Here is a 57671-nt window from a genome sequence, read left to right as displayed (position 1 = left end):
CGACGATACCGTCCTGCTGGGCTCGTTGTGGGCGTTTTCCGCACGCCTGCTCCAGGAAAGACACGGCATCCCACTGGTCACTGGCCAGGTCACACCGTTCGCCATCTGGTCGCCCCTCGCACGCCCCGTCCATCCACCTGGAACGAACCTGCCGGCCTTCGTACCGTATCCCTTGCGACGCCTGCTGCTGGGGGTCATCGAGCACACCTTCCTCGATCGGCTGATGAAGCCCGAGCTCAACGGTTTTCGTCGTGAATTGGGCTTGCCTGCGGTCAAACGCATCATCAGTCAATGGATCTCCTCGCCTGACCGGGTGTTGGGATTGTTTCCGGACTGGTTCGCCCCGATCCAACAGGACTGGCCTGCCCAGACGGTACTGACCGGGTTCCCGTTATTCGATGAATCCGGCTTCGAGGCGCCAGACGCCGAGCTGGAAGACTTTTTGAATGTAGCCCCACCGGTGGTGTTTACCCCGGGTTCGACGACGGTCAATGCCGAACAGTACTTCGCCGCTGCGGCGAAAGCACTGAAGTTGATCGACCGCCGCGGCGTGTTCCTGACCAGCCAGCCGGTCGATCCGTCGTTGTCCAGCGACGGCAGGATCCTGGTAAGACAGTATGTTCCCATGAGCCGCATCCTGCCCCATACCTCGGCCCTGGTGCATCACGGAGGCGTCGGGACCACGGCCCTGGCAATCACCGCCGGGGTGCCACAGATCATCACCCCATTTGCCCACGACCATTTCGACAACGCCGCGCGAATGCAACGCCTGGGGTGCGGCTTGCAGGTGTTCGCGCCGGCCCCCGCCGAGTCACTGGCCACGGCCCTGGACACGGTGCTGAACAGCGCTGACGTGCGCGCCAGTTGTGACCACTACAGCAAGGCGATGGCCAGCGGTGACAGCGCCCGCGAAGCGGCAGCGCTGCAAATCGAGGCCATCGCCCACAGAGCCGCCACGTATCGCGTCGCGTAATCACGGATTGATTGGCGACTGACTCAGCGCTGCCATTGGCCCGGCCATAAGGCATCACTCTTTTCATTCGTTTCATCGGGCCAGCGGATCGGCCCACGGAGAACACCATGACCCAGCCCCTGCCCGCATCGAGCGCAGAGTGCGTGCTTTATCCCCTCACCACCCCGCAACTGGACATCTGGCTGGACCAGGTGCTGCACGCTGACAGTCCGTTGTACAACATCGGCGGCTATGCCCGCATCAACGGCGCGGTCGACCCCACGCTGCTGCAGGCGGCCTTCAACCAGGTCGTCAACGGCCACGATGCCCTGCGGATCCAGCTGGTGCCCGGTTCCAGCGAGCACCCGCTGCCGCGCCAACGCTTCCTGGGGCCGGTCGACGTCCCGCTGGCGGTGCACGACGTGTCGGACCATCCCGATCCAGAGGCCAGCGCATTGGCCTTGCTGCAGGCCAAGCTGCAAACCCCGTTTTCCTTTGACGATGGGCTGCTGGTGCGTGCGGACTTGGTCAAGGTCCGGGAAGACCTTTACTACTGCTTCGTCAATTGCCATCACCTGATCATCGATGGCTGGTCCTTCGCCATGATTGGCCGAACACTAAGCCAGGCCTATACCGCCCTGCATGACCAGGCGCAAAACGCGGCGACAGCACCGACCTATCAAGCGTATGTCGAGCAGCAAGTCGCCAGCAAAGACTCGGTTTCGTTCCAGCGCCAGCGCCAGTACTGGCTGGAGAAGTACCGCACACTGCCCGAGCCCCTGCTCGCGCCCCGACACCTGGGGCGACTCGACCAGCGCCTGACACCCAGCCAGAACCACGCCTGGCGCTTGCCCCGGGCGCTTTACAACCGTCTTGGCGAAAACGCGAAAGCCGCGGGCCAGGCGACGGTCTTCCACGTCATGCTCGGGGTGTTGTACAGCTACTTTGCGCGCACCGAGCAACGGGATGAAATCGTCATCGGCCTGCCCATCCTCAACCGCGCCAATGCCGCACACAAGGCCACGATGGGTTTGTTCGTCGGCATGAGCCCAGTACGCCTGAGCCTGGGTACCGACCTGAGCTTCAGCGACCTGGTCGGCAAAATCGCCCTGACGCTCAAGCAGGATTATCGCTACCAGCGCTTCCCGCTGAGCGAATTGAACCGCGAACTCGGCCTGCAGAACCTGGGTCGGCGGCAGTTGTTCGACGTGGTGGTGTCCTACGAACAGGACCAGGACACCTGGTACGGACCTGCGCCGGCACAGCCGGTCAAGCTCAGCAATGGCTACGAACAAATGCCACTGGCGATGCACGTTCGTGAATCCGCGCCGCAAGACGATGTGTGGATGCACTTCATCTACAACGAGGCCTATTTCGACGCGCCACAGATCGAGGCCTTGCAGCAACGCTTCATGAACATCCTGGCGTGCGTGGCCGCCGATTTCGACATGTCGGTCGCGGCCCTCGACCCGCTGGCGCCCGCTGAGCGCCAATTGCTGCAGGACTGGAATCGCACCGACGTCGACTACCCCAGGGACGTGCTGCTCCATCAATTGATCGAAGCCCAGGTCGCCGCTCGCCCCGACGCCATCGCGGTGCGCTTCGCAGACCAGGCGCTGACTTACGACGCGCTGAACCGCCAGGCCAACCGCCTGGCCCATGCCCTGCTGGAAACCGGGCTTGGCCGGGACGATCGCGTTGCCATCTGCCTGGACCGCAGCCTGGAGATGGTGGTCGGCCTGTTGGGCATTCTCAAAGCGGGTGCCGCCTACGTGCCGCTGGACCCGGGTTATCCGGCCGACCGCTTGAGCCATATGCTCAGTGACAGCGCGCCCAGTGCCTTGATCACCACCCAAGGGTTATTGGCGAACCTGCCCGCCGTGACGATGCCCGTGCTGTGCCTGGATGCCGACTCTGAAGCACTGTCCCGGCAACCGGCGCACAACCCGGACCCCGCCGCGCTCGGGCTGATGCCACGACACCTGGCCTACGTGATCTACACCTCCGGTTCCACCGGCTTGCCCAAGGGCGTGATGAACCAGCATGACGGGGTCGTCAATCGCTTGCTCTGGGCCCGCGATGCCTATGGGGTAGATGAACACAGCCGGATCCTGCAAAAGACTCCGTTCAGTTTCGATGTGTCGGTCTGGGAATTTTTCCTGCCGTTACTCAGTGGCGCGCAACTGATCGTCGCCGCCCCCGACGGGCACAAGGACCCGCGCTACCTGATGGACATCATGACGAGCGCCAGCATCACGCTGCTGCATTTCGTCCCATCGATGTTGCAGGTCTTTCTCGACCAGGTAGAGCCACAGCGGCTGCCCGCACTCCGGCAGGTCTTGTGCAGCGGCGAGGCCTTGCCCCATGTCTTGCAGAAGCGTTTTTTCGAATGCTTGCCAACGGTGCAGTTGCATAACCTCTACGGTCCCACCGAAGCGGCCGTCGACGTGACGGCATGGCATTGCCGGCCCGATGCGCACGACGGCATCGTACCGATCGGCCGACCGATCGCGAATATCCAAATGCATGTCCTCGACGCGAACCTGCGACTGCTGCCACCAGGCGTGGCCGGCGAGCTGCACATTGGTGGCATCGGGGTCGCGCGGGGTTACCTGAACCGTCCCGAACTGACGGCCGAACGGTTCATCCACGATCCCTGGGGCGCCGAACCCCAGGCCCGGCTGTACAAGACCGGCGACCTCGGGCGTTGGCTGCCCGATGGCAGCCTCGAATACCTGGGACGCAACGATTTCCAGGTAAAAATCCGCGGCCTGCGCATCGAACTGGGCGAAATCGAAGCCCACCTGCTCGCCTGTGAAGGTGTCAAGGACGTGGTCGTGATCGCCCGCCAGGAAGCCGGCGATGCGTACCTCAACGCCTATTGGGTGAGCGAGCCCGGGTGCTCGCCATCCCCGCAAGCACTGCGGGAAACCTTGCGCCAGCAGGTGCCTGACTACATGGTGCCCAGGCACCTGGTCGAGCTCGATCAGTTCCCGTTGAGTGTCAACGGCAAGCTGGATCGCAAGGCCCTGCCCGAGCCGAAAGCCAACCTGGGTAGCGATACGACAACCCCGCGCACGGCGCTCGAACAGGCCCTCGCCGAGCTGTGGCGGGACAACCTCAAGCGCTCGACGCTGGGCATCCATGACAACTACTTCATGCTGGGTGGCGACTCCCTGAAAGTCATCCACTTGCAGATCCATGCCCGTGAACAGGGGATTGCGCTGACCCTGGCGCAGGTCTACCAGTACCCCACCATCGCCCAGTTGGCCGAGGCCCTGGAGTCCGGGCAACCCCCGGCCACCGAGCGCGAACCCTTGGCCCACGTGGCGCCTTTCGCCCAGGTTCCGCCGGCGATCCGCCTGGCCAGCGAAGGCGTGTTCGATGACGTGTTTGCCGCTTCGCAGCTGCAAGTCGGAATGATTTATCACTCGATGATGCACCCGGATTCGGCGATCTATCACGACATCTTCCGCTACCGCTTGCGCCTGCATTGGGATGGGCCGGCGTGGGAGCGGGCCTGTGCCGCACTGGTCCGGCGTCATCCGGCCTTGCGCATGTCGTTCGATATCGGTCACGCCGAGGTGCCCATGGCCCGGGTGCACTCGACCGTCGAGCCACCAGTGCAAGTCATCGATGTCTGCTCGATGGGCCCCGACGCCCGGGCCCAGGCCATTGCCGGCTACGTGGAGGAACGCAAGCGTTACCGTGAAGACTGGCATCGGGCGCCGCTGTATCAGTTCTGCGTGTTCGTCGCGCAGACTGAAATCGACCTGGTCTTCAGCTTTCACCATGCGATCCTCGACGGCTGGAGCGTCGCCACCTTGATGCGTGACCTGATTACGCTCTACACCTCGGCACCGGGCACCGATGGCCTGCCGGCCTTGACTACCACGCCAGCCGATTTCGTGGCCCTGGAGCAACAAGCCATGGCGACGCAGACCCACCGCCAGTTCTGGCGCGAATACCTGCACGAGGCGCCTGCCGCGGCCATGACCAGCTGGATCCATGGAGTGGCACCGGACCCGACGCCGCACCGCTCGGCCTACCGTGAACTGCCCGCCGCGAACCTGGCCCGGCTCGAAGCCTTCTGCCAGGCCCGTGACCTGCCCTTGCGCGCGGTCCTGCTGACGGCCCACGGTTTCGCCCAGGCGATCATGTCCAATCAAAAGGACGTGCTGTGCGGGGTGATCAGCCATGGCCGACCGGCGTTCGAAGATGCCGCCTCGGTCCTGGGTCTGTTCCTCAATACCCTGCCGGTACGCTTCAGCAGCCAGGGCCAGAGCTGGCTGGAGATGATCCGGACAACGATTGCCCAGGAACAACAGGTCTTCGCCCATCGGCGCTATCCGTTCGCGTTGATTCATCGCGAGACCGATGTCGCCTTGAACGTGGTGTTCAATTACGTCGATTTTTACGTGCTCAAGGACCTGCTGGCCCAAGGCGAAGAGATCCTCACCGACTGGGAAACGACGGAAGCGAGCAACTACGACCTGCTGACCACCCTCGGCCGCCACCCCGCCAACGGCTCGCTGATGTTGAAGATGGACTACCGCACAGCGCGTGTCGCCACGAGCCAGGCCGAAGCCTATGCCGAGTACCTGCTGCGTACGCTGGAACTGATGATCGCCGCGCCTGAGGCCAAACCGGCCATTCCGGCCTGGCTGCCGCCCGTCGACCGAACTACGCCGCAAGCCACTACGGCTTTGCCCCACGACAACCTGTCGAGCGTGTTACTGGACAGTTTCGCCCGCCATGGCGAGCAGACCGCCGTGAGCCTTGGCCAGGCCCGTCTTTCCTACCGCCAACTGCAGGATACTTGCGCCCAACTGGTGAGCTGGCTGCACCGGCACGGTATCGGCCAGGGGGATCGGGTCGCAATCATGATGCCCCGCTCGCCCGACCTGATCGTCGCCTTGCTCGGTGTCGTGCAAGCCGGCGCCGCCTACGTTCCGATCGACCTGAGCTATCCGCAGGAGCGTATCCAGCTGATTCTCGAAGACTCGCAGCCACGCCTGGTGCTGTTCGCCGATGCGTCTGCGAGCCTGGCGATGGCCCTGGCAAGCCAGGCCGATACGCGCCACTGGGACAGCGTGGTCGCCAGCTTCGACGACAACCTGGCCGGCAGTCACCAACGGGTGGCCGCCATTGCCGCTGGCATCATGGCTGAAGACAACGCCTACTTGCTCTATACCTCGGGCTCGACCGGCCGCCCCAAGGGCGTGGCCATGCCGCACCTGGCCTTGACCAATATGATCCTCTGGCAGAACCGCCAGCAGGTGCAGGACGTCCCGGGGACACAACCGCTGAGGACGCTGCAATACGCGCCCATTTCGTTCGACGTTTCGTTCCAGGAAATTTTCTCGACCCTGTCCAGTGGTCATGAGCTGGTGATGATTGACGAAGGGCTGCGCTATGACTTCATCCGCTTGCTGAAGTTTATTGGCACGCAAGAGGTGAATCGCCTATTCCTGCCCTATGTCGCCTTCCAGGGCTTGGCCGAAGTCGCCACACAGCTCGGTATCTACCCCACCTCGCTGCGCCAGATCAACGTCGCCGGCGAGCAGCTGAAAATCACCGCCGAAATCCGCGACCTGATCGATCGCCTCGGCGATTGCCGGGTAGAGAACCACTATGGCCCGACCGAGGCCCATGTGGTCACGAGCCTGCGACTCGAAGGCGCGCCGGCGACCTGGCCGAGCATGCCGCCAATCGGCACCCCCATCGACGGGGTACGCGTGCATGTCCTGGACGCGGCTGGCAACCCCTGCCCGGTCGGTGTGACGGGCGACCTGTTCATCGAAGGGGCCTGTCTCGCCAATGGCTACTGGAATCGCCCCGACCTGACCGACGAACGCTTCATTTATCGCCAGTTCGAGGGTCAGACCCGACGCTTGTATGAAACCGGCGACATTGGCTTCTACTTGCCTGGCGGCGATCTGGTGTACCAGGGCCGCAGCGATGCTCAAGTCAAGATTCGCGGTTACCGCGTCGAGCTTGGCGAGATCGAAGTGGCCATGCTCGGCTCCGCCCGGTTCAGGGCCGACATCGAGCAGGTGGCGGTCATCGACAAGACGGCAACCGATGGCAGCCGTTATCTGGTGGGTTTCGTCCAGGCCCTGCCGGGGCGCGAGCCGGATCTGGACCAATTCAAGGCGGAAATGCGCCTGGCGCTGCCCGACTACATGGTGCCGAACACACTGGTCAGGATCGCGCAGCTACCGCTCGGGCCCACGGGCAAGATCGACCGGCAGCGCTTGCGAAAGATAGAAGTCCAGACCACCTTGCAGCGGTCCTTCATTGGCCCGCGCAATGCCATGGAGGATCTGCTGCAAGCCTACTGGCAGGAAACGTTGGACCTGGACAACATCAGTGTCCACGACAACTTCTTCGAGCTGGGGGGCAATTCGCTCAAGGCGGTGCGACTGGTGGCGATGCTCGCCAGACATCAAGGCCTGGAACCTTCGCTGTCCGATTTTATCCAGGCGCCGACCATCGCCGAATTCGCCCAAGTACTGCAACAGACCGAAACCGGACACCCCGGCGCCGACGCGCTAGTGGACTTCAAGAATGCCGCGCGCAAGCCGACGTTGTTCTTGGTCCACCCCATCGGCGGACACGTGCTGTGCTATGCGGCACTGGCGCGGGTGCTCAAGGATCAGGTCCACCTGTATGCCCTGCAGGCGCCAGGCACTTGGGATGCCCGTGAACCGTTGCAATCGGTACAGGCCCAGGCGGTGTACTACGCGGACGCCATCGAGCAGGTCGCCCCTGAAGGTCCCCTGAATATAGGCGGCTGGTCCTATGGCGGCGTCGTGGCATATGAACTGGCCAGCGAGTTGCAGCGGCGCGGACGGCGCCTGCATAACGTGTTCCTGTTGGACACCATCGTGCGCGTCGGGCAGGGCGAGGTGCAAATAGAACGCAGCGAGTTCATGAACTGGTTCATGTGGGAACTGCTCAGCGGCGACGGCCAGAAGGAATACGCCTACCACGCCCTCGACTTCTCCTCCCTGGACGACCCGCAAGCCTTCGCGGCGATCCGGCAGCACGGCATCGACCAAGGCATTTTCGACGAGACCATCACCCTGGCGACACTCGATCAGCTGTTCCGGGTGTTCCATGCCAACTGGCAAGGGCTGCTGGACTATCGCTTCCCGCCCCTGGACCTGCCCATCACGCTGTTCGCGGCCGACGTCGAGTTGCCCGATGTGCTGCAAGCCCCCCATGAGCTGGTGGGCACCGCCTTCCGCGACCCGTACCGCGGCTGGCGCTCGATTGCGCCCCAAGTGCAGCGAGTCGCCGTGGAGGGTGACCATCTGACCATGATGCGCGAGCCGCACATCGAGCGGGTGGGCCAATGCATCCGGTCGCGGATGGACCTGGCCCGGGCCAGGAACGCCGAATCCATGAGCGCACTGGCTTGACCATGACCGACGATCACGGGGTCGGATTGACGGCCCCGCTTGACTCCATCGCCCGGTCGTTCCGGGCCCGATACAGGTGAAACAGCATGACAGCACCCAAAAAAGCCATTATCGCCGGTGCCGGGATCGGCGGGCTGACCGCCGCCATCGCCCTGCAGCGCGCGGGCTGGCAGGTCAAGGTCTTCGAAGCGGCCCAGACACTAAGAACCGGTGGCACCGGCTTGTCTGTCATGGCCAATGCCATGGCGGCGTTGCACTCGATTGACGCCCATGTTCCGGTGGAACAGGCCGGCCAGGTGATCCGCGACTTCTTCTTCAAGAAACACCAGGGCGATGCCATCACCCGCATGCCGATCCACGAGATCGGCGAACAATTGGGTCATCCCAGCGTGAATATCCAGCGCCCGCTATTGCTACGCGCGTTGGCGCAGCAGCTCGCACCCGACATCTTGACAACCGGGTTGCGCTGCACCGGGTATGACCCTCGCCCCGATGGTGTGGTGGTGCGGTTCGAAGACGGCAGCCTTCAGGAAGCGGATCTGTTGATTGGCGCCGATGGCCTGAACTCGGTGATTCGCCAGCAGATGCTCGGCGAAACCCCAACCCGCCCATCGGGTTATGTCGCCTGGCTGGCGGTGGCGCCCTTCAGCCATCCGGTCATGACCGAAGGCTACGTGGCGCATTACTGGGGACGCGGCAAGCGCTTCGGGCTCTGCGATGTCGGGGACGGCCAGGCGTATTGGTGGGGCACCTGCAATCACGACAATGCGGCCGATGCCGCCTTGAACATCAGCAAGCAGGAAGTGCTCGCGGCCTACGCCGGCTGGGCGCCGGAAGTCGTGGCTGCCATCGAGGCCACCCCTGAAAGCGCCATACTGAAAATGCATGCCCGGGACCGCCATCCCGTCGAGCAATTCTGCGATGGACACGTGGTGCTCTTGGGCGATGCGGCTCATCCCATGCTACCCAGCCTGGGCCAAGGTGCCGCACAAGCGATCGAGGATGCCGTGGTACTGGCCGATCGACTGACACAAACGCCAGACCTGCGCACCGCGCTGCTGCACTACCAGGCTCATCGTCACCCCCGGGCCAACGGGATCGTCAATGCCGCGCGCTTCATGAGCGGCATCGAGCAAACCGAATCGACCCTCGCCTGCTGGCTTAGAGAATGGTATTTGCGCCTGACGCCACAGAGCAGCCTGCGTAAAAAGAACATCGACCTCCTCTCGTTCAAACCCTGCGCATAACCTCGCGAAACAGTCACTGAGGGACCTCGGCGGGACGGCGTGACCTCCACCGCGCTACCAGCGGGATTAAAGCGTCAATGACAGAAAGCGACTCCTACATAGACAAAAAACGACACGCGCCGGGATGAAAATCGATAAATGAGAATTCTTAACCATACTGGGAATCCCGAATCGAGACACTGCTGCCAGACAATTCCCACATTGACGATCATGGGAAAATAGCCGCCCAAGAATCGAGAATCGGACACAACCCATTAATCTATATGAGTTTTTTTCATTGGATCGCGCCGAAAGCTGTCCCCACAGCGATCCTCGCGAGGGAAAAAACCTTTGACCCAACGTGTTTTTTGCCCGGAGGTACCCAAAAACCAACACCCACTGACTGACCCGGAATGTCCCTGTTTTCCCTTACAGACTTTTCCCACATGGAAACGCCTAATAGCCCTACCGGCTAAACCGTTTAAGTCAATAGGTTCACAAGACCGAGATTGACTCCAGTATCAACTCCAGAAGAGGCTCAAGCATTTTGGAAGCGGTCGGATTTTCTTCCGTCAACATCACAGATGCGGAGTTTTTTCGAGTAAGCAGGAATAAGGACCATGAATCGACATGCGTGTATTGAGGGTGCAGAAAAATCGCACCTCTACGTAGAGCTAGGAAAGCTGATTTCAAGTGTCGGGCACGAGAGTTTCTTGACCAACATGCACCAGATGATCGAAACAACGGTGCCTGTCAGTCGACTCGAACTGAGTGAATGGACAGCCGACGACACCCAGTCGAATGTCCTCGATGTACAGCTATTGGGGTATGCGGGCGCGGAAAAAAACGTGCACATGCAATCCCCCTGCCCCACCACGGCGATACAGCGCAACGATCATCCCTTGGTGAAAAGAGTGCTGGAGGTGGATGATGCCCTGCTGATCCATCTGAACGCACGAATGAAAGACGAAAGAGGCAATGACTGCCTCGGCACCTCCCACCAGTGCATTCTGATTTCACGCAAGGCCAACCGCCGCTGTGTGATCTCGTTGCAACGCCCTCAGGTACAGCGCGACTTTTCCCTTCAGGAACTGTCCTTTCTGAAGTACCTTTCCGAAACGCTATTGCCCCTGGCCGAGCGTCATGCGCATCTCAATCGCCAATCTTTCAAAGCTTCTGGCAGCGCTACGGGCCATCCACTCGATGCCGCCGAACAGACCCAGTTGCAACGGGATTTCAATGATCGATTGAGCCCCTGCGACGTCACCCTTTCCGTGCGGGAAAAAGAGGTCTGCCTGGGCCTGCTGGCCGGGGGCACCGTGCCGGAGATTGCGGAAAAGCTACAGGTCAAGAACAGCTCCATCGAAACCTACCTCAAGCGTGCCGCCGCCAAGCTGGGCGTGAGTGGTCGCCATGGGCTGGCGAAATGGATGATCGGATCATGACGGCTCGCCACGCACGGCCCGCCAGAACCCGCCTGCCTGGGCCTGCGGGGTCTGGGCAGGCACCACAATGAGATAACAGGTCGATGCATAAACTCTTGAGCCCCCTGGCGGCTGCGGCATTCATGCTGGGTGGTTGTTCGCTGATTCCGGACTACCAACGCCCCGACGCACCGGTCCCCGGGCAGTATCCGCAAACCTCGGCCTATGCCCCGGCCTTGTCGGGGCCCCTGGCGGCCGAACAGGGTTGGCGTGACCTGTTCCAGGATCCGGTGCTGGCGCAATTGATCGAAAGCGCGCTGGCCAACAACCGCGACTTGCGGGTAGCGGCCCTGAACGTCGAGGCGTACCAGGCGCAGTATCGGATCCAGCGGGCGGACCTCTTCCCGGCGATCGGCGCCAACGGCACCGGTTCGCGCCAGCGCCTGCCGGCCAGCCTCACCGGAACCGGTGACGCGGCCATCAGCAGTTCGTATTCGGCAACCCTGGGGATCAGCGCCTATGAGCTGGACCTGTTCGGGCGCATACGCAGCCTCAGCGATCAGGCTTCGCTAATCTATCTGTCCAGCGAAGAAGCCCGCCGCAGCAGCCAATTGAGCCTGGTGGCCAGCGTGGCCAGTGCCTACCTGACCTGGCGTGCCGACCAGGAACTGCTGGCGCTGACCCAGGACACACTCCAGTCCTATGAGCAAAGCCTGCGCCTGACCGAACGCAGCAATCAGGTCGGTACCGCCTCGGCCTTGAACCTGAGCCAATCGCGAACCTCGGTGGAAAATGCCAAGGTCAGCCTGGCGAAGTTCCAGCGCCAGGTCGCCCAGGACCTCAATAACCTCACATTGCTGGTAGGCACGTCGGTCGCCGACGACCTGCCCGGCCGTCCATTGGCATCGGACCTGCTTAGCGAAGTCCCGGCAGGCCTGCCTTCGGACTTGCTGCAACGTCGGCCGGACATCCTGGAGGCCGAGTACCTGTTGCAATCGGCCAATGCCAACATCGGCGCGGCCCGTGCCGCCTTTTTCCCGAGCATCAGTCTGACCGCCAACGCGGGCAGTTCCAGTACGGAACTGTCCGGGCTGTTCAAGGGTGGGTCGGGCAGCTGGACGTTTCAACCGCAGATCAACCTGCCGATTTTCAACGCTGGCAGCCTTCGGGCAAGCCTGAACTACTCGAAGATCCAGAAAGACATCCGCGTGTCGCAATATGAGAAAGCCATCCAGACCGCCTTCCAGGAAGTGTCTGATGGCCTGGCGGCACGCAAGACCTATAAGGACCAATTGATCGCCCAGCGCGATCTGGTGCAAGCCAACCAGGATTACTACCGCCTGGCGGAACGGCGCTACCGCATCGGCGTGGATAGCAGCCTGACGTTCCTCGATGCCCAACGCTCGCTGTTCAACGCTCAGCAAACCCTGATCGTCGACCGGCTGTCGCAGCTGCTCGCCGAAGTCAATCTGTACAAGGCCCTGGGCGGGGGCTGGGTAGAACGCACAAGCAACGTGACTGTGAGGTGACTGCAAATGGGCACATTCGAACCCGGGGCACTGGTGCGCTTACGCTCGGGAGGTAAGACGATGGTGGTCAAACATGCCTCGTCCATCTCCCAGATGCCGGATACCTTGCTGCTCCTGTGTGAGTACCGGGCCAAGAATCGCCTGGTGCAAGGCTTCTATGCAATACGCGACCTGATCCCGGCCTCCGGAAACCCAGGCACTGAAAGCTCATAGCGACACCTATCAGCCGGCCCTTGTGGCGAGGGGATTTATCCCTCGCCACAAGATGGGCCGTCATCAAATCGTACGCGAATACTGGACTGTCTGGCCTGCCTCCAGGTATGCGTCGAACGCCATGGCCACGTTGCGCATCATCAATTGGCCCTGGGGCAACAGCACCAGCTCATCGTCGCGGATGTCCAGCAACCCGTCGCGCACCAGCTCCTGGAGTCGTTCCAGGGCATCGGCGAAGTATTCGCCAAATCGAATGCCGTGGGCGTTGTCTATCCGGTCGAAGTCGATGCGCCCATGGCACATCAGTTCGCTGATGACCTCACGCCGCAGGCGGTCATCGTCGCTCAGTCGATAGCCGCGCTGCACCGGTAGCAGGCCTTGATCCAGCCGGGCGTAGTACTGGGAAAGCTCCTTGACGTTCTGGTTGTAGCTGTCGCCCACCTTGCCGATCGACGACACCCCCAGGCCGATCAGGTCACAATCGGCGTGGGTGGAATATCCTTGGAAATTGCGCTGCAAGGTGCCCTGGGCGCGGGCACGCACCAGTTCGTCATCTGGCAAAGCGAAATGGTCCATGCCGATGTAGACATAGCCGGCTGCGGTCAGGCGATTGATGGTCAGCTCCAGCAATTGCAGCTTGCGCTCGGGCGGCGGCATGTCTTCGGGGCGAATCATCCGTTGCGCCCGCACCCGTTGCGGCAGGTGCGCGTAGCTGTAGGCCGCGATCCGGTCTGGCCGCAGGGCGATGATCTTGCTCAAGGTGGTATCGAAACTGGCGATGGTCTGCAACGGCAGGCCATAGATCAGATCGACGCTGACGGATTTGAAGTGCGCCCGGCGCGCGGCCTCCACCAGCTCGACGACCTGGGCCTCGCTTTGTACCCGGTTGACGGCAATCTGCACCTGGGCATCGAAATCCTGGACGCCAAAGCTCAGGCGATTGAATCCCAGTTGGCGCAGGCCTTGGATCTGTTGTGCATCGATGGTCCGCGGATCGACCTCGATGGAAAACTCATGGGCGTCGCTGTCATCCATGTCGAACGACTGGTGCAGGCAGTCCATCAGGTCGGCCAGTTGCCCATGGGTCAGGTAAGTCGGCGTGCCCCCGCCCAGATGCAGCTGGGTGAGTTTGCGCGAGCGGTCGAACAAGGCCGCTTGCAGGGCTATTTCGCGCTTGAGGTAGGTCAGGTATTCGGTGGCGCGATGGGTCTTGCGGGTGATGATCTTGTGGCACCCGCAGTAATAGCAAAGGCTCTGGCAGAACGGGATATGGATGTACACCGACAACGACTTGGGCTGCGCAGCCTCGTGACTGCGCTGGGCAGCCTGGCGATACTCGTCCATGGCAAAGGCCTGGTGGAACTGCGGGGCCGTCGGATAGGAGGTGTAGCGCGGCCCCGGGCGGTCGTATTTCTCCACCAAGGCACGATTGAAACCGGAGGCAGTCTTCATGAGGGGTTCAACTTTTCAAAAGCGTGTGGGCTTGCCTCATCCGGTGCGGGGTCGAACAGGTTGCAGATCGCATCCACGTTCAAGCGCCCGGCGGGCAAGATGCCGATAAACCGGCTCGTCAGTTCGATCAATCCCTGGTCATGCAACGCTTCCAGCAACGGCCAGACGGACGCGAAGTGCTCGCGAAACACCAGGCCGAAACGCGCTTCGATGGCCGGTATGTCCAGCTCCAGGTCACAGGAAAGCTGCTCGGTCACGCTCGCGCTGACCTGGTCCTGCGCTTCACAACGCCAACCACGACACACCGGCAATTGCCCGGCATCCAGTTGCTGGCAATAGCGAAGCAGGTCATCGGTGTTCTGTACGTACAGGTGCTCGATCTGAGTAATGGCCGACAAACCGAAGCCCACGTGGTCACAGTAGCCGTGACGGGTAAAACCCTGGCAATTGCGATGCAGGCGTCCGTGCTCCTGGGCTACCGCCAGGTCATCATCGGCCCTGACGAACTGGCCCAGGCCGATGTAGTGATAACCGGCACCGATCAACTGTTCGCAACAGATGCGCCGCATGGCATCCTTGTCGGCCGTGCTGCAAAAGGCGCCAGCCACCCCGGCGTTCTTCGAGCGATAACGATAAGGCGCGCGGGCATAGTCGAAAACGTGCAGCCGGTCCGGTTCCAGTTCGATCAGCGTCGCCAGTTTCAGGGCGAAACTGTGGGGCGTCTGCCAGGCGTGGCCGTAGCCCAAGTCAATGTTGATGGAGCGAAAACCAAACGTGCGCGCCGCATCGATCAGCGAATGGATCGGCGCCGGGTTCTGGTAACAATCGACCGACAGCTGGCTGTCGACGCCAATGTCGGGCACGCCGATGCTGACATGGGTGAAGCCCTGGTCACGGATCAGGCCCATGGTCGACCAGTCGGTGTGATGCAGGTCCACTTCTATACTCTGATCAGCACCGTCGTACTCGCTGAAGTCGAAGCGCTTGCGCAGATCGCTCATCAGCTTCTGCAAATGAGAGATCACCGGGGTGCCACCGGTCAGGCAAAACTGCTCGACGCGCCGCCCTGCCCCCAGGTGGCAACCGACCAAACCCATTTCATACGCTAGGCGCTGCAGATAGCCCTCGATCTCGCCGCATCGGCAGTCGCTGGCAAGGGGCGAACACGACGCCAGCCGCAAGCGCGAAGGCAGGTGCACCGCCACGGATAGGGGCCGTCGTTTCTGGCGGCTGGTGCGCAACCCTCGAAGCAGGTCGAGGGACCCGATGCCGGCATGGAATCTACGGGTACCGACCGGGCATTCGAAATCAGCCACCCCCGAGGCACGTCCCGAGGGTCGCTCGCCGAGGGTATGGAACGGGTCGAACATGACAATCTCCCAGTGGCAGTGCAAGGGCAGTTTGCGCGCTAACCCGCCGGGCCACCTTGACCTGTATCAAGCGCCTTGCCCCGCCGCCAGCGCTTACCAGGTGATGTAGAACATGCCCTTGGCCAGCAGCACGATCGCCACCATGTGCAGGAACACGCTGACATGGATGATGTGCACATAGCGGGCGTTCATGCGTGCGCGCCTGAACAGCCACATGGCCCAGAGGAAATGCCCCAGCACACTGCCCGCCAACAGGATTTTCAGCCCCAGCAGTACACCGAAGGACGACTGCAATGGCGAGGACAATGCCGGCCAATAGCGCAGCCAGACCATGCCGCCGCCCGCGCCGAACAGCACCAGCAGTACCCACGGCATCAACTGCCGGGCGCGCCGGCTGATGCCCTGCTCCAGCAACACCATGACCTTGGCGGGCAGTTGCTTGCGGATGCTTTCCAGGAACAGGACCTCGAAGAACACCGTGCCGATGAACACCAGGGCGGCAAACAGGTGCAAGGTCAGGAACAGCGGATAACTCATGGGTGTCCTCGGTCGCCCTTTCAGCAGGGGCGCTGGTTTATTCGAGGTTATCCCGCGGGACTGGAAACGGGGTTGATGCCAATCAAGGAAACCGCCTGTCCGCCACACCAACGAACCCTGTGGGACGCTCCCACAGTAGGCGGCGTCGGGCGTGAGAAAGCGTCAATGAAACGTTGCTCTTGCGCATATCCCACACAACCGCTGATCAGTTAGTCCGGCTTTTTGACACTTTCCCCGATATGCGGTCACAACTTTTGCGCTCCGTTGGGTCATAACACGAAGGTCGTCGATGGAATGTTGACGTCTACCTAGGTTTAAGCCTGATACGGAGATAAGCTCATGATTTTCAACGTACAAAATTTTGGCGCCAAAGGAGATGGCATCACAGACGACACAGCAGCCATCCAAAGTGCGATTGATGCGGCGGCGGCGGCCGGCGGTGGGCAGGTGTACATGCCCACCGGCACCTACATCGTTTCGGGGGGTGAGGAACCTTCCGACGGCTGCCTGATGCTCAAGAGCAACGTCTACCTGTACGGCGACGGCATGGGCGACACCACAGTCAAGCTGGCCGATGGCTCCGACACCAAGATCACCGGCATCATCCGCTCGGCCTATGGCGAGGAAACCCACGATTTCGGGGTGAGCAACCTCACCATCGACGGCAACCGCGACAGCACCACCGGCAAGGTCGACGGCTGGTTCAACGGCTATATTCCCGGCGAAGAAGGCTACGACTCCAACGTCACCCTCGACAGCGTCGAGATCAAGGATTGCTCCGGGTACGGCTTCGACCCCCACGAGCAAACCGTCAACATGGTCATCAAGAACAGCGTGTCCCACGGCAACGGCCTGGACGGCTTCGTCGCCGACTTCCTCAGCGACAGCACCTTCGAAAACAACATCGCCTACAACAACGACCGCCACGGTTTCAACGTCGTCACCAGCACCCACGATTTCACCCTGACCAATAACGTCGCCTACGACAACGGCGGCAATGGCATCGTGGTCCAGCGCGGCAGCGAGGACATTCCCTCGCCCAGCAACATCACCATCACCGGCGGCGAGGTGTACGGCAACGGGGCCGAAGGGGTGCTGATCAAGCTCTCCAGCGAAGTGACCGTCACGGGCATCGACATTCATGATAACGCCAGCGCCGGGATCCGCATCTATGGCAGCAACCACGTCGAGGTCATCGACAACACCCTCAATAACAATTCCCTGGGCAGTGCCGTACCGGAAATCATCATCCAGTCCTACGACGACACCCTGGGTGTGTCCGGCAAGTACTTCAACGGCAGCGATAACCTCATCCAGGGCAACATCATCAGCGGCAGCGACCTGTCGACCTACGGTGTTGCAGAGCGCAATGAAGACGGCACCGACCGCAACGCGATCATCGCCAACACCATCAGCCACACCAGCAAGGGCGCCACGCTGGTGTATGGCGACGGCAGCTACGTCAGCGCCACGGTACCGATGACCACCGTGCAAGGCACGGCCGGCAACGACACCCTGCTCGGCAGTGCCGCCAGCGAGATTTTCTATGGCGGCGCGGGCAATGACACCATCAATGGTGCGGCCGGTGGCGACATCCTGGTCGGTGGCGCCGGCGTCGACAAACTCACCGGCGGCACCGGTGCCGATACGTTCCGGTTCGTCGCACAGTCGGACAGCTACCGCAACGCGACCACCAGCTTCGATGACACCATCACCGACTTCGACGTCACCCAGGACAAGATCGACCTCGCCGGCCTCGGCTTCACTGGGTTGGGCAATGGCCGTGGCGGCACCTTGCAAGTCAGTTACAACGCCAGCAGCGACCGTACCTACATCAAGGACTTCGACGCCGATGCCAGTGGCAATCGCTTCGAGCTGATCCTCTCGGGGAACCTGGCCAGCACCCTGACGGCGAGCAATTTCATTTTCAATCGCGTGATCACCGGCACCAGTGGCAGCGACTCGCTGCTGGGGAGCGATGCGGCCGACACCTTGCTCGGCCTGGCCGGCAATGACAGCCTCAGTGGCGGCAGCGGCGACGACAAACTCGACGGCGGTGCCGGCATGGACACCCTCACCGGTGGCGCTGGGGCGGATACCTTTGTGTTCGCCAATCGCCTGGACAGCTACCGCAACTACAACACCGGCGGCGCCAACCTGGGCGACCTGATCACCGACTTCAACGTCAGCGCCGACAAGATCGACCTCTCGGCCATGGGTTTCACCGGCCTGGGGGATGGCAAGAACAACACCGTGTACCTGGTGCTCAACAGCGCCGGCACCAAGACCTACATCAAATCCCTGGAGGCCGACGCCAATGGCAACCGCTTCGAAGTGGCGCTGGACGGTAATTACCTCAACACCCTGACCAGCGCCAACTTCGTCTTCGCCACCACGTCGCCGACCAACCAGGCGCCCGTGCTGGCGACGCCGCTGGTGGATCAGAATGCCACCGAAAATACCCCGTTCAGCTACGTGGTGCCGGCCACCAGCTTCACCGATCCGGATAACGACAGCCTGAGCTACACCGCCAAGCTCGCCGATGGCAGCGCCCTGCCCAGCTGGCTGACCTTCGATGCCGCCACTCGCACCTTCAACGGCACGCCTCCCGACACCGCGTCGGGCACCTACTCGATCCAGGTCACGGCCACCGATGGCAGCAACGCCACCGTCAGTGACAGTTTTACCCTCGCCGTGCAGGACGTCCCCGCCGCCATTGTGATCAATGGCACGCCGAACAACGACACACTGACCGGCACCGCGGCCAATGAACAACTGTTCGGTGGCGCGGGCAACGACACCCTCAATGGCGGCGCCGGCAACGACATCCTGGTCGGCGGCACCGGGGTCGACAAACTCACCGGAGGCACCGGAGCCGATGTGTTCCGCTACACCTCCAAACTCGATAGCTACCGCACCAGTTCCACCAGCGCCAGTGACCAGATCCTCGACTTCGACGTGACCGCCGACAAGATCGATGTGTCAGCCCTCGGTTATACCGGCCTGGGCAACGGGCTCAACGGCACTTTGCAGGTCACTTACAGTTCGTCGACCAACCGCACCTACCTCAAGGACCTCACGGTCGACGCCAACGGCAACCGGTTCGAGATCTCGATGGCGGGCAACTTCGTCAGCAGCCTGACGGCCAATCACTTCGTCTTCGCCGACCAGACCAACCCCACCAACGTAGCCCCGGTCGTGGCCACCCCACTCCTGGACCAGAACGCCAGTGAAAGCACGCCCTTCAAATACACGGTGGCGAGCAACAGCTTCACCGACGCCAACCAGGATGTGCTGACCTATACCGCGACCCTCGCCAACGGCACCGCCCTGCCCACCTGGCTGAGTTTCAATGCCACCAGCCTGACTTTCAGCGGCACGCCAACCAGCACTGCCGCGGGCAACTACGACGTACTGGTCAAGGCCACCGATCCCTCAGGCGCCTCGGTCAGCGACAACTTCACCCTGGTGGTGGCCGATGCGCCCGCCAACACCATTACCGGCACCAACAACGCCGAAACCCTCAACGGTACGACAGGCGCGGACCTGATCCTCGGTCTCGGCGGCAATGATACGATCAAGGCCGGGACCGGCGCGGACATCGTCGACGGCGGCGCCGGACGGGACTCGTTGTACGGTGGCGATGGCGCCGACACCTTCCGCTACAACAACCTGTCCGACAGTTATCGCGACTACGACACCGGCGGTGTCACGGCCACCGACACGATCTATGACTTTACCGTTGGCGTCGACAAAATCGACGTTTCGGGGCTAGGCTTTCTCGGCCTCGGCGATGGCAGCAACGGCACGTTGTACATGACCCTGAACGCGGCCGGCGACAAGACCTACGTCAAGTCCGCCGAGGCCGACGCCGATGGCAATCGCTTCGAGATCGCCCTCAACGGCAACTACCTCAACACCCTCACCGCCAACGACTTCGTCTTCGGCGAACGTGCCCAGCAGGACATTCTCTACCTGCCCACCCTCGGCCAATCCAATGCGCGCCTGCTGCGCATGACCGAGGACGACGACCAATCCGGCACCTCGATGCTGGTCAATGACCTGAACCGCTACACCACTTACGACGTGCGCAGCCAGTTCACCGATGCCGATGGCAACGGTATCGACATCGCGGTCGGCGGTAGCACGGTCAACGGCCTGTCCACACTCAGCCCCGAGGAACTCCAGCTGTGCTGGTGGCTGACAGACACCAACCAACCCGGGCCGGCACTGTTGCGGGCGGTGACGTTGCTGCGCGACCAGCGCACCGAACTGCAGTCGATCGACAACGTCACCATGGGCATCATCTGGGGCCAGGGCGAGGAAGCCGCCCAGGAAATCGCCCGGGCCACGGACAAGGCCGCGGCTGCCGCGGCGTACAAAGCCGCGACCCTGAAAGTCTTCGATTACTTGCACGCCCAGTTTGGCAATTTCAGTGTGTACCTGATGGAGACCGGTCACTACGAGCAGGATGCGGCCCGTGCCCGGGGCTACTCGGAAGAGAAAATTGCCTCCATCGTCGAAGGCGTCGGTTATGTCCGCGCCGCCCAGGAGGCCATGGCCGCCGAACGCGCCGACGTCAAGTTGGCGGTGGACTACACCGACCTGCCCTTGCGCTACGAAGTCGATCCACTGGTGTACCCCGATGACGTCTGGCACCTGCACGAGGAGTCGGCGGAGATCGTCGGCCAGCGCCTGGCGGACTACATTGCCGATGACCTGGGCTTCCAGGGCAACCCCAACGACAACAACAGCGTGCAGGACATTTTCGACAACGCCCAGAACCAAGGCGGGATGATCTCCGGTACCGACCAGGATGACACCCTGGTGGGCAGCTCGGGCAACGACACGATCGATGGCGACCTGGGCGCCGACACCCTGACCGGCGGTGAGGGCAACGACATCTACGTGGTCGACAACGCGTTGGACAGTGTGGTGGAAACCAACACCTCGACCGCGCAGATCGATACGGTGCAGGCTTCGGTCAGTTGGACCCTGGGGGCCAATCTCGAGAACCTGGTGCTCACCGGTGTGTCGGACATCGACGGTACCGGCAATGAACGGCGCAACTTCATCACCGGCAATGCCGCCAACAACGTGCTCGACGGCGCCGCGGGGGCCGACAGCATGAGCGGTGGCAACGGCAACGACAGTTACTTTGTCGACAATGCCGACGACAGCGTGATCGAGTCCAACAGCAATGCGGTGACGGGCGGGATCGACAGCGTGCACAGCAGTCTGGCGGCCTATACCTTGGGCAACAACGTCGAGAACCTGTATGTCGATAGCACCGGCGCCGCCAATGGCACCGGTAACGCCCTGGACAATACGCTGTTCGCCGGTGCCGGCAACAATGTCCTGGATGGACGCGATGGCATTGACACGGCCAGTTTTGAACGCGCCTTGTCCGGCGTAACCGTCAACCTCTCGACGTCTGCGCAACAGAACACCGTGGGCTCAGGGCTCGACACCTTGAAATTCATCGAGAACCTGAAAGGAAGCGCCTACGCCGACACGCTGTCGGGAAACAGTGCGGCGAACGTCCTGGATGGAGGGGCCGGCAACGATACGCTGGTGGGCGGTTCGGGCGATGACCGGTTGATCGGTGGCGCGGGCACCGACAACCTCACCGGTGGCACGGGCGCGGACACCTACGCGTTTGGTGCGCTGTCGGACATGGGCGTCGGGGCTTTGCGCGATGTGATCAGCGGTTTCAAGAGCGCGGAGTTCGACAAGTTGGACCTCACCGGCCTGGACGCCAACCCGCTGACCGCCACCATCGATGCCTTCACGTTCATCGGCAGCAATGCCTTCGACGCCACCAACGCCACCGGCCAGTTGCGCTTCGTCGATGGCATCCTCTCCGGCAGTACCAACGCCGACGCCACCCCCGAGTTCCAATTCGAACTGGTGGGCGTCAAGGAGCTGCACGCCAGCGACTTCACCGCCTGAAGCAAGCTCCGGATCAAACTGTGGGAGTGAGCTTGCTCGCGATGACGGCAGCACATCCAGCATGGATGCTGACTGACCCACCGCTATCGCGAGCAAGCTCGCTCCCACAGGAGGGCGTGCTGTGCCTGAAAGATTGAAGGCAAGCACAGCGCCTGGACAGTTTTGTGGCGAACTTGAACCCTGGATTGTCTAGAACAGGCTTTGCACCTGTTCAAGCACCGCGCGGTTCATCTGGCCGGTGTGGGTGTGCAGGCTCACATAGCTTTGCAGCATGTCGAGCTTGGTATTGAGCAGGTCCCGGCGGGCCTGGAACAACCGCTGCTGCGCATCAAGAATATCCACCGTGGAACGCACGCCACCCTGGAAGCCTTTTTCCGTCGACGCCAGGGCTCGCTGGTTGGACTCTACCGCCCGCTGCATGGCCTTGCTCTTGGTGAACCCGGCGACGACGCCCAGGTAATCCGCCTCGATATCCTCGGCCAGTTGTTGGCGCTGCACGTCGTAGTCGGACTGGGCGCCGGCCAGCTGTGCTTCGGCCTTGGCCACCGAGGCCCGTACCGCACCGCCGCGATACAGCGGAATGTCCAGCTGCACGCCCACGTAATAGGTATCCTGGCGCGGGTCGAGTTCCTGGTATTGACGGGTTTCCCGACGGGTCAATTGAGTGGTCAACGACAGGGTCGGATAATGCCCGGCGCGCTGACTGTCGGCCTGGGCTTCGGCGACTTTCACCGCCGCCAGCCGGGCGGCCAGCTCGGGGCTGGCCTGGCGGGCAATCGCCGTCCAGTACGGCAAATCCTGCTCCGGCGGGATCGGGCTACCGGCGGCCAGTTCTTCGCGCATCGGCAGGATGTCATCGATGGGCACGCTGGCCCGCCCGGACAAAGCTCGCAAGGCGGCCACGCGGCGCGCCTGGGCTTCAGCCTCCTGGGCTTGCACCAGGTCGAGCCGCGCCTGAGCCTCATCGATATCGGTGATCGCGCCCTGGCCGCCCTCGTACAGTTTTTTGCTCTGGACGACCAAGCCATGGATGGCCGCCTTTTGCTGCTGGATCAGCTTGATCTCGTTCTCGGCCCGGGCGACATCGAAATACCCCTTTGCCACCCGGTCAAACAAGGTCTGACCGGCCACGTCGAACACCTGGGTACCCAGTTGCCCCCGCGCCTTGCCTTCCTGGTACGCCGCCCAGCGGGCCTTGTCGTAGAGCGGCTGTTGCGCCGCCAGGGTGACGTTGTTCGCTTGGTAATCGTTGCTGTTGACGTAAGTGCTGTCGTCACCACCGTCGGTACGTCCGCCGTAGCCGTAGCGCGAGGTCAGCGACACTTGCGGGTAGAGGCCACCACGGCCGATGTCCTCTTCATGCCGCGAAGCTTCAAAAGCGTGAGCCGCCGACTGCACGGTCGGATCGTTGAGGCGCGAAGCATCGTAGGCGGCGGTGAGGCTCAGGCCACCCTCGGCGGCCCACAGCGGATTGATCACCGCCCAACCGGTATACAGGCCCAGCAACACACGGCAACGGTAGCGGCAACGGTCGATCATGCTCATTCCTCCTTGAAGGCCGCCAGCAAGCGTTCACGCAAAGGCTTCATCAGGTAATTCATCAAGGTGCGTTCGCCCGTCACCACCGTGACATCGGCGAGCATGCCGGGGCGCACCAACAGGCCGGCACTCTGCAACGCGACCACAGTCTCGGCGGGAATCTCGACCTTGGCGGAGAAGTACGGTTGGTGCGTCTGCTCATTGATCAACTGGTCCGCCGACACCGTCGTCACCGTGCCGGTCACCGTCGGTGTATCCACCCGTTGCAGCGCGGTGAAATGCACATGCACCGGCAGGCCCGGGCGCAGTTTGTTGGCCATCAGCGGCTCGAAGCGGGCGGTAATCGCCATCGGCGCATCCAGCGGCACCACCTGCATCAGGGTCTGGCCGGCCTGTGCGACGCCGCCGACCGTATGAATGCTCACGTCCATGACCTGCCCGGCCACTGGCGCGCGAATCGCACCGTTATCGACTTCAAACTGCAAGGCCCGAATCTGATCGGCATAACCGGCCGCCTCGGCCGAGACTTCGCTGAGCTGGGTTTCGGCATCGCGGCGGAACTCCTGCTGCGCCTGCAAGGCCTTGAGCCGGCTTTCGTTGATCGCCTGCCGGGTCCTGCCGACATCGCCCACCCCAGAAGCAATCTGCCCCGCCAACTGGGCCGCGTTGCGCTCGGCCTCGAACAGTTTGTTGCGCGGAACGTAGCCTTCCCGGGCCAGGTCACGCAGGCCTTCAAGCTCTTGCTGCTGGAAGCGCATCTGCGCGTCGTAGTTGCGCTTGACGCCTTCGTAGCCAAGCAGTTGTTGCTGCAATGCCGCGGCTTCGTGCTCGATGATCTGCAAGCGGCTGCCCAGCTCCGCACGCCGGGTGATGAACAACTGGCTCTGCAACGCCATGGCCGCCTTGACCCGTGGCTCGTCGGCACGCGCCAGCAGCTCCGCCGGCCATTGGATCTCGGCGCTGCCCAGGCGCTCGGCAATCAAGCGCGCCTCGATGCTGCGATCATTGAGCAGCTTGCCCAGAGTCACGTCCAGTTGCGACTGCGCCTGCACCGTGTTGAGTTGCACGAGCAATTGCCCCTGGGTGACGCGGTCGCCATCGCTGACCAACAGCTTTTCCACTACCCCGCCGACCAACGACTGCACTGCCTTGCGCTCCCCCGCCACCACCACGGTGCCGCTGCCCACCACGCCCTGGTCGAGTGGCGCCAGGCAGGCCCAAAGCAGGAAACCACCCAGCGTCAGGACCAGGAACCCCACGCCATAACGCGCCGCACTCCCGGCATCGGTCCTGGCGCTGGGCAGCGCCAGGGTGTTGCGCACGCTCAGCCCCTGCTCGCTGTAAGCGTGTGCCTCTGGGATCAGATCACGCATCTTTGCCAGCCTCCCTGACCGTGGCCGGTCGCGGCCCCGGCATCAATGCCTTGAGCACTCGGTCCCGAGGGCCGAACGCCTGTTGAGTACCGTCCTTGAGCACCAGGATATGATCGACCACCGCCAGCACACTGGGCCGGTGAGTGATCAACACTACGGTGCTGCCGGCCGCCTTGAGCGCACTGATCGCCTGGACCAGCGCCAGCTCGCCGGCGTCATCGAGATTGGAGTTGGGCTCATCGAGCACGATCAGCGACGGCCGCCCATAGAGCGCGCGTGCCAGGCCCAGGCGTTGTTTTTGCCCACCGGACAAGCCAAGTCCGCCGGGGCCCAGCGGCGTGTCGTAGCCCTTGGGAAACCTCAGGATCATTTCGTGGATGCCGGCATGCCGTCCGGCGGCGATGATCTTGTCGGCGTCCTGCTCCCCGAAGCGGGCGATGTTGTCGGCGACCGTGCCGTCGAACAACTCGATGTCCTGGGGCAAGTATCCAAGGTGCGGGCCCAGTGCATCGTGGGACCATTGGCTGATCTCGGCATCGTCCAGGCGCACCGACCCGCCCATGGCCGGCCAGACTCCGACCAGGGCCCGGGCCAGCGTCGATTTGCCGCTGGCGCTGGGCCCGACCACGGCCAGCACATCGCCCTTGGCGAGGCTGAAATTGATCCCGCGCAGGATCGGCTGCGAAGCACCCGGCGGGCCGACATACAACTGTTCCAGGCGCACCGCGCCGGTGGGCGGTGGCAACGGCATGCGCAGGCGCTCACGCGGATGCTGGGCCAGCAATTGGCTCAGGCGTTGATAGCTCTGGCGCCCGGCGTTGAATTGCTTCCACGAGCCGATGGCGATTTCCACGGGCGCCAGGGCTCGCCCCAGCAACAGCGACATCGCAATCATCATGCCCGCCGACAGTTGGCCTTCGAGCACCAGCAAGGCCCCCAGCCCCAAGGCCAGGGACTGCCCGGAGATCCGCACGAAACGCGTCGCCGAAGTGATGCGCGCGCCGCGGTCGCTGGCATGGGCCTGGGCGGCAATGATGCGTTGCTGCAACAGGCTCCAGCGCTGGCGTAACGGCCCGAGCATGCCCAGGGCCTGGATGACTTCAGCGTTGTGCAGCGTGCTGTTGACATAGATCGACGACTGCACCCCCAAGCGATTGGCTTCGCCCAGACGCGTGCGCGTGGCCAGTTCGCCCCACAGCGCCAAGCCGATCAGCACCAGGGCGAGCACCAGCGTCAGCACGCCGAACCAAGGATGAAAGATGAACGCCACCAGCAGGAAGATCGGCAGCCAGGGGGCGTCGAGCAACGCGATCAAGCCTTGCCCGGTGATCAACTGGCGCAACGTCGCCAGGTCGCTGAGCACCTGTGCCGGGTTGGCGTTGTGTTCGCGCAGGCTGCGGGCAAAAGCCGCGTCGAAGACCCGCTCGCCCAAGGCATCGTCCAGCCCAGCGCTCATACGGATCATCACCTCACCGCGCACCCACTCGATCAAGGCACTGAACATGAACAGTCCCAGGGCCATCAAGGTGAGCATGAACAAGGTGGTTTCGTTGCGGCTGGTCAGGACCCGGTCGTAGACCTGCATCATATACAGCGACGGTACCAGCACCAGCAGATTGATCACGCCACTGAACAACGCCAGCGCCCAGAACACCCGGCGGTAGCTCAGTAAGGCAGCATCGATGTCATGACGCGGATCGAGTAGAAACCCCATGGGAAATTGCCTGCAAAAGAAATTGTCGGTCTAGGACGCAATCCATCGCGAGGCTCTTTTCATCGAGAGAGCTCGAGAAAAAACTATCTAGCTGATGTGCCGATACCAGGGACGATCCTCATCCCTACAGGCGCCAATTACTGACAACGCGACCGCGGGTTAGTGCCGGTTCGCCAGGCTGGATTTGCAAGTGGGTGACAGGCGGAAGGGCCGCGCTTCAAGACTGCGGTTTTTGCGTCTTGAATGGGCTGGAAAGGCGGTTTTGTTGACGCCAGTAACGTGGCGTCAACAGGGCAAAAATGCGCGGCTAGCCGAGGGAAGCGACATGTTCAGGCTGGGGCGAATGCCGCGACGTCGCCAGGCCGATAAAGGAAATGATCAGTGCCAGGCCCAGGGTGGTACTGACCTCGCTGCGGTGCTCGGGGGTGATCATCATGACCGCCAGCGCCGCCGAGATGAACACGATGACCAACCAGGTCAGCCAAGGGAACAGCCACATGCGAAAAGGCAGCTCGATGTTCTGCCGTTGCATCATCCGGCGCATGCGCAGCTGCGAGATGGCGATCACCAGGTACACCAGCAAGGCGATGGCGCCGGAGCTGGCGAGCAGGAACTGGAACAGGCCGGCGGGCATGAAGTAGCTGAACAAAGTGACACCCGCGCCCAACACGGTACTGGCAATCACCGCGGACCGTGGCACACCGGCCGAGGACGTGGCCTTCAAGGCCTTTGGCGCATCGCCACGGCGCCCCAGGGAATACAACATCCGCGAGGCGATGTAGATCGAAGAATTCATGCAACTGGCCACGGCGATCAGCACCACCACATCCACCAGGAATTTGGCGTGGGGAATGTTCATCAGTTCCAGGGCCCGCTGGTAGGAACCGACTGAAGCCAGGAGCGGATCGTTCCAGGGCACCACGGAAATGACCACGAAGATCGACAGCAGGTAGAACACACCGATACGCCAGATCACCGAACGGGTCGCCTTGGCGATGTTCTGCGCAGGGTTATCCGATTCAGCGGCGGCGATCGTCACCGCCTCCGTACCGATGAAGCTGAACATGATGGTGATGAACGCGCCCACCACCGCCGACAGGCCGTTGGGGGCGAACCCGCCATGCTCCTCCATCAACCGACTCAGGCCACTGGCCTCACGCTCGGGAATCCAGCCCATCAACACCGCGAAACCCAGGGAGATGAAGCCGATGATCGCCACGACCTTGGCCATGGCGAACCAGAACTCGAACTCACCGTATTTCGACACGCTGAACAGATTCGTCACGGCCAGCAGAACGATCGACACCGAGGCGAACAGCCAGGCATCGACGGCGGGAAACCATTGGTTGAGTACATGACCGGCGGCCAACGCTTCGATGGGAATCACCAGCACCCAGAACCACCAGTAGAGCCAACCGATGGTGAAACCTGCCCAGCGTCCGATGGCCTGGTCGGCATAGGTGGAGAAGGAGCCAGTATCCGGATTGGCGACGGCCATCTCGCCCAGCATGCGCATGACCAGGACCACCAACAGCCCGGAAAACAGATAAGCCAGCATGACGGCCGGGCCGGCGGCGGCAATGGCATGGCCCGATCCCACGAACAGACCCGCACCGATGATTCCGGCGATGGACAGCATGGTGACGTGACGAGGCTTGAAGCCCTGTGCCAGATGGCCGTTCAAGTCCTTGAAGCTGGGGCTGGTCATTTTTTTTATTCTCTTGTGATCGAACATTGAGACGCGCAGGGACAGTCGGTGTTGCTGGCTTTCCCGCCCTCCTGGAAGCGGCACCGTTTGGTTGTGTTGATCCACCCTGGGCGAACGTGCGCACTTGCGGTGAAAAGTCGCGCCACGTTACCTGCCTTCCCTCTCGAATTAGTTACCTGAACGCGCCATCTCTGTGCCTGATTTCGCCATCTGAGGCATGGCGTTTTGCCTCTTGCCAGGCGTCTGGACCGCGGCATGCAGCTACGTCGTCGAGGGGCGGCAACGAAATAAACCCTTTAAAAACTTTACTGGGTTAAGTATTTTGCATGCCTATGCCCGGCTTGTTGCTAACCGCAAAACCCTGTGGGAGCGAGTTTGCTCGCGATGGCGGTGTTTCAGTCGACTTGAATGCGGCTGGTCCACTGCTATCGCGAGCAAGCTCGCTCCACAGGATTGGTGCGCCGAGGCCTTTAACCTCTTCTTACGACAAGGACCCTCCCGTGAGCGGACTGCGTGAACGTCAAAAAGCCGAACGCCGGCAAGCCATCAGCAAGGCGGCGGTCGAACTGTTCGAGCGTCAGGGTTTCCAGAACACCACCATTGAACAGATCGCCAGCCAGGCCGGCGTATCGGCTCCCACGGTGTTCAAGTACTTCGGCAACAAGCAGGAGATCATCCTGGAAATCCTGCACGACGCCGACCAGCGCGCGCTCACGGACACCCGCAGCCGGATGCCTGAAATCGAGGACCCGGTCCAAGCGCTGTGTTATCTGGAGCGGCTGTTGACCGGTTACGCACTGGAGGTCATGCACCCGAGCCTGTGGCGCGAGTTGCTGCCGCTGATCCTGTTTGGTGGCGATAACGGGTTGCCCGAGGGGTATCGCGCCATGAACGATGCGCTCAGGGCCGAAATCAGCGGGCTGATCAGGGAACTGCAACAGGCCGGCAAATTACGCGCCGACCTGGACGTCGACCTCGCCGCGTTCCTGTTGAACGACTATTCGCACTTACAGCTGTTCAGGCTGGTCAACCAGGAACAACCGGATATCGAGGCACACTCCACACAGGTCCGGCGGATCACCGAGTTGCTCTTCCTGGGTATGCGCGCCTGAGGGCGTCACCCACCGATACGGACCCGGCGCCGCAACGCCGGGTCACGCTGATCAGCGATGGGTCTTGATGCCGGTCCAGGTGCGGGTGCGGATCCGCTCCACAGCGGCCGGCACCGGCTCCAAGGCGAACAGGGTCTTGCGTGCCTCGTCCGACACATACATGGCGGGGTTATTGCGAATTTCGGCATTGACCAACGCCGTGGCATCCTTGTTCGGGTTGGGGTAACCGATCTTGTTGCTGATCCGCGCGATGACATCAGGACGCAAGATGTAATTGATGAACGCGTAGGCTTCCTTGGCATGAGGGGCGTTGGTGGGGACCATCATGACGTCCGACCACATCGGTGCACCTTCCTTGGGCAGCACCATTTCCACCTTGACCCCCTTCCCCGCGTCTTCGGCCAGCCGCTTGGCCAGGGCCACCCCACCGGACCAACCCACCCCTACGCAGATCTCGCCGTTGGCCAGGTCCATGCCATAGCGCGACGAATTGAAGTAGGTGATGTAAGGCCGGACCTTGAGCATGGCCGCCTGCGCCTTTGCGTAGTCCTCACGTTTCTGGCTGTTGGGGTCCAGCCCTTCGTAGTGCAAGGCAATGGGCACGATCTCGTTGGCGGCGTCCAGCAGACCGACGCCACAACTGGCCAGTTTGGCCATGTTTTCTTCCTTGAAAAGGATGTCCCAAGTGTTCATTTGCACATCGGCACCCAACACCTGGCGCACCTTATCGACGTTGTAGCCGATCAGGGTCGTACCCCACAGGTATGGTGCGGCATAGCGGTTGCCCGGATCGCCCACCGCCTCCAGCGTCTTCATGAACTCAGGATCCAGATGCTGCCAGTTCGGCAACTGGCTGCGGTCCAGGGGCTCGACGGCGCCCGCGGCGATCAGGTGACTGACGCTGGAACTGCTCGGGTAGACCACGTCATACCCGGAGTTGCCGGTCAGCAGCTTGGCCTCCAATGTCTCGACACTGTCGAAGACGTCATAGATGGGGCGGATGCCGGTTTCCTCCTCAAAACTCTTGAGGATTTCAGGCGGCAGGTACTCGATCCAGTTGTAGATCCGCACCGTCCGTTCCTCGGCCAGGCTCGCGCCGCTGACCAGCATCGAAACGACAGCGCCCAGCAAGGTGTTGCGCAAAAACAGGTTCATGATCAAACACTCCAGCGCGGCCGCGAAGGCTCGCGGCACTTAATAGCGGTAGGTGAAGTAGAGTTCCAGCGCGCTGAATTTCCGGTCGTCGCCGAAGACCTGTTTGGCCGCCGCCATGGGTTTGACCCAGTTGTACGACAGCGAGGTGGACAACGACTTCGACGGCGCCCAATCCAGGAAGACTACACTCTCGTCGGCAAAACGCCGGTCGCTGACGGCGGTGCCCATGTAGTTTTTTTCGTCGAGCCAGAACTGGTAGTGGATCGCACCGAGGGTGAGGGTTTCGTTGAGGTGGGTCTTGAGTGAGAACTGCTGGACGTTTTCGTTGCTGTTGAACATCAGGTAGTTGCCGACGACATCGCCGATCAGCCAAGTGCTCCAGTCGACGAAACCCTTGCTCAACGGATCCCAGGCTTTCTGTCGGTTGTCCGTGAGGTTGTCATCACCGGAAAAGCTCGCGTAGCGGTAGCCGATCACCGGGGTCAACGGCAGCGTGCTGAAGGTGTAATCCGCCTGGCCATACCAGGCCTTGGCGTCGTAGTCCACGCCTTCGCCGCTGCCCCGTTCCAGGGCATATTCAGCGTTGAGAGTCAGGTCCGGGATACCCGGGACCTTGGCGTTCAAGGCCCTGACGTTGTACACCAGCATGCCATCGCGGCGACGCGGCAAGGTACTGCCCTTGGGCCCCATGGCCTTGACCTTCAACGCGGTGGCGCCCAGCGTCACCTGGTCGTCGAGGTTGTAGTCCAGGTTCACGCCGCTCATGCGGAAGTCCCCCAGGTCGCTGTCGGTCCCCAGGCTGAAGCCCTGGACTTTCAATGCGCCATGATCCCAGGCGACCACCGCCGAATCCTTGAAGGCGGTGCGTGGGGCGAGCCAATAGGCGCCGTCGTTCAACTGATCGAGGTTGCCATCCATCACGATGAAACCGTTGCCGATCATGTAATTCTGACGACCGCCCGTGACCGTCCACTCCCCAGCCCGGAAACCGCCATAGAACTCTTCGGTCGACACCTTGCCGTCGGAACTGCGGGTGAAGCCACCGGCATCGCCATCACCGAAGGTGGTCGCCCCCACCAGGGAGCCGCCGGCCAGCAGGCTGAAATCCGGCTGCACGGCATACTCCAACTTGACGCCCGGCTTGACGTAGAATTCCTGCCAGTCGATTTTCGTGCCGCCATTCTTGCCGCTGCGCATGTCCACCACGCCGCCGCCAAAGTTGACGTTGCGGGTGGACAGGACCGCGCCACCGGCCGTTAAGTTAACCTCGCCCTTGAGGTTGCCCTCCTCGAAGGTGTAGCCCGCCCAGGCAACCTGGGCGGTCAAGGGTAACCCGAGCACGAGGAAAGTTCGGGACAAACGCATCATGGAAACCATATGGAGCTCCTGTTGATTATTGTTGTTACAGGGCAGTGAATGGCGGCGCAAACCCGCGCCAACACCTGGCTGGGCCGGGTGAGCGGAACGAACTCTTGTGTTTATCGGATGAAGTCAGGGCGTCAGTTGCGCCGCGATGGCACGCAGCATGCGCACGCTGTCGCCGTCGAAGGGGCTGACGGCTTCGTCCAGGGACGACTGCTTGACGATCACCACGCCGGACGGTTTGTCGATGAACAGGTATTGGCCATGGATGCCACCGGCCATGAGCGCCTGGCTGTGGTCGTTGAAGACATACCACTGGCTGCGGTAGGACGCGCCAGGGGTCCAGCTCGAAAAGTCGGCGCAGGCGGCATAGATCGCAGGGTCGGCGCCAGCGGCGATACCGGCGAGCGCCTCGGCCGAGAGCAGTTGTCGCCCCTCCTGGCGGCCATCGTTGGCCAGCAGGCGGCCGAAGCGCGCCATGTCACGCAAGGTCGCGCTGAACCCGGCACCGGCCACGCTGCGGCCCCAGGGGTCCGCCAGGAAGTAGCCGTCACGTTCGCAGCCCAACTGACTCCACACCTCCTGCAGCAACTGATGACAGGCCTTGCCAGACGCCCGTTCCATGACCCAGGCCAACGCCTCGGTGGTGGCCGTCACGTAATGGAAAAAACCGCCGTGATTGCCGCGCTTTCTCAATGATGGCAAGTACTGGTACAGGGATTCGAACGTCGTGTATTGCGCCGGCGCCGGCTGGAAACCGCAGGCGTAGCCGTATTGGGAACTCTCTGAATCCGGGTCCTCATAGACCTCGCTGTAATCGACGGCCACGGCCATGTCGAACAGCTGGCGCACGGTCGCATCGCCGAACGCGCTGCCCGTCAGTTCCGGTACGTAATGGGCGGCCGTCAGCGTCGGGTCCAACAGGCCTTCGCAAACCAGTTGCTCGCCCAGGGCACCGATCAGCGACTTGGTCACCGAAAACATGATGTGCCGGTCCTGGGGGCTCTGGCCATTGAAGTACCGCTCGAACAGCACGGTGTCGCCCTTAAGGACCAGGAACCCATCGGTCTGGCTGGCGATCAGGTGGTCGATCACGCTGATGCTCAGGCCACACTCGCTGTCGAAGTGCAGCTCATCCAGCGGCTGGAACGCCTGCTTGAACGCGCTGACCGGCCCGGCGCCGGCCCGCACATCGATGGAAGGACGCAAGCGCGCCAGGTTGCGGAAACCCCATTGGCTGTACGGCGGGCTCATCCAGTTGTGCCAGGTGACGCGGCGATGGGGTTCGGCGGGAAAGCCTTGCATGAGCGAAGGCGCCAGGCGTGCGTCGGAGGGCGATTCATGAGTCTCGACGTAGAGACTGGCCAGTGAAGGCACGGTGTTCTGATTCATTGGGTTGCCCCTGCGAAATGACTCTGCGTGAAAGCAGATGCAGGAGAATAATTACTCGATGTAATTTTTTAGTCAATAAAACTTTTTATCGACATTCCTTTCCGATCTGAATCCCGTGACCAGCCGTGCCCGTGGGAGCAGGCCTTGCTCTTACCGTCGGCTCAGTCCTAAGCAAATAACTTAAAGTTATTTATTATCATTTTTTTAGATCATTTAGATTAAGTCTTAAGCCCAATGGCTTCCTCCGGTGATGCCATCAAGGAGCGTTGGCGCTCACCCACCTTCCGTCACGGCAATCTCATTAACGGGCCACCGTCATGCAGCTTCTAACCCTACCTCCCTCCCCCGGCCTGGCCACCTCGATTCGTGCCACGGCCCAGGTCTTCGAAGACCCCACCTCCCGCGCCTTGCTGGAACACCTGCAACAAGTAGCGCCCAGTGATGCCAGCGTATTGATCATCGGCCAGACCGGCACCGGCAAGGAACTGGTGGCGCGCCATGTGCACAACCTCAGCGCCCGTCGCCACAAGCCGTTCGTTGCGGTCAACTGCGGGGCGTTTTCCGAGACTCTGGTGGAGGCCGAGCTGTTCGGCCATGAAAAAGGCGCTTTTACCGGCGCGTTGACGGCCAAGGCCGGCTGGTTCGAGGAAGCCGATGGCGGCACCCTGTTCCTCGATGAAATCGGTGATTTGCCGCTGCCGATCCAGGTCAAGTTGCTCCGGGTATTGCAGGAGCGCGAAGTGGTTCGACTGGGGTCGCGCAAGAGCATCAAGATCGATGTGCGTGTATTGGCGGCCACCAACGTACAGCTGGAAAAAGCCATCAATGCCGGGCACTTTCGCGAAGACCTCTATTATCGCCTGAACGTGGTCAGCCTGGCGCTCAAGCCGCTGCGCGAACGTCCCGGCGACATCCTGCCGTTGATACGCCACTTCATCGCGCAGTACAGCCACAGGCTCGGCCACGGCGAGGTGACGCTGGATGCTCACGCGCAACGCAAGTTGCTCGACTATTCCTGGCCGGGGAACATCCGCGAACTGGAAAACGTCATCCATCACACGCTGCTGATCTGCCGCAACAAAGTGATTGGTGTGCAGGACCTGCACCTGTCGAACTTTCGTATCGAGCGCCAGGACAACCCACCGCAAGCAGCCCCTCAAAGTGCAGAGGAGCTCTTGCAGAAAGCCTTCGAGAAACTGCTCGAGCAGGAACACGGCGATGTGTATGAAAAGGTCGAGGCCGAGTTGTTACGCACCGCCTACCGATACGCCAATTGCAATCAGGTCCATACCGCCAGCCTGCTGGGCCTGAGTCGCAATGTCACCCGCACGTTGCTGATCAGGATTGGCGAACTGGTGGTCAACAAACGCCGTCCCACGCTCAGTACGCGGGACGGCCAGGTGGTCAACCTTTCAACTTGATCGAGCCCCGACGCCCATAGGCTCCTCAGCCCTCGCCCCGGCCCGCGCACCCAGGTAGAAGTCCTGGAGATCGCTGCGGGCCGCCAGTTGCTCGGCGCTGCCTTCGCTGACCACCCGACCGTTTTCCAACACGTAGCCATGGTGGGCGTAACGCAGGGCGACATTGATGTTCTGTTCGGCGATCAAGAAGCTCACACCATCACGCTGATTGAGTTGCCGGACGATCTCGAAGATTTCCTCGACGATTTGCGGCGCCAGGCCCATCGACGGTTCGTCCAGCAAGACCAATTGTGGCCTGGCCATCAGCGCGCGGCCTATCGCGATCATCTGTTGCTCGCCGCCCGAGGTGTAGCCGGCCAGGCTCTTGCGCCGCAGTTTCAGCCGGGGGAAATGGCCGTAGACCAATTCCAGGTCAGCCAGCAACTGGCGACGCGGCACCTGGCGCGCCAGGGCACCGGCCAGAAGGTTTTCCTCCACGGTCAACTGGGCAAAGCAATGCCGACCTTCCAGCACTTGCACCAGGCCGCTCGCCGCCAAGGTGTGAGGCGCGCTGCGGGTCACGTCTCGCCCCTGGTAGACAATCCTCCCCCGCACCACCTCGCCCCGTTCGGCGCGCACCAGGTTGGAGGCCGCCTTCAGCGTGGTGCTTTTACCCGCGCCGTTGGCGCCCAGCAGCACCACGACCTGCCCTTTTTTTACCTCCAGCGACACACTGCGCACTGCCAGGATGGTCTGTTCGTAGAGCACTTCAATATCGTCGATCTGCAGGATCGGCACGTTCGTCGCCATGCTGTTTCGCCTTTTCAGATAGCGACCGGACGCGTGCGCCCGGTCGCCGCGATGCCTCAGGATTCCTTGCTGCAATCACGCGGGGTAATGCCTTTTTCCCGGGCGTACTGGTGCGAAGACGCTTCGATGATCGGCCGCAACAGGGCGCGGTCGGCCTGTACCCAGTCACTGATCAGCTTCCACTGGGTACCGTCCCATTGCTGGAAACGCACCGCACCGCCGCCTTCATGGTCCGAGCACGACAATTGCAACGGCTGCACCAGGCCTAATGCCCCCAGTCCCTTGAGCCGGGCATCGTCGAGCTTGAGGTTCTCGAAGCCCCAACGCACCTGCTCACCCGTCAGGGGTTGCTGACCGAATTTCTGCTGGGCAATGCGCAGCGCCTCTACGTTGAGGATGCCGTTGACCACGCCGAGGTTGTAGTACACGGTGCCGAACCGCTTGGGATCGGCCAGGTCGCCATGGCCGGCGTCGACCACCTGCTGCTTGATACCCTGCAACACCGGGAAGTCGGTGCCTGAAGGGTGCGTGGTGATGGCGATGAAGCCCTTGGCCGCGGCACCGGCCGGCGCGGCGTCATCTTCGGAGTTGCTCCAGATGTTGCCGATGATGTGGTCGGCCGGGAAACCGACTTTCTGCGCGGTTTTCAGCGCCACCGGATTCATCACCCCCCAACCGCGCAGGATCACCCAATCGGGTTTTTCCCGGCGGATATTCAGCCACTGCGACTGCTGTTCGTTGCCGGGGTGCGGTACCTCCAGCAAGGTCAGCGCAAAGCCGTACTTGTCGGCCAGGGTTTGCAGGACCTCATTGGTTTCCTTGCCATAGGGCGAACCGTGATACAGGGTGACGATCTTCAAGCCCTTGAGCTTGTCCAACCCGCCGGCGCGCTGGCCGATGTAATTGATGATCGCCGAGACCTCGGAATACGGGTTCAACTGCAACGGGAAAACGTAGGGGAACACGCTGCCATCGGTGGAATCCGTGCGCCCATGGTTGATGGTGATCAGCGGCAGTTTGTCGGCTGTCGAGCGCTCCAGCGTGGCGTAGGCGATGCCCACCGACAGCGGATTGGTGGCAGCCGCCGGCGCGCCGTTCAAGCCTTTCTTCAGACGTTCGTAGCACTCCACGCCTTTCTCGACCACATATTCGGTCTCGCACTCACTCCAGGTCAGCTTGACGCCGTTCACGCCGCCATTGGCGTTGACGTACTTGAGGTAGTCGATGAAGCCGCCAAAAAAACCGGTGCCGCCGGCTGCATAAGGGCCGACGCGATAGCTTTGCAGCGGGAAGTATTGCTCGTTGTCCGCCTGGACGGTGAACGCCGCGGCGGTGAGGCTCAGGGCCAGTGCCAGGCTGCTGGCGAATGATCGTTTGAACATCGAATTTTCCTTGTCATGAAGCCGTGGATAAGCCAACAAAATGGAACTGCAAACCCGCCTTGTGCGGTTCGCTCAGTAGCGCAACGGCCACAGCCGTGCGCGCTGGCGAAATCTCTGCCAGAGGCGCGCAAGGCCCTCTGGCTCCTTGATCAGGAACAGGATGATCAGGGCGCCGAATATCATCTTCTGCAGGTTCTCCACCTGGCCGGCGTCCACCAGCCCGCCGGGCAGCAGCGACACCAGGCTCGAAAGCAACACCGGAAACAGCACGATGAAAGCCGCGCCGAGGAAGTTGCCCAGCAGGCTGCCGAGGCCGCCGATAATGATGATGAACAGGATCTGGAACGACCGGTTCAGATCGAAGCCGTGGGGCTCCACGGTACCCAGGTAAGCAAAGGCCCACAGGGCACCGGCCACGCCGAGGAAAAACCCACTGATGGCGAACGCCAGCAGCTTGGTCTTCGCCAAGGGAATACCGATGATCGCAGCGGCGGTGTCCATGTCGCGCACCGCCATCCAGTTGCGCCCCAACTCGCTACGCACCAGGTTCTTGCCCAGCCAGAACAGCGTTACCACCACGCTCAGGGTCAACAGATAGCGGCCGGCCGGCGCGTCGAGGTTCACCCCGAATACCTCCAGGCGCGGCGCACTGATCACGCCCGAGGCGCTGTTGTTGGAAAACCAGCTGAACCGGGTCAGCGCCCAGGTCACGAAGAATTGCGCCGCCAGGGTCGAGACCAACAGGTAGAAGCCTTTGATGCGCAGGCTCGGCAGGCCGAACAGCACCGCCACCAGTGCCGCCATCAGCCCGCCCAGGGCAATGCTGACCAACAATGGCAAGCCGGCGACCCGTATTTCAAGGTTGTAGGTGGCGAAGGCGCCCACCGCCATGAACGCCGCCGAACCGAGGGACAGTTGCCCGGCATAACCGGTGAGCAAATTGAGCCCCAACCCGGCCAAGGACAGCACCAGGAACGGAATCAGGATCGCGCTGAACCAGTAGTCGTTGCCCAGCCAGGGCACCACGACGAAGGCAAAAAGCAACAATGCGGCCAGCCCGTGACGGTCCTGGCGCAGGGCAAAGACCCGGCGGTCCTGGGCATAGCGAGTGTTGAACTGGCCTGCTTCTCGATAAAACATGAGTGTTCTCCCTAAACCCGTTCGATGGCCCGTTCGCCAAACAACCCCGCCGGACGCACCAGCAGAAACAACAACGCCAGCACGTAGGGAAACCAGTTCTCGATGCCACTGCCGATGAAGGGCCCGAGGTAAACCTCTGCCAGCTTCTCCGAAGCCCCGATGATCAGGCCACCGACAATCGCCCCGCTGATGGAGGTGAACCCACCGATGATCAATACCGGCAAGGCCTTGAGCACCACCAGCGAAAGCGAGAACTGCACGCCCAGGCGAGCGCCCCAGAGCAGGCCGGCGACCAGCCCGACAAACCCCGCCACCGCCCACACCACCACCCAGACCCGCTGCAAACGAATGCCCACGGCCAACGCCGCCAGCGGGTCATCGGCCACCGCCCGCAACGACAATCCGAGCCGGGTCTTGTTGAACAGCCAGGACAACAGCAGCACCAGGAACGCCGCGGTCACTGCGGCAAAAATGTCGAACTGCGACAACAACATCCCGCCCAACTCCAGCGGCTCATCGCTGATACCCAGCTCCAGGCCATGCACCTGGGCGCCCCAGAGTGCCTGGGCGAAACCTTCGATGACGTAGGACAGCCCGAGGGTGGCCATGAACAGCGTGATCGGCGAACGGTTGACCAAGGGCCGCAGCACCACCCGCTCCACCGCCACGGCGATCAGCACCATGGCCGCCAGGCTGATGACGAACGCCAGCCAGAACGGCACACCGCGCTCCACCAGGCTGACGAAGGTCAGCGCCGAGAACAGTACCATCGCGCCCTGGGCGAAATTGAACACCCCGGAAGCCTTGTAGATCAGCACGAAACCGATGGCCACCAAGGCGTACATCACCCCCGCCAACAACCCACCAATCAATACTTCAAAGAAAAATTCCATCGCCGCTCCCATTCTGCGGACGCAACTTGCCTGCCCTCCCTGGCGGGAAGGTGTCGAATGTCCAGTATCAGTGGCGAGTACCCAGGTAGGCCGAAATGACCTCGGGGTTCTGCCGTACGTCTTCAGGCGAACCGTCGCCGATCTTGCGACCGTAATCGAGCACCACCACGTGGTCGCTGATGTCCATGACCACGCCGATATCGTGCTCGATCAACACCACCGTCGTGCCCAGCTCGCGGTTGATGTCGACGATAAAGCGGCTCATCTGCTGCTTTTCGTCGGCGTTCATCCCGGCCATGGGTTCGTCCAGCAATAACAGCCGAGGCTCCGCCGCCAGCGCGCGGGCCAACTCCACCCGTTTCTGCAAGCCATAGGGCAGCGTGCCCACCAGGACGTCGCGCCAAGGCTGCAAATGCAGGAACGCGATGACACGCTCGGCCGCTTCGCGCTGACGGTCATCCTCGGCCCGGGCGCGACCGATGCGCAGTGCCTGTTCGATCCAGGTGCTGCGGCGCTTGAGGTTGCGTCCGGTGAGCACGTTGTCGAGCACGCTCATGCCCTTGAACAGCGCGATGTTCTGAAATGTCCGGGCAATGCCGCGGACCGCCACGTCGTGGGGGCGCATCCGGCGCCGCTCCTGTCGATCAAAACGGATGTGCCCGTCCTGGGCCTGGTACACGCCGCTGATGACGTTCAGCAGCGAACTCTTGCCGGCGCCGTTGGGGCCGATCAAGGCGCAGATCTCACCGGCGGCGACGCGAAAGCTGATGTCCGTGACCGCTTTGACGCCTTTGAATGACAGCGAAATATGGTCCAGCTCCAGCAAATGCGTGATGGCCGTCTGGGTCATGGGACGTCTCCTCTCAGGCCAGCTGCGACTGGAGGCCCGTCCAGTCATCGGTGATGTGCTGCACCAGGTTCGGTGGCGCTTGCCAGTGGGCCCCGTCGTCCCATTGGCGAACCGCGATACCCAATGCCTGGAAAAATGCCTGGGTTTCGGACGGCAAGGCATCGCCCACCAGCAGCGGCGCGCGGGTCCGGGAAAACCCCAGCACGTCGCGCAAAGACCGGCGCACCAGCCAGTCCCCCAGATACCGTTGCAACAGCCCCGGCTGCGCTGCCAACGCCCAGTCCACCAGCCGGCGCGACCCATTGCCCGGCTCCGGCAAACGCTCCAGCGCATAGCGGTGCAAACGCTCGTAGGTTTCCCGCGTCCCGGCCACCAGCGTCGGGCCCAGCTCGCGACGGTCGCGATCACGGGTCGCCAGGTTCTCAGGGAAGTTCAGGCGAAAACCGGCCATCAACCAAGGCGCCAGCAGATAGCGAGCTTGCCCGCCCGAGGCGAACGCCCGTGCGGCCAATGCCTCTTCCTGCCGGCCCAGCCCTTCGCGCACCAACAACCGCTGCCCCTCCTGCAACAGTTCGGCGTGGCTGATGCGTTGCTCCTCCATCGCCCGTCCACTTCCGCGATAAAAGACAAAGGCCGTTTGCAGTGCTTGCCCTTGCGGGGCCAGGTCAACGATTGGCCGCTCGGCAGCCAACGCGGCGTAATCCAGCGCTTGCGCAGATGGCAGCGAATCCGACAGGCCACGCTTGTCGAGGTAGACCCACACCCCCACGGCCACCTGCGCCGCACGCAGACGCAGCATCTCTTCCACGCCTTCGACCAGGACGAAACCCGGCTGCAGCGTGGCGAGCCGTTGCACCTGTTCGGCCGCCGTCTCCAGCGGGTCGAACAGACTCGCCACGCCGCCCAGCCATTGCGCAGCCAATGCGGCAAGCAGTGCCTGCGGCCTGGGTCGACTGATGATCGTCAGGGTCGCGCCCGCCGCAAAACCGCGGGCTTGCAGGGCACTGGCGAAACGACGCACCTCGTCGGCCACGTGCGCCCAGGTCCGCTCCTGCCAGACACCCAGGTGCTTGTGGCGTAGCGCGACGTCCGTGCCATGCTCCAGCGCCTGGCGCTGCAACCACTGGGGCAAGCTGGCCGGGACCAGCTCGAGGGTGTCGGTGAATGTGCCCATGCTGCCTCCCTCGCCTAAGCGACCGCCGCCGTTTTGGCTGCCGCTTTGCGTTGCTCAAGCTCACGCACCAGCGGCAGGACCTTACGACCGAAATACTCGACTTCTTCCTGGAAGTGCAGGAAACCGGCGAGTACCAGATCCACGCCTACCGCCTTGAGCGCGACGATGCGTTCGGCGATCTGCTGCGGCGTGCCGATCAGGTTGGTCTTGAAGCCATCGTTGTATTGCACCAGGTCCTCGAAGCTCGACTTGGCCCAGTTGCCCTCGCCTTCCGGGCTGGACTTGCCGGCCTGCTTCGCCGCATCGCCGAAGGCATTGACGGCCTCGGGATCGGCCTGGTCGATGATCTGGGCGAGGACCGCACGCGCCTCTTCTTCCGTGTCGCGGGCAATGACAAAGGCGTTAACACCGACCTTGACCTTGTGGTTGTTGGCCGCGGCTTTCGCCTGGAGGTCATCGATCTGCGCCTTGACGCCTTCCACGGTATTGCCGTTGGTGAAGTACCAGTCCGATACCCGGGCGGCCATGTCCCGAGCCGCACGTGAGCTGCCACCCTGGAAGATCTCCGGGTGCTGCTGCAGTGGTTTTGGCTTGAGGGTGTAGTCGTGGAAGCGGTAGAAATCACCGCGCAGGGTGAAGTTGTCGGTGGTCCAGATGCCCTTGAGCGCAGTGATGAATTCTTCGGAACGGCGATAGCGCTCATCGTGCTCCAGCCACGGCTCGCCAATGGCCGTGAACTCGCCCTTGAACCAGCCCGACACGATGTTGACCGCCACGCGGCCGCCGGTCAGGTGGTCGATGGTTGCGATCTGCTTGGCCAACACCGACGGCGTCCACGGCCCCGGCAGCACCGCGGCGATGACTTTCAGGCGCGTAGTGGCGGCCAGCAAGGCATGACTGAACGCGACGGACTCATGCTGGTATTCAGCCCCATAGCCGGCGGTAAAGCGCACTTGGGACAGGGCGTAGTCGAAGCCGGCCGCTTCAGCGATCTGGGCCAGCTTGCGGTTGTAGTCGATGCCCCAGTCGGTGCGTTGTTCGATTTTGCTGACCACCAGACCGCCACTGACGTTGGGCACCCAGTAGGCAAATTTGATCGTGTCCTGGCTCATTGCATGTACTCCACGGCTCGTTTTGAAAGGAAAAATGGATCAGGCAGCACTGGCGTCACGCCGGGCGCCCGGGACCAGGCTCAGCAACGCCGATTCGACGGCGCGCTCGATACGCTCCAGCACCTGCGCACTGGAGATCCGGTATTGGCTGAAATCGGTTTCGCTGGCATAGACCCCCACTGGCAGGCTGAGGGCCTGGAAGAAGCCGAACAGGGGTCGCAACTGGTGATCGATCATCAAGGCATGGCGATCCGAGCCACCTGTCGCGGCCAACAGCACCGGTACGTTCTTGAGGGCTTCGTGATGAACAAAATCGAACAGGTGCTTGAACAGGCCGGTGTACGAGGCTCGGTACACTGGGCTGGCGGCGATCAGCAGATCGGCCGATTCAATGGCGTGCAGATCCTCCTGCACGGCAGCCGGCAACGCCTCGCGACGCAACACCCCGGCGAACAGTGGACCGACCTTGGCCAATTCGATCAAGCGCACCTCGATCGGCAGCTGCTGCCCGAGCCGGTCCACCAACGCCTGGAGCAGTGCCAGGGTGCGTGACGGGTGCTGCACGCTGCCTGACACCGCCACCACTTTGAATTGCTTGCTCATCGCTTACCCCATGCCTGGAGACGCCACCTCAGCGTCTGCACAAGGTGTAGAGCAGCAACCGTGCCAGTCGAATATTTCCTTATTAATCAATTAATTACATGACACTCTCAATCACTGCACTGTCGCCCGACGGACAAGCTGTTGGTCCACTGTTGCCTGGCGAACACCAGGCATGTCGACGTCCGTCGCGGCAACTGTTGCCCGGCACACAGTTGCGCAACAGATTGACCGCGGCCAGGACAGCCCTTGCGCTGATGAACGCCGTATGGACCCCGCATTTACGGGCGTTGGGCCTCGGGCATGGACTGTGCAATGGCCTTTGGCACCGGCAGATTTTTCCGCTGCCCGCCGACTCGCCCCCCAGAAGGAATATCAACATGACCGCACAGCAACACCACCTGCCGCCGATCCTTTCCACGGGCACCGACTATGAGCTCCTGGCCGAACGCTTCCGACCGATCTTTGCGCGCATCCAGGCCGGCGCCCTGGAGCGTGAGCAAACGCGCAGCCTGCCCTTTGAACAGGTGAAATGGCTGAAGGAAGCCGGCTTTGGCGCCGTCCGCGTACCGGTCGAATATGGCGGTGCCGGGGCTTCGTTGCCGCAACTGCTGCAATTGCTGATCGAACTGGCTGAAGCCGACTCCAACCTGCCCCAGGCCTTGCGCGGGCACTTCGCATTCGTCGAGGACCGCCTCAACGCCCACGCCAGTAGCCCACAGGACACCTGGTTCAAGCGCTTTGTCGAGGGTGAGTTGGTGGGCAATGCCTGGACGGAAGTCGGCGCGGTGAAAATCGGCGAAGTCGTCACCCGGGTTTCCCGCCAGGGTGATCAGTGGGTCGTCAACGGCACCAAGTACTACAGCACCGGCAGTATCTTCGCCGACTGGATCGACGTGTATGCCCAGCGCGACGACAACGGCGCCGACGTGATTGCCGCCGTCCGCGTGCACCAGCCGGGCGTCAAGCAAAGCGACGACTGGGACGGCTTCGGCCAACGCACCACCGGCAGCGGGACGTCGCTGTTCGAGAATGCGTTGGTCGAGGCGGAAAATCTCATCGACTTCTCTACCCGCTTCAAATACCAGACCGCGTTTTATCAACTGGTGCTGCTGGCCGTGCTGACCGGCGCTGGCCGCGCTGCGGTTCATGACATCACCGAGCAAGTGCGCAAACGCACGCGGGTCTTCAGCACCGGCAATGCCAGCGAAGTGAGCCAGGACGTGCAAGTGCAGCAAGTGATCGGCAAGGCATCGGCCCAGGTCTACGCCGCCGAAGCCACCACCCTGCGCGCCGCGAGCGCCTCCCAACGCGCTTACGAAAGTCGCTTCAGCCAGGACGCCGAGATCGAGCACACCGCCAACATCGCCGCCGAACTGGAGTCGGCCCAGGCCCAGGTGGTGATTTCCGACCTGGTGTTGCGCGCCACCAGCGACCTGTTCAATGCCCTCGGAGCTTCGGCCACCAGCACCAGCAAGGCCCTCGACCGCCACTGGCGCAATGCCCGCACCGCTGCCTCGCATAATCCGTTGATCTACAAGGAGCGCATCATCGGTGATTGGGAAATCAACGGTACGGAACCGCCGTATGTCTGGCAGATTGGCGGGGGCTCGAAGCAGCTTTGAGCAGGCTTGCTCGCGATAGCGGCGGTTCAGCTACATGGATGTTGGGCTGGCTGGCCTCATCGCGAGCAAGCTCGCCCACATTGGATCTTCAGCGGACACAATATCCGCGTGCACCCGGAATCCTTCTGTGGGAGCGGGCTTGCTCGCGAAGAGGCCAGCACATTCAACATCTTCATTGACTGTGACGCCGCCTTCGCGAGCAAGCCCGCTCCCACAGGGGTTCTGGGTTGAACATGGGTTTCGTGTCCACTGGAGATCGCGTGTGGGAGCGAGCTTGCTCGCGATGGCGGTGGTGCAGTTGCATGGATGCCTGTTCCTTACACCACACGTTCGACGTAGTGGGATTCCCCACCTCCAGTCGCCCCCGATAACCAACCCCACACGAAACTCAACGTCGTACGCCCTGCTTGATCAACACTCACCGTCCCACGAGACCAGCCGGAAAGAATCTCACCCTCCGTAGTCAAGCATTGGAAGAGAAGCTCAATGGTATCGGGGCCCGTTACACGTCCGACTTGATTGCCCAGGCGAATCCGGCCGCCTTGGTAAGTACTCGAAATGGCGCCGTCCTCGACGTGGTAATGAAATACCGTGCCTGCGCCAGAGAGTCCTTGGGCGTTGTCCGCCACCGTAAACCGGCGATTGTGCAAACGCTCGCTGATTGAAGAAGAGAGAGTTTCCATAAATGTCGCGTCCTCTAGTCGAGATATTCCATTGCGGCCGTCGATGCCCCTGAATCATTTTTGTCGTCACTGGTAAAGCCCCCCGGGTAAGTACCGAGTCGCAGGGCTAACTGCCTACCTCTCCACAAAGCCAAGAGGAACTCATCCCAGACGATCAAAACACTGGCATCATTCCTTTTTCCTTGCACTCATGGAGTGACTGTGACGAATCTAAGTGCCGCCCCTGAGTTTGTACCCGCCTCCACTTTATCGCCCTACCGCTTCTTTCCCCGGCTCGGGATGTTGGTGCTGGCCACTCTGGTCGTCTTCCTGGCCGCGATACCCGAGGTCCTTTTCGTACCCGCGGACATGCAGGCCTATCTGATGTTCACGACCACCTCGGGGCTCACCGCGCTTGTCCTCCTCGGCCTCTTCGCCCTGCAATACCGTGCCGATTCGCGCATGCAGTGGCGCGGTCATGCCATTGGCAAACCCCTGCGGTGGGGGGCGATCGGCATTGTCGGGACCTACCTGCTTTTCGGGGTCGCCGTCTTCGTGTTCGGGTTGCCCCGTGAGGTGTTCATGGCCGAGCTTCTGGACGGGCTCAACCGTTGGCAGGCCACGATCAAGATTGCCTCGCTGATCGTGCTGCCGCCCATCGCCGAAGAGCTGTTCTTCCGCCATTACATGCTCCGGCTGTTTCCCTACGAAAACAGCCGTGCCTGGACATGGATCGCGATCATCGTAACGTCGGCCGTCTTCGCCGGCATGCACATCCAATACGGAAATTGGATGACGATCGTGCTGATCTTCGCCTGTGGAGGCGTGTTCGCCGTCGCCAGGGTGGTCAGCGGTGGGCTGCTGGTGCCGGTGCTCCTGCATTCGCTGACCGAGATTGTCGCACTGAGCGCTGACCAGTCTTTCTCGCTGATGGGGCTTTACGGTTGAGCCAGCGGTGCCAGGCCTGCGGCCCTCCATGGCTTCACGGCGCCTGAACCTCGACGGGTGGCAGAAGGAACTCGCCCATCTGCGGGTAGTGCATGGTCAGGACCGCCCACCTCAGGCCCTCCACGCCTGATACGGTGCCGGATGCCTTGGACGAATGCTCGACGTAGCCGGCATACTCCTCGACGTAGTGGAGATGTTTTTCCCAGCGCGCCTGATCAAAGTTCACGCCAAAGATGATGACACTGCCCGTTGCCACCTTTTCCACCTGGGCTTTCAAGCGGGTCATGTACCAATAGTCCTTGGCCGCGCTTTCAAACATCTTGCCCTGGTTGGCATTGGCGAAAGGTGCCTTGAGTTCAATGAAGTGAAAGCGCTTTTCATCCTGGTCGCGAACCCATAAATCGCATTGCTTGGAAGCAATATCCATCTGCGACCAACGCTGATCGAGCGCCACTTTGTACTCGACGCCAACATCTGCCAGCTCGCGGTCGGGGCCACGAAGCCCACGGGCCTGGATCAGCCAGAAATAAAACTCGAACTTCAGCCAGCCCTCGAAACCGTTGGCCAGGGCGCTGATGGATGACGGCAGGTACTTGCGGTCCCCTTCCCACGATTGCATGAATTCGCAGAATGCTGACGCGACGTTTTGGATGCCGGGCATGGGTTACTTCCTTGTATGGCCTAAAGACTGAAGGCATAGTGCCACCGCTTTGCTAACGGCTACAATGCCAAGCTACGATTCGCAAACGTCAGCACCTCAAACAAGAGCAATAATGAAAATTCACGCAACCTGCCTCGGACTGTTTGCCCTGACACTCCCATGGGAATCCCTTCAGGCCTCGACGTGGCAGATCTGCCAGATGGACCTGCGTATCGTCGAGGTCCTGAAACAGCCCTACCCGCAACTTCAGGCGCAGATCGTGAAAGTCAGGCCGAAATCCGCCTCGGTGGAGTGTCCCGCGCAAGACTCACTGTTGACCTTCACCCCGGAAACCCCGGACTACCAGGCCACGCTCCCCCGCCGACAATGGCCCGGCAAAGGACAGTCGGTACGGGTGGACTACCGCTACCTGGATGGTGTCTGTAAAGGCGACGGTCACTCGTATGCGTGTCGTATCAAGCACTACCCTCTTATGGGTCGGTAGTCGGGCAACCGGAGAGGGCGGCATTTTTCTCGAACCCGTGAAGTCCCTGAAGGCCTTATCGCGAGCACGCTCGCTCCCACCAAAGAGACTTGCGCAACTCCCTGTGGGAGCGAGCTTGCTCGCGATGACGTCGGCACATCCAACCTCGATGCAACTCAAGCCAACAGCGCACTGATCCACCGGACCTGCCGGGCAATGTCTTGCAGCTTCTCTTCGGGCACGGCTTGCCGCGCCTTGGCAAAGCTGGCGAGGGTCTTTTGTTTCTGGCGCAGCAGGCGTTGCCACTTGGCCAGGAAGGTCGGGGTTCGCGCTTGCATCTGCAGCGGGCCGAAGTACAGCTCCTCGGCAGTGTACGTCAGTGGCCCGGCGCGCTCGGCGACGATGATCTCGTAGTAGAAGCGGTTTTCCCGCAGTACTTCCTCGCAAAGGATGCGGTAGTCGTTTTCCATCAGCCATAGGCGCAGCGGTTGTTCGCCGCCGTTGGGTTGCAGAATCAGCCGCTCGTGCCCATTCAGCCGTGCTTTGCCGCTGTCCAGGATGTCGCGGATCGTCTCACCGCCCATGCCGCAGAGGCTGATCGCCGTGATCCCGTCTTCCGGCTCGATTGCTGCCAGGCCATTGGCCAGGCGCACGCTGATCCGCTGTTCCAGACCATTCTCGCCCACGGTGCGTTCGGCGGCGCGCAACGGCGTCCACGCCACCTCGCCGGCCACCGCCGTCGCAATGACGCCACGGCGCAGCAAGGCCACCGGCAGGTAAGCGTGATCCGAGCCGATATCGGCCAGATGCGCACCCGCCGGCATATGCGCCGCCACGCGTTCCAGGCGCATGGACAATGTCTGTTCGTTCAACTGCTGTTTCCTGGGTTAATCGTAGAACGGCTCGACCGCCGTCCGACTGCCGACAAAGAAGCTGTCCGCGACCAACCGCAGTGGCTGCAGGTCCATGTCGCTGGCCTTGTCGTTGATCAGTTGCTGAAAATGTCGATACACCGCGGCGTACTCGCCCTCCTCGGAGACGGCCTGGCGCACGCCGTCGATGCTCAACAGCGCACCGCCGTTGTCCAGGCGCAGGACACCTTCGGCGCAGCGAATCTCGATGCTCCAGAGCTCGTCATGGCCATGGTCGAAATCGAATTCCGCCCGGATATCGAGGTGGCGCGCGTCGGCCATCTTGATGCTTGCGGCAATCGGCGACTGGCAGTTGTCCGGCACACGCAACTCGGCGGCCTCCACGAACAACGGCAGTGCCAACAGATGAGTCGCAATCGACAACGCGTTGATGCCGGGATCGAAGACCCCCAGTCCGCCGGGTTGCCAGATCCACGCCTGGCCGGGGTGCCACTTGCGCACGTCTTCTTTCCAATCGATCTGCACGCTGTGCAAGGTGCGACTGGCCAGCCAGTCACGGGCGGCTGCGATACCTGGGGCGTAACGGGAATGCCAGGCGAACAGGCCGCTGACGCCTTGCTCGCGAACCTGCTCCACCAAGGCCATGGCTTCACCCAACGTGGCGCACGGCGGCTTTTCCACCAGAACGTGTTTACCGGCCGCCAGCGCCTGTTGCACCAGGGCGAATCGACCTTGCGGCGGTGTGCAAAACGCAATCGCATCGACGTGCGGGCCGTTTTCGAGCAGCTCGCCCAGGGATCGGAAGTTCTCTACCCCGGGGCAGGGCTGCCCCTGCGTGGCGACCGCCATCAGTTGGAACGCGGGGTTGGCGAGGATGGCTGGAACGTGTTGATCCTGGGCAATCTTGCCGTAGCCCACCAGGCCGAGACGAATCGGTTGCATCGATGACTCCTGATTTTTGTACTTGTGATCGGCCAGCAAACTAGACGCAAATCGCCTGGCGGACAATGGGGGCCGCACAGTATCTACCCGATTGCCCTGCCCTGCGCCGCAATGGCATCAGCTACGCCGCTGCTCATGGACACTTGTCACGACGTTGGTCACCCGGCCGTAGAAGGGCTCCAGCCGCTCACGTGGCGCATCGTGCTCCACCACCAGGGCGGCGACCTCCTCACAAGAAACCACCTGATAATGAGCAACGCTGGACAGCTTTTCATTGGTCACCGCGGTAATCACTTGCCCACTCGCCGCCACCACTGCGCGCTTGAACTCGGCGTCCTCCAGGCCGAATGCCGTGACCCCATTGTCTGGATCGATGGCGCAGGCACCGAGAAAACACACGTCAAAACTGAACTGGCGCAGTTGCTCCACCGCCGTCAGCCCGATCACACCACCGGCGATTGGATTCAAGCGTCCCCCCAGGAGAATGACTTCGGCACGGGGCAGCTTCATCAGTTGAACCGCAATCAACGGCGAATTGGTGGAGAGGGTCAACTGAAGGCTCGGATCGATGGCGCCAGCAATCGCCAGGTTGGTCGACCCGGCATCGATGAACACGTGCTGGCCCGCTCGCAGCAAGGCAGCGGCCGCCTGGCCGAGGCTGCCCTTGCGTACCGGGTCTTTACGCACGCGTACATCCAGCGACCCTTCGGCAGCCGGCACAAGTATTGCGCCGCCATAAACACGCTTGCATAACCCCGCCGCTGCCAATACCCCCAGGTCACGCCGGATCGAGTGTTCGGACACATTGAATTCGCTGGCCAGGTCAGCCGCGATCACCCGGCCATACCGGGCGAGACGCTGGCTGATCAATTGCTGGCGTTCGCCGGGGAACGCTTCGTGGGGAGAAGTCATGAGATACAACCTGCATAAACGAGCATTAATGATCATCAACGAGCAGATAGTGCCGGTTATGCAGCGAAGCGTCAAACCCGCTCATTCCAGCGAGCGTCTGCACGATAATTGCTCAAGCGCTCCCTGGGACATTCGTGCCCATGCCCACTGGCAGGAAGGGTCGGATTTCTTCGATCTCCTCGGCGCTGAGGCGCAGCCGCGCGCCGGCAATCAGCCCATCGACCTGCCCGCGGCGACGGGCCCCGACGATGGCACCGGTCACCACCGGCTTGCGCAGCACCCAGGCGATAGCGACTGCCGCCGCACTTACCCCGTGCCGTGCGCCGATACCGGCCAAGACCTCGACCAGCGCCAGGTTCGCGCTCAAGCGAGGCTCCTGGAAGTCCGCGCTTCGCGCCTTGCGCCAATCGTCGTCGGGCAACTGGGCGATGCGTTCGCGCGTCATGCTGCCGGAAAGCAGCCCCGATTGAAGGGTGGAATAGGCCAAGACCCCCATTCCCGCCTGCTCGCAAAAGGGCAGGACGTCTTCCTCAATGTCCCGCATCAAGGCAGAGTAAGGCGGCTGGAGTGAAACGATCTCGGTTACCGCCTGGGCCCGCTTGAGTTGCGCGACATCGAAATTGGAGACGCCGACAGCGCGAATTTTCCCCTGTTCGCGGGCAGTGGCCAACGCCGAAAGCGCCTTCTCGAGCCCTTCGCTGCTGCCGTCGGCAGGAAAGGCCGGCCAGTGAATCTGATAAAGGTCGATGGTTTCGACTTGCAGTCGGCGCAAGCTTGCCTCGACCTCGGCGAGCAACGATCGAGGCGCCAGCGAGTGTGAGATCGCCTTGGTGACCGGGTCCCAGACCAGACTGCCCTTGGTGAACACCAACGGCCGCTGCGAAATTGGCAGCCGACGCAACAGCTGCCCGACCAGTTGCTCGGCATGGCCCAAACCATAAACCGCCGCCGTATCGATCCAGTTCACCCCGCATTCAACGGCATATTCAAGAGCTCCGAGGCTGTCCTCGTCGTCCTGCGCGCCCCAGCTGTACTCCCAGCCGGTGCCAGCAATGGCCCACGTTCCGAGGCCAATGGGCGAAATCAGCAAGTCCGATGATCCAAGACGATTCTTTTGCATAGCGAGTTCTCCACAGATGATGTGGGCAGTATCCGCGAGGGATCTCATGACGATAAGATAGGTAATCGTATTTGAACTACTGAACCGTATTCATGAGTCAGCACCCCGATCTTTCTGAACTAGATGCCTTTGCCGCCGTCGCGCGCCATCGCAGCTTTCGCAAGGCTGCCGACGAGCGTGGCGTTTCGGCCTCGGCATTGAGCCACGCCATGCGAGCCCTGGAAGCACGCCTGGGTGTGAGGCTGCTCAACCGCACCACGCGCAGCGTTACCCCGACCGAGGCCGGCCACCAGCTATTGGCGACGCTGGCCCCTACCCTGCAGCAGGTTGCCCAAGCCTTGGCACAATTGACCTCGCTGCAGGACGTGCCCGCCGGCAAGCTTCGCCTCAATGTGGCGCGTCCGGCGGCGCGTGCGGTATTCGCGAAAGTGCTCGCCCCGTTCGTGGCCAGGTATCCACGCATTCAACTGGATCTGGTCACCGATGATGGCTTGACCGATATCGTCAACGGCGGCTTTGACGCCGGCGTGCGCTTTGGCGAAAGCCTGGCCGGCGACATGATCGCCGTCCCTGTCGGCCCCCCGCAATCGTTCGTGACCGTAGCCGCACCAACCTACCTGGCCACGAAGGGAATCGCCCAGGCTCCACGGGACTTGCTCGAGCATGCCTGCATCGCCCGGCGTTTTCCCAGCGGCAAACTCTACGCTTGGGAGTATCAGGCAGAGGGACAACCGATCCGGTTGTCCGTCACCGGCCCGCTCATTCTTGAAGACGATGTGCTGATGATCCAGGCGGCGAAAGATGGCGCCGGGATTGCCTACGTCTACGAGGAGCTGGCACGTGACGACATCCGCAATGGGCATCTCACGGAACTGCTTGCGCAATGGAAAGCGCCGCCAAGCCGGTTTTTTCTCTATTACCCCAGCCGACGCCATGTGCCACCGGCCCTGAAAGCGCTCATCGAGTTCATCCAGGTGGACGATTGGCTAACCTGAGGAAACAGCGGCAGAAGTTTCCCCTGTACCGCTGTTTGCACAGTCCGGATTGGACTCGTTTGTCGCTAAGTGCTGAGGCGGGCGTTCAGTACCTGATTAACTCAGCCCAGGCGATGTTGCATTGGCGCAATGTTTGAGCTGCGCGCTTAGCCATTCAGCAGGCGGCCGCCGTCAAGGACGATTTCAGAGCCGACCGTCCAGCGCGACTCGTCGGATGCCAGATACAGCACTGCTTTGGCCACCTCGTCGCAGGTACCGAAGCGCCCAAGCGGAATGGTTGCCGCGATCTCTTTGTTAAGCTGCTCGCGATAAGCTTCCGGAATACCGAGCTTGTCGTAAAGCGGAGTCTCGACGGGGCCAGGGCTCACTGCGTTGACACGGATGCCACGGCCCAGCAATTCGGTCGAGAGCGTCTTCGACATGTTCAGCAATGCGGCCTTCGTTGCGGCATACACGGACGAGCGATCTGCGCCTGCATGCGCGCTTACGGAAGTAGTCAACACTACGGAAGCAGGATTTGCGAAGACCGGCAACAGCGCCTGCATCAGGAAGTACGGCCCTTTGACGTTGATGTCGAAAGAACGGTCGAACATATCTTCCGTCCATTCCTCAATGGGCAGCCAGACGGATACGCCGGCATTGAGGAAGGCAACGTCGAGTTGGCCGTAGTGTTCCTTGATGACTTGTGCCAGCTCCTTTTGTGCTGCAACGCTGGCCGAATCGGCGCGCAGCACCGGCACTTCCGGGCCCAATTCGGCCTGGGCCTTTGCAATCGAATCGGGGTTGACACCCGTTACGATCACGCGAGCACCCTCCGCCAGGAACTGCTTTGCCGTTTCCAGCCCGATGCCACTGGTGCCGCCAGTGATGAGCGTACGTTTACCTTGCAAGCGCGACATTTGAATTCTCCGGTGAATGACGACCACCGCGGTCGACGTGGAGAAATATGCGCTTATGCCCCGTAGCTGATAAGACTGCCTATTCGTATATGATTCATGCAAATCAGGCATGAATCGAGGTGGAGAAGTGGACCGATTTCTTTTGATGACATGCTTCGCGCGTGCTGTAGAAACGGGGAGCTTTTCGGCGGCAGGACGCGATCTAGGGCTGGGGCAACCCAATGTCAGCCGCTATGTAGCGGCTCTGGAGGATCATTTGCAGACGCGCTTGCTCCACCGGTCTACGCGCAAGCTATCCTTGACGCCGGAGGGCGAACGCTACTATGCGGACATCCGGCGCATCCTGGATGCGGTGGATGAATCCGAGTCGTCCTTCAGGAACAACGTCGAGCCATCGGGACTCTTGCGCGTAGCCTGTCCGACAGCGCTCGCACACGCGTTTGTGCTGCCCCATGTGCCGGCCTTTTTGGAACGCTACCCTCAATTGAACTTGGATCTCCAACTCAATGATCGATACGTAGACCTGGTCAATGAAGGCACTGAACTCGCCATTCGCATAGGACATCTGGAGGACAGCACCTTGCGCGCCCGGCGTCTTGGTTGGTACGACCGGGTCTTCGTCGCCAGCAAGGACTACTTGGCTAAACGCGGAGTTCCGCAGATCCCGGATGATCTACGCGACCACGATTGCATCATCTACACCTTACTGTCGTCCGGAGCGACCTGGCGATTCCGGGACGCGGACATTCCGATTGCCGGCAGGCTCAGGGTCAACTCGCCCGATGCTGTGAGTGCGGCGGTCGTGGCAGGCCTGGGTGTGGCGCATGGACCTGCGTGGCTGTTTGAGGATGGGCTGAACAGCGGGAGATTACAGTTCATTCTCACCGACCATTCGGCTCCCCCTGTCCCCGTGCAGATGGTTTATGTCGCCAATAGACTGCTCCCCACCCGCGCTATCGTGTTCATGGATTTTATGGCTGAGGTGTTTTCAAAGATTCCAGCCTTGAACGGCAGCACCCCTGTGCCGACTCTATAAGACAAGACGACAAAACGTGCCCCCTGACGCTCTTGCCTAAGGCTGCGCTGACCGGGCCGAAATACCGGCTGGAGTCATCGTCAAACAAAAAAAAGCCCCGCGACCGAGGACGGTGCGGGGCAAGGGAATTGGTTGGTTGCGGCCAACCAAAGGAGCACGGTGAAGAATGTTTACGGGCCGGTCAGATGCATTCCTGTGCGGCGCGTTCGAAACTCGAAGGCAGAAGGTTGGAGGCCAATAAGTGCCGCTCGTAGATGAATACCTTGCCGCCGTTGCCGGCCTTGTAGGCTTCCAGCACGTTGTCCGCCGACACTTTGCTCGGCACCACGATGTGGTAGCTGCGCTGGGTCTGCGAGACCACCGGGTTCAAGGCATTGCCCTGCAGCTTCGGTACGACGCATTCGGCGTATTGGGCCGGCGTCTTGCTGGTCTGCAAGGTCAGGGTCGGATCGTTCGGTGCCGAGGCACAACCGGCCAGCAACCATGGGGAAAACGCCAGGGGAAGCAAAAATAAACGGCGCATGGGTTGGGGTCCTGAAAATAAAATACGGGCTGCGTGTTCGATGGCGCTGATTTTCCAACGATTGCCGGCAAAGCAGAACTTGCATTTCGTAATGGTCACTATTACTGCTAGCAATAGTTGCAAGCCGAGAAAGATTGATGAGGCCTATCCATGAGAACGTTTGATCTGATTCGCGACACGGTATTGCCCGACTTCCGTGAGCGGGTGGCTGACTACCTGATCCAGTACGAAAGCGTGCTGTTGAACCACACAGAACCCGACCCTGAGCTCAAGCGGGCCACGGCCAACCAACTGCGCGGTTATCTGCGCGGATTGAATACCACTCGGGTATTGGGCATGGCGGATTGGGAGGAGCTGGATCGGCGGGTGGTGGACACGTGGCTTCAGTGACAGGCCGGACTTGAGGGGAATGTGTTCGACTCATGGTGGTGAGGGAGATCGCTCCCGCTGGGTTGGGCTGCGATCTGGTGCCGGCTGCGGCCCGATACTGGCTTGGGCCCTGTCCACCAGCCGTTGCACCCAGGCGGCGTCCTGGTCATTGACCACGCCATAGCGGTTCGGCGGTAAAAACTTCCAGTGATGGGCGGCCTCCTCCAGACGCTTGAGTTCATCGGCAGACATCCAGTACGGCGTCTCCACCAATGGCATCGGCGCACCGTCGAAACGCCGGCCCAACTGCAGGTTCGTGCCGGGGGCGAAGGCAATCGCCAGTTGCTGCCGGGGTTGCAACAGCTTGTCCGGTGCCGGCATTTGCCCTACCCGTGCGTAGCTGAAGTTGCCCGGATATTGCTCCTTGAGCACCAGCCAATGCCCCGTTGCGGTCCGGGCCAGGATCCATTGCGACACACCGCTGTCTTGCACGCATTGCAGCTTGCCGTCGGTCCATTGCATGAGGGTGTTGCAGTCCGGGTCATAGTCGTTGGACCACAGGCTGATGCCGCTGATGAGGGTGTGGCGTTCGAGTTCGACCAGACCTTGATCGGGCATCGATTGCCAATAACGCTTGGTCGGGTCGCGCTTATCGCGCACGTAGTTATGCAGGACCCAGGCAGCCATGAACAGCAAGGTGACGAGCACGAGCCAGCCAAGGGAATCCCCCACGATTCGGTCAAGGTCGACGCCTGGGGCGGATAACCCCTGATAGACCAACAGCCCCAGCAAAAACGCGATGCCCGGTAACACCGGGCCCAGGCACAACGGCGGCACCAGCACCATGATCCAGCTGAAGCGATGCATGGTCGCACGCTCACGCGCCCAGGCCTGCTCCTGCGCCAGCATCGGCGCCCGCTCCCGTGGGCCGATGTCAGGATCGGGCGTCTGGAAACGCATGTACAGGGTGTAGGTGTCATCGTTCATGGATCGTCTCTGGTTGGGGCGCGCGGTAGGAGCTGTCGAGCGGAGCGAGGCTGCGATCTTTTCCCAGCCACTTGAGTCTCAAGCGAAAGATCAAAAGATCGCAGGCTTCGCCAGCGCCTACAGAGCCCAGCGGGAGCAAGCTCCCTCGCTTCGGTGGTGGGTCAGTGAGTTCCAGCATTGGCCCCCTGCTGATACTCCCGAGGCGTGCAGCCGAATTCGCGGCGAAACACCGTGTGCAGGTATTGCGCCGATTTGAAGCCGCAATTCTGGGCGATGTCGGCAATCGGTGCGTCGGTGTTTTCCAGCCCGTTGGCGGCGGCGGTCAGTTTGAAGCGCAGGATTTCATCGTGAACGCTGCAGCCCCGTTCCTTGCGAAAATGCGCTTCCAGCGATGAGCGCGAAATCCCTACATAAGCCGCCACCTGGGCAGTCTTGATGCCCTGGCAGGCGTATTGGCGGATGAAGAGCAGTGCCTGCATGACATAAGGGTTGCCCAACGGTTGATGCAGGCTCGACACCTGCACATTGATGGCATCCGGTGGGATCAGAATCTGCGTGCCCGTGGACGGCATGCCGTGCAGCATTTGGTGGAGCAGGCGTGCGGCGGTCCGACCCATGGTCTCGGTGCCCTGAATCACCGAGCTCAACGGCACCCGCGTCAGGCTGCGGGTCAGCGGGTCGTTGTCGATGCCGATCAACGCCACTTGCTCCGGCACGGCGATCCCGGCGGTCAGGCAGGCTTGCAGCAGTTGCCGGGCGCGGGCGTCGCTGACGGCGATGATGCCGATGGGCTTGGGCAGGCTTTGCAGCCAGGCGATCTGCTGTTCGACGGCGCTGTCCCAGAGCGGTGCGCTGGTGCCCATGCCGCGATAGACCTCGGCCTGCAGGCCGTCGCGCTGCACCAGCCGGCGAAAGGCTTTCTCCCGTTCCTGGGCCCAGCGATTGGCTTGTGCTTCAGGCAGACTGAAACAGGCGAAACGGGTCAGCCCGGCCTCGATCAGGTGCTCGTAGGCCAACCTCATCAACGCGTCATTGTCGGTGGCGACATAGGGGATGCCCTTCGGGTAGGCGCGTTCATCCTGATAGGAACCGCCCACCGCCACCACCGGCAGCTTGATCCCGGCCAGCGCCTCGCCGATCAGCGGGTCGTCGAAGTCGGCAATGATCCCGTCGCCCTGCCAGCGCTCGATGCCTTTCAAGCGGCAGAGAAAATCCTCCTCGAGAAACAAGTCCCAGGACGCACGCGTGCTGCTCAAGTAATTGCCGATACCGCTGATGATGCCGCGGTCGTAGATCTTGCTGCCGTTGAACAACAGCGCGATGCGGTGAACGGGCGGGACGGTTTTCATTGGTTTAACCCTGTGCCGGTTGACACAGACTAGGCGCGCGGCCGGCGAATCTCAATACTCAAAATCGAACTGCCCGTTGGTGATTTTCATAATCAGCAGCCACGGGGCCGGCGTTAGTATCGAAACACCGCCAAGAATAAAAAGGAAACCCGCACATGCCTTACTTCCCCGGTGTCGACAAGATTCGCTACGAGGGCCCCGCCAGCGATTCGCCGCTTGCCTTCCGTCACTACGACGCCAACAAACTGGTGCTTGGCAAACCCATGCGCGAACACCTGCGCATGGCGGTCTGCTACTGGCATACCTTCGTCTGGCCGGGGTCGGATGTGTTCGGTGCCGGCACGTTCAAGCGCCCGTGGCAGCACCCCGGGGATCCGATGGAAGTGGCCATCGGCAAGGCCGAAGCGGCCTTCGAGTTCTTTTCCAAGCTGGGCATCGACTATTACTGCTTCCACGACACCGATGTCGCCCCGGAGGGTAGCTCGCTCAAGGAGTACCGCAACCACTTCG

The 57671-nt window shown here is 61.8% G+C and carries 44 protein-coding genes (2 of these 44 cut by a window edge); 16 read left to right on the top strand and 28 right to left on the bottom strand.

Annotated elements, in window-relative coordinates:
- The 6 genes from BT125_RS21675 to BT125_RS21650 form a co-directional block, all read left to right on the top strand.
- Positions 1-973, top strand: the 3' portion of a protein-coding gene (locus tag BT125_RS21675; RefSeq protein ID WP_072410166.1) for a glycosyltransferase. Its footprint begins 293 nt before the window's first position; only the last 973 of its 1266 coding nucleotides appear in the window; the start codon falls outside the window, past its left edge; it ends in the stop codon at positions 971-973.
- Positions 974-1080: 107 nt separating this feature from the next.
- The gene (locus tag BT125_RS21670) at positions 1081-8379 is read left to right on the top strand and encodes an amino acid adenylation domain-containing protein (protein WP_072410164.1); all 7299 of its coding nucleotides are present in this window, start codon (positions 1081-1083) and stop codon (positions 8377-8379) included.
- Positions 8380-8465: 86 nt separating this feature from the next.
- A complete protein-coding gene (locus BT125_RS21665; RefSeq protein WP_072410162.1) occupies positions 8466-9626 on the top strand; it encodes an FAD-dependent monooxygenase in 1161 nt (386 codons plus the stop codon).
- Between the two features lie 599 nt (positions 9627-10225).
- The gene (locus BT125_RS21660; protein ID WP_072410160.1) at positions 10226-11050 is read left to right on the top strand and encodes a helix-turn-helix transcriptional regulator; all 825 of its coding nucleotides are present in this window, start codon (positions 10226-10228) and stop codon (positions 11048-11050) included.
- A gap of 83 nt (positions 11051-11133) precedes the next feature.
- A complete protein-coding gene (gene adeC, locus BT125_RS21655; RefSeq protein WP_072410158.1) occupies positions 11134-12558 on the top strand; it encodes an AdeC/AdeK/OprM family multidrug efflux complex outer membrane factor in 1425 nt (474 codons plus the stop codon).
- 6 nt (positions 12559-12564) lie between these two features.
- On the top strand, positions 12565-12771 hold the full coding sequence (locus BT125_RS21650) for a hypothetical protein (RefSeq protein WP_072410156.1): 207 nt from the start codon (positions 12565-12567) through the stop codon (positions 12769-12771).
- 63 nt (positions 12772-12834) lie between these two features.
- Here BT125_RS21650 and hemN read toward each other — a convergent pair whose 3' ends face one another.
- From hemN to BT125_RS21635, 3 genes are all read right to left on the bottom strand, one after another.
- Positions 12835-14223 carry an oxygen-independent coproporphyrinogen III oxidase gene (gene hemN, locus BT125_RS21645; RefSeq protein ID WP_072410154.1) on the bottom strand — a complete coding sequence of 463 codons (1389 nt, stop codon included), beginning with the start codon at positions 14221-14223 and terminating at the stop codon, positions 12835-12837.
- Positions 14220-15593 (bottom strand): oxygen-independent coproporphyrinogen III oxidase, encoded by a 1374-nt coding sequence (locus BT125_RS21640; protein WP_072410152.1) that lies wholly within the window; start codon positions 15591-15593, stop codon positions 14220-14222. Before BT125_RS21640 ends, hemN begins: the two co-directional genes overlap by 4 nt.
- A 93-nt stretch (positions 15594-15686) precedes the next feature.
- Complete coding sequence (locus tag BT125_RS21635) at positions 15687-16130, bottom strand: CopD family copper resistance protein (protein ID WP_072410150.1); 444 nt, start codon at positions 16128-16130, stop codon at positions 15687-15689.
- A gap of 339 nt (positions 16131-16469) precedes the next feature.
- On the opposite strand from BT125_RS21635, the gene BT125_RS21630 reads away from it, so the two are divergent.
- Positions 16470-22082 carry a putative Ig domain-containing protein gene (locus BT125_RS21630; RefSeq protein ID WP_072410148.1) on the top strand — a complete coding sequence of 1871 codons (5613 nt, stop codon included), beginning with the start codon at positions 16470-16472 and terminating at the stop codon, positions 22080-22082.
- 189 nt (positions 22083-22271) lie between these two features.
- Here the strand turns inward: BT125_RS21630 and BT125_RS21625 are convergent, their stop codons facing one another.
- From BT125_RS21625 to gabP, 4 genes are all read right to left on the bottom strand, one after another.
- Positions 22272-23621 (bottom strand): TolC family outer membrane protein, encoded by a 1350-nt coding sequence (locus tag BT125_RS21625; protein ID WP_072410146.1) that lies wholly within the window; start codon positions 23619-23621, stop codon positions 22272-22274.
- Positions 23622-23623: 2 nt separating this feature from the next.
- Complete coding sequence (locus BT125_RS21620) at positions 23624-24994, bottom strand: HlyD family type I secretion periplasmic adaptor subunit (protein ID WP_072410145.1); 1371 nt, start codon at positions 24992-24994, stop codon at positions 23624-23626.
- Positions 24987-26708: a type I secretion system permease/ATPase gene (locus BT125_RS21615; protein ID WP_072410143.1), complete on the bottom strand. Its 1722-nt coding sequence runs from the start codon at positions 26706-26708 to the stop codon at positions 24987-24989. The genes BT125_RS21620 and BT125_RS21615 overlap by 8 nt, the downstream gene beginning before the upstream one ends.
- 307 nt (positions 26709-27015) lie before the next feature.
- Positions 27016-28416 carry a GABA permease gene (gene gabP / locus BT125_RS21610; RefSeq protein WP_072410141.1) on the bottom strand — a complete coding sequence of 467 codons (1401 nt, stop codon included), beginning with the start codon at positions 28414-28416 and terminating at the stop codon, positions 27016-27018.
- A gap of 500 nt (positions 28417-28916) precedes the next feature.
- On the opposite strand from gabP, the gene BT125_RS21605 reads away from it, so the two are divergent.
- Positions 28917-29528 carry a TetR/AcrR family transcriptional regulator gene (locus tag BT125_RS21605; protein ID WP_072410139.1) on the top strand — a complete coding sequence of 204 codons (612 nt, stop codon included), beginning with the start codon at positions 28917-28919 and terminating at the stop codon, positions 29526-29528.
- A gap of 51 nt (positions 29529-29579) precedes the next feature.
- Here the strand turns inward: BT125_RS21605 and BT125_RS21600 are convergent, their stop codons facing one another.
- From BT125_RS21600 to BT125_RS21590, 3 genes are all read right to left on the bottom strand, one after another.
- The gene (locus BT125_RS21600) at positions 29580-30683 is read right to left on the bottom strand and encodes a polyamine ABC transporter substrate-binding protein (protein WP_072410137.1); all 1104 of its coding nucleotides are present in this window, start codon (positions 30681-30683) and stop codon (positions 29580-29582) included.
- 39 nt (positions 30684-30722) lie between these two features.
- Positions 30723-32060, bottom strand: coding sequence for an alginate export family protein (locus BT125_RS21595; RefSeq protein ID WP_072410135.1), 1338 nt, complete (start codon positions 32058-32060; stop codon positions 30723-30725).
- Between the two features lie 114 nt (positions 32061-32174).
- The gene (locus BT125_RS21590; protein WP_072410132.1) at positions 32175-33437 is read right to left on the bottom strand and encodes a serine hydrolase domain-containing protein; all 1263 of its coding nucleotides are present in this window, start codon (positions 33435-33437) and stop codon (positions 32175-32177) included.
- Positions 33438-33754: 317 nt separating this feature from the next.
- Between BT125_RS21590 and BT125_RS21585 the strand changes: the two genes are divergently transcribed.
- Complete coding sequence (locus BT125_RS21585; RefSeq protein ID WP_072410130.1) at positions 33755-34858, top strand: sigma-54 interaction domain-containing protein; 1104 nt, start codon at positions 33755-33757, stop codon at positions 34856-34858.
- On the opposite strand, the gene BT125_RS21580 is transcribed toward BT125_RS21585, so the two are convergent.
- From BT125_RS21580 to msuE, 8 genes are all read right to left on the bottom strand, one after another.
- A complete protein-coding gene (locus BT125_RS21580) occupies positions 34850-35647 on the bottom strand; it encodes an ABC transporter ATP-binding protein (RefSeq protein ID WP_072410128.1) in 798 nt (265 codons plus the stop codon). The genes BT125_RS21585 and BT125_RS21580 overlap by 9 nt on opposite strands.
- Before the next feature lie 56 nt (positions 35648-35703).
- Positions 35704-37029 carry an ABC transporter substrate-binding protein gene (locus BT125_RS21575; protein WP_072410126.1) on the bottom strand — a complete coding sequence of 442 codons (1326 nt, stop codon included), beginning with the start codon at positions 37027-37029 and terminating at the stop codon, positions 35704-35706.
- 72 nt (positions 37030-37101) lie between these two features.
- Positions 37102-38169, bottom strand: a complete 1068-nt coding sequence (locus BT125_RS21570; RefSeq protein ID WP_072410124.1) for a branched-chain amino acid ABC transporter permease — start codon at positions 38167-38169, stop codon at positions 37102-37104.
- Between the two features lie 11 nt (positions 38170-38180).
- On the bottom strand, positions 38181-39062 hold the full coding sequence (locus tag BT125_RS21565) for a branched-chain amino acid ABC transporter permease (RefSeq protein WP_072410122.1): 882 nt from the start codon (positions 39060-39062) through the stop codon (positions 38181-38183).
- Between the two features lie 67 nt (positions 39063-39129).
- The gene (locus BT125_RS21560) at positions 39130-39912 is read right to left on the bottom strand and encodes an ABC transporter ATP-binding protein (RefSeq protein ID WP_072410120.1); all 783 of its coding nucleotides are present in this window, start codon (positions 39910-39912) and stop codon (positions 39130-39132) included.
- 13 nt (positions 39913-39925) lie between these two features.
- Positions 39926-41086 carry an AMP-binding protein gene (locus BT125_RS21555; protein WP_072410118.1) on the bottom strand — a complete coding sequence of 387 codons (1161 nt, stop codon included), beginning with the start codon at positions 41084-41086 and terminating at the stop codon, positions 39926-39928.
- A 14-nt stretch (positions 41087-41100) separates the two neighbouring features.
- On the bottom strand, positions 41101-42198 hold the full coding sequence (gene sfnG, locus BT125_RS21550; protein WP_072410116.1) for a dimethylsulfone monooxygenase SfnG: 1098 nt from the start codon (positions 42196-42198) through the stop codon (positions 41101-41103).
- Between the two features lie 39 nt (positions 42199-42237).
- The gene (gene msuE, locus BT125_RS21545; protein ID WP_072410113.1) at positions 42238-42801 is read right to left on the bottom strand and encodes an FMN reductase; all 564 of its coding nucleotides are present in this window, start codon (positions 42799-42801) and stop codon (positions 42238-42240) included.
- A gap of 377 nt (positions 42802-43178) precedes the next feature.
- On the opposite strand from msuE, the gene BT125_RS21540 reads away from it, so the two are divergent.
- A complete protein-coding gene (locus tag BT125_RS21540) occupies positions 43179-44423 on the top strand; it encodes an acyl-CoA dehydrogenase family protein (RefSeq protein ID WP_072410111.1) in 1245 nt (414 codons plus the stop codon).
- Positions 44424-44740: 317 nt separating this feature from the next.
- On the opposite strand, the gene BT125_RS21530 is transcribed toward BT125_RS21540, so the two are convergent.
- The gene (locus BT125_RS21530; RefSeq protein WP_072410108.1) at positions 44741-45106 is read right to left on the bottom strand and encodes an avidin-fold protein; all 366 of its coding nucleotides are present in this window, start codon (positions 45104-45106) and stop codon (positions 44741-44743) included.
- Between the two features lie 201 nt (positions 45107-45307).
- Here BT125_RS21530 and BT125_RS21525 point away from each other — a divergent pair, with 201 nt between their 5' ends.
- Positions 45308-46033, top strand: coding sequence for a CPBP family intramembrane glutamic endopeptidase (locus tag BT125_RS21525; RefSeq protein WP_072410106.1), 726 nt, complete (start codon positions 45308-45310; stop codon positions 46031-46033).
- 34 nt (positions 46034-46067) lie between these two features.
- Here the strand turns inward: BT125_RS21525 and BT125_RS21520 are convergent, their stop codons facing one another.
- The gene (locus BT125_RS21520) at positions 46068-46694 is read right to left on the bottom strand and encodes a hypothetical protein (protein WP_072410104.1); all 627 of its coding nucleotides are present in this window, start codon (positions 46692-46694) and stop codon (positions 46068-46070) included.
- Between the two features lie 112 nt (positions 46695-46806).
- On the opposite strand from BT125_RS21520, the gene BT125_RS21515 reads away from it, so the two are divergent.
- Entirely contained in the window at positions 46807-47178 is a 372-nt protein-coding gene (locus BT125_RS21515; protein ID WP_072410102.1) for a hypothetical protein, read from the top strand.
- A gap of 155 nt (positions 47179-47333) precedes the next feature.
- On the opposite strand, the gene BT125_RS21510 is transcribed toward BT125_RS21515, so the two are convergent.
- The 4 genes from BT125_RS21510 to BT125_RS21495 form a co-directional block, all read right to left on the bottom strand.
- Positions 47334-48029: a tRNA (adenine(22)-N(1))-methyltransferase gene (locus BT125_RS21510; protein WP_072410100.1), complete on the bottom strand. Its 696-nt coding sequence runs from the start codon at positions 48027-48029 to the stop codon at positions 47334-47336.
- Between the two features lie 15 nt (positions 48030-48044).
- Positions 48045-48971: a Gfo/Idh/MocA family protein gene (locus tag BT125_RS21505; protein ID WP_072410098.1), complete on the bottom strand. Its 927-nt coding sequence runs from the start codon at positions 48969-48971 to the stop codon at positions 48045-48047.
- A 117-nt stretch (positions 48972-49088) separates the two neighbouring features.
- Entirely contained in the window at positions 49089-49883 is a 795-nt protein-coding gene (locus tag BT125_RS21500) for a DeoR/GlpR family DNA-binding transcription regulator (protein ID WP_072410096.1), read from the bottom strand.
- Between the two features lie 112 nt (positions 49884-49995).
- Positions 49996-51003 carry an aldo/keto reductase gene (locus tag BT125_RS21495; protein WP_072410094.1) on the bottom strand — a complete coding sequence of 336 codons (1008 nt, stop codon included), beginning with the start codon at positions 51001-51003 and terminating at the stop codon, positions 49996-49998.
- 92 nt (positions 51004-51095) lie between these two features.
- Here BT125_RS21495 and BT125_RS21490 point away from each other — a divergent pair, with 92 nt between their 5' ends.
- Complete coding sequence (locus BT125_RS21490) at positions 51096-51998, top strand: LysR family transcriptional regulator (RefSeq protein WP_072410092.1); 903 nt, start codon at positions 51096-51098, stop codon at positions 51996-51998.
- Between the two features lie 146 nt (positions 51999-52144).
- Here the strand turns inward: BT125_RS21490 and BT125_RS21485 are convergent, their stop codons facing one another.
- Entirely contained in the window at positions 52145-52897 is a 753-nt protein-coding gene (locus BT125_RS21485) for an SDR family oxidoreductase (RefSeq protein ID WP_072410090.1), read from the bottom strand.
- A 127-nt stretch (positions 52898-53024) separates the two neighbouring features.
- Between BT125_RS21485 and BT125_RS21480 the strand changes: the two genes are divergently transcribed.
- Positions 53025-53933, top strand: coding sequence for a LysR family transcriptional regulator (locus BT125_RS21480; protein ID WP_072410088.1), 909 nt, complete (start codon positions 53025-53027; stop codon positions 53931-53933).
- Between the two features lie 181 nt (positions 53934-54114).
- Here the strand turns inward: BT125_RS21480 and BT125_RS21475 are convergent, their stop codons facing one another.
- Positions 54115-54456: a YajG family lipoprotein gene (locus tag BT125_RS21475; RefSeq protein WP_072410086.1), complete on the bottom strand. Its 342-nt coding sequence runs from the start codon at positions 54454-54456 to the stop codon at positions 54115-54117.
- Between the two features lie 150 nt (positions 54457-54606).
- Here BT125_RS21475 and BT125_RS21470 point away from each other — a divergent pair, with 150 nt between their 5' ends.
- A complete protein-coding gene (locus BT125_RS21470) occupies positions 54607-54846 on the top strand; it encodes a hypothetical protein (protein WP_072410084.1) in 240 nt (79 codons plus the stop codon).
- A 30-nt stretch (positions 54847-54876) separates the two neighbouring features.
- Here the strand turns inward: BT125_RS21470 and BT125_RS21465 are convergent, their stop codons facing one another.
- Positions 54877-55812, bottom strand: a complete 936-nt coding sequence (locus BT125_RS21465; protein ID WP_072410082.1) for a hypothetical protein — start codon at positions 55810-55812, stop codon at positions 54877-54879.
- 161 nt (positions 55813-55973) lie between these two features.
- The gene (locus tag BT125_RS21460) at positions 55974-57161 is read right to left on the bottom strand and encodes a XylR family transcriptional regulator (RefSeq protein WP_072410080.1); all 1188 of its coding nucleotides are present in this window, start codon (positions 57159-57161) and stop codon (positions 55974-55976) included.
- Positions 57162-57316: 155 nt separating this feature from the next.
- On the opposite strand from BT125_RS21460, the gene xylA reads away from it, so the two are divergent.
- Positions 57317-57671, top strand: partial view of a xylose isomerase gene (gene xylA / locus BT125_RS21455; RefSeq protein ID WP_072410078.1) — the 5' portion only. It continues 962 nt past the right edge of the window; the window shows 355 of its 1317 coding nt (coding positions 1-355); the start codon lies at positions 57317-57319; the stop codon falls past the right edge of the window.

The sequence above is a fragment of the Pseudomonas sp. NFACC04-2 genome, assembly GCF_900119265.1.
GTDB classification, from domain to species: Bacteria; Pseudomonadota; Gammaproteobacteria; order Pseudomonadales; family Pseudomonadaceae; genus Aquipseudomonas; species Aquipseudomonas fluorescens_AA.
Note: the sequence above shows the minus strand (reverse complement) of the source record. Positions and strands in the feature narration are given on the sequence as shown.

Coding starts and splice junctions, on each gene's coding strand:
- BT125_RS21670 (WP_072410164.1), top strand. CDS start 1,081: ATGACCCAGCCCCTGCCCGCATCGAGCGCAGAGTGCGTGCTTTATCCC.
- BT125_RS21665 (WP_072410162.1), top strand. CDS start 8,466: ATGACAGCACCCAAAAAAGCCATTATCGCCGGTGCCGGGATCGGCGGG.
- BT125_RS21660 (WP_072410160.1), top strand. CDS start 10,226: ATGAATCGACATGCGTGTATTGAGGGTGCAGAAAAATCGCACCTCTAC.
- adeC (WP_072410158.1), top strand. CDS start 11,134: ATGCATAAACTCTTGAGCCCCCTGGCGGCTGCGGCATTCATGCTGGGT.
- BT125_RS21650 (WP_072410156.1), top strand. CDS start 12,565: ATGGGCACATTCGAACCCGGGGCACTGGTGCGCTTACGCTCGGGAGGT.
- hemN (WP_072410154.1), bottom strand. CDS start 14,223: ATGAAGACTGCCTCCGGTTTCAATCGTGCCTTGGTGGAGAAATACGAC.
- BT125_RS21640 (WP_072410152.1), bottom strand. CDS start 15,593: ATGTTCGACCCGTTCCATACCCTCGGCGAGCGACCCTCGGGACGTGCC.
- BT125_RS21635 (WP_072410150.1), bottom strand. CDS start 16,130: ATGAGTTATCCGCTGTTCCTGACCTTGCACCTGTTTGCCGCCCTGGTG.
- BT125_RS21630 (WP_072410148.1), top strand. CDS start 16,470: ATGATTTTCAACGTACAAAATTTTGGCGCCAAAGGAGATGGCATCACA.
- BT125_RS21625 (WP_072410146.1), bottom strand. CDS start 23,621: ATGATCGACCGTTGCCGCTACCGTTGCCGTGTGTTGCTGGGCCTGTAT.
- BT125_RS21620 (WP_072410145.1), bottom strand. CDS start 24,994: ATGCGTGATCTGATCCCAGAGGCACACGCTTACAGCGAGCAGGGGCTG.
- BT125_RS21615 (WP_072410143.1), bottom strand. CDS start 26,708: ATGGGGTTTCTACTCGATCCGCGTCATGACATCGATGCTGCCTTACTG.
- gabP (WP_072410141.1), bottom strand. CDS start 28,416: ATGACCAGCCCCAGCTTCAAGGACTTGAACGGCCATCTGGCACAGGGC.
- BT125_RS21600 (WP_072410137.1), bottom strand. CDS start 30,683: ATGAACCTGTTTTTGCGCAACACCTTGCTGGGCGCTGTCGTTTCGATG.
- BT125_RS21595 (WP_072410135.1), bottom strand. CDS start 32,060: ATGGTTTCCATGATGCGTTTGTCCCGAACTTTCCTCGTGCTCGGGTTA.
- BT125_RS21590 (WP_072410132.1), bottom strand. CDS start 33,437: ATGAATCAGAACACCGTGCCTTCACTGGCCAGTCTCTACGTCGAGACT.
- BT125_RS21585 (WP_072410130.1), top strand. CDS start 33,755: ATGCAGCTTCTAACCCTACCTCCCTCCCCCGGCCTGGCCACCTCGATT.
- BT125_RS21580 (WP_072410128.1), bottom strand. CDS start 35,647: ATGGCGACGAACGTGCCGATCCTGCAGATCGACGATATTGAAGTGCTC.
- BT125_RS21575 (WP_072410126.1), bottom strand. CDS start 37,029: ATGTTCAAACGATCATTCGCCAGCAGCCTGGCACTGGCCCTGAGCCTC.
- BT125_RS21570 (WP_072410124.1), bottom strand. CDS start 38,169: ATGTTTTATCGAGAAGCAGGCCAGTTCAACACTCGCTATGCCCAGGAC.
- BT125_RS21565 (WP_072410122.1), bottom strand. CDS start 39,062: ATGGAATTTTTCTTTGAAGTATTGATTGGTGGGTTGTTGGCGGGGGTG.
- BT125_RS21560 (WP_072410120.1), bottom strand. CDS start 39,912: ATGACCCAGACGGCCATCACGCATTTGCTGGAGCTGGACCATATTTCG.
- BT125_RS21555 (WP_072410118.1), bottom strand. CDS start 41,086: ATGGGCACATTCACCGACACCCTCGAGCTGGTCCCGGCCAGCTTGCCC.
- sfnG (WP_072410116.1), bottom strand. CDS start 42,198: ATGAGCCAGGACACGATCAAATTTGCCTACTGGGTGCCCAACGTCAGT.
- msuE (WP_072410113.1), bottom strand. CDS start 42,801: ATGAGCAAGCAATTCAAAGTGGTGGCGGTGTCAGGCAGCGTGCAGCAC.
- BT125_RS21540 (WP_072410111.1), top strand. CDS start 43,179: ATGACCGCACAGCAACACCACCTGCCGCCGATCCTTTCCACGGGCACC.
- BT125_RS21530 (WP_072410108.1), bottom strand. CDS start 45,106: ATGGAAACTCTCTCTTCTTCAATCAGCGAGCGTTTGCACAATCGCCGG.
- BT125_RS21520 (WP_072410104.1), bottom strand. CDS start 46,694: ATGCCCGGCATCCAAAACGTCGCGTCAGCATTCTGCGAATTCATGCAA.
- BT125_RS21515 (WP_072410102.1), top strand. CDS start 46,807: ATGAAAATTCACGCAACCTGCCTCGGACTGTTTGCCCTGACACTCCCA.
- BT125_RS21505 (WP_072410098.1), bottom strand. CDS start 48,971: ATGCAACCGATTCGTCTCGGCCTGGTGGGCTACGGCAAGATTGCCCAG.
- BT125_RS21500 (WP_072410096.1), bottom strand. CDS start 49,883: ATGACTTCTCCCCACGAAGCGTTCCCCGGCGAACGCCAGCAATTGATC.
- BT125_RS21495 (WP_072410094.1), bottom strand. CDS start 51,003: ATGCAAAAGAATCGTCTTGGATCATCGGACTTGCTGATTTCGCCCATT.
- BT125_RS21490 (WP_072410092.1), top strand. CDS start 51,096: ATGAGTCAGCACCCCGATCTTTCTGAACTAGATGCCTTTGCCGCCGTC.
- BT125_RS21485 (WP_072410090.1), bottom strand. CDS start 52,897: ATGTCGCGCTTGCAAGGTAAACGTACGCTCATCACTGGCGGCACCAGT.
- BT125_RS21475 (WP_072410086.1), bottom strand. CDS start 54,456: ATGCGCCGTTTATTTTTGCTTCCCCTGGCGTTTTCCCCATGGTTGCTG.
- BT125_RS21470 (WP_072410084.1), top strand. CDS start 54,607: ATGAGAACGTTTGATCTGATTCGCGACACGGTATTGCCCGACTTCCGT.
- BT125_RS21465 (WP_072410082.1), bottom strand. CDS start 55,812: ATGAACGATGACACCTACACCCTGTACATGCGTTTCCAGACGCCCGAT.
- BT125_RS21460 (WP_072410080.1), bottom strand. CDS start 57,161: ATGAAAACCGTCCCGCCCGTTCACCGCATCGCGCTGTTGTTCAACGGC.